Source organism: Aquitalea sp. USM4, from assembly GCF_004328945.1.
GTDB classification, from domain to species: domain Bacteria; phylum Pseudomonadota; class Gammaproteobacteria; order Burkholderiales; family Chromobacteriaceae; genus Aquitalea; species Aquitalea pelogenes.
In genome coordinates, this window is record NZ_CP029539.1 from 3,544,435 (window position 1) to 3,599,495 (window position 55,061).

Sequence of the window (55,061 nt, forward strand, 5' to 3'; positions counted from 1 at the left end):
GCGGTGGTGGAGTTGTCCGAGCGGCTGTTTTCCCTGCTGCCCGGCAGTTACAGCCATGTGATCTATACCAACTCCGGCTCCGAAGCCAATGAGGTGCTGATTCGTACCGTGCGCCGCTTCTGGGACGTGATGGGCCAGCCGGACAAGAAAATCTTCATTGGCCGCCACAATGGCTATCACGGCTCCACCGTGGGCAGCGCCTCGCTGGGTGGCATGGCCTTCATGCACGAAATGGGCAATCTGCCGATTCCGGGGGTTGAACACATTGACGAGCCAGACTGGTATCGCCACGGCGGCAACCTCAACCCGGCGGAATTCGGCCTGCAGTGTGCCCGCGCGCTGGAGCAGAAAATCCTGCAACTGGGCGCGGACAAGGTGGCGGCTTTTGTGGCCGAGCCGTTCCAGGGTGCCGGTGGCATGATTTTTCCGCCGGAAAGCTACTGGCCGGAAATCCAGCGTATTTGCCGTCAGTACGATGTGCTGCTGTGTGCCGACGAGGTGATTGGCGGCTTTGGCCGTACCGGCGAATGGTTTGCCCATCAGCATTTCGACTTCCAGCCCGACACGCTGAGCATCGCCAAGGGGCTGACCTCCGGCTACATCCCCATGGGCGGGCTGGTGCTGTCGCGGCGCATGGCGCAGGCTCTGATCGACAAGGGCGGAGTGTTTGCCCATGGCCTGACCTATTCCGGTCACCCGGTGGCCGCCGCCGTGGCGCTGGCCAATCTGGATGTGTTGCAGGGCGAAGGCATGGTGGATGCCGTCAAGCAGGATACCGGCCCCTATCTGCAACGCTGCCTGCGTGAAGTGTTTGCCGATCACCCGCTGGTGGGCGACATCCAGGGCACGGGCATGGTGGCGGCCTTGCAGCTGTGTGAAGACAAGGCCAGCCGCAAGCTGTTTGCCAATGAAGATGATATCGGATGGCGTTGCCGTAGCCATGGCTTTGACGAGGGGCTGATCATCCGCTCCACCCATGGCCGCATGATCATGGCACCGGCACTGGCCATCACCCGCAGCCAGATTGACGAGCTGCTGAGCAAAACCCTGCGGGCAGTCGACCGCACCGCCCGCGAGCTGGGCATGTTGTAAGCCCCGCCACCGGCATCCTTACAGAGCCGTTCAGCGGCCAGACCTTGCCGGGACCACTCCTTCAGCACAGCGCCATAGTTCCCGCCACCGGTCAGCCTGGCCGGTGGACGGGTGTTGCCAGTCCGCACTACAGGAGTTTCACCATCATGCGCTTCACACCCACCCTGCGCCGTCTTGCCTCCGCCACGCTCTGCTGTCTTGGCCTCACCGCCCAGGCGGCCGAGCTGCATGTCTACAACTGGTCGGACTATATCGGCGAGCAAACCATCGCCGGCTTCGAAAAACAGACCGGCATCAAGGTGAAATACGATGTCTACGACAGCGATGACACCCTGCAGGCCAAAATGCTCACCGGCCGCGCCGGTTACGACGTGGTGGTGCCCACCTCCAATTACATGGCGCGTCAGGCTGCCGCCGGCATCTATCAGCCGCTGAACAAGGCGTTGCTGCCCAATCTGGCCAATCTCGACCCGCAGCTGATGAAAATGGTGGCCAGTGCCGACCCTGGCAATAAATACGGCGTGCCCTATGCCTGGTTTACCGACGGGCTGGGGCTGAACCTGAACAAGGTGAAGGCGGCGCTGGGCAACGATGCGCCACTGGATAGCTGGGACCTGCTGTTCGACCCGGCCCGGCTGGGCAAGCTGAAGAGTTGCGGGGTATCGATGCTGGATCAGGCCAGCGATGTGTTTGCCATCACCCTGCATTACCTGCACAAGGACCCGAACAGCAAGAACCCGGCCGATTATCAGGCGGCGTTTGAAACCCTGAAGAAAATCCGCCCCTATATCACCCAGTTCAATTCTTCCGGCTATATCAATGACCTGGCCAATGGCGATGTCTGTCTGGCGGTAGGCTGGTCGGGCGATATCGGCATTGCCCGGCGCCGGGCGGCAGATGCCGGCAAGCATTACCAGATTGCCTACGTCATTCCCAAGAGCGGCGCGCCGTTTTCGGTGGACATGATGACCATTCCGAAAGATGCGCCCAACCCGGCAGCGGCGCACCAGTGGATCAACCATATCCTGCAGCCGGATGTGGCGGCCGGCATCACCAACAAGGTGTTCTACCCCACGCCCAATATCCCGGCGCGCAAACTGGTGCAGCCAGCCATTGCCAGTGATGCCGGCATCTACCCGCCGCCCGCGGTAATGCAGACGCTGTTCCTGTTGCAACCTTTGCCGACAGATATCCTGCGCTTGCAGAACCGCTTGTGGACGCAACTGAAAACAGGGCGTTGAAACCGTGGCACATCCGGTAATCCGGGATGTTGCTGCTGGTGTGGCCAGAATCCGTGTCAGTGGCGAAGCAGGGCGGATAATCAATCGTTACCGTTGAATATCCGGGCGGCACGGGGTAGTCTCTGCAGCCGTCCCGTTACTGCCATGCAGATGGCTGCAGGCAAGGGATGAACAGGAGACAGCAATGCGAGTACAGGCAAATCCGGCCGATATCGGTCGTTGTGGCTGTGGCCGGCGCGACTATTGTGATGGTAGCCATGGCCTGACCGAAGAGCAGTGGCAGGCCCGGCTGGCCGAAGAGCAAAAGCAGGCAGACGAGCAAGCCGCTGCTGCGGACTTTGGCGACGATTGAAGCCAGTCTGACAGGCCTTGCTCAGTCAAGCACAAACAGCCCGCACATCCGGCAGGATGGCGGGCTGTTTGCTTTGGTGAAAGCTTATTTCTTTTTGTCGCCAGTATTGGCCGGGGGTTGCAGGTAGCTGGCCATGCCTTGCAAGGAGTTTTGCATGCTGGAGAGATGTTCCAGAGCCAGGCCTTGCAAGTCTTCCTGTGCCTTGGACAGGATGCCGCAAAATTCGCCAGAGCACTCCATGGCGCGGTTGGCATTGGCTTTGGCCAGGTCGCTGATCTGGCTGATGGCTTCTTGTGGCGTGCTGGCCTGGCTCAGCGCGTGCAGTGACTTGGCGTAAGTATCCAGATGCTCGCGGCTGGTGCTGATCTGGAAATTGACCAGTTGTTCGACGTTGTTCATCGAGACTTGCAGGAATTTCAGCGTGATATCCACGCCGGCAGTCTGATTTGGCTGGGTAGACTTGTCGTTGGATGACATGGTGCTTCTCCTTGGGGACTGGACGGTAGCGGGGAAGGGCAGTTGTTGCGCGTGCAACAGCTGCTTGGAGTCATCTTCCCGCTAATCGTTCAGCATTTTCCCTGTCCAAGAGGAGTGGCCGACCGGGGGGCGGCACGAGCACGGTCAATGCTGTTTCACCCCAGGGCGCGGGCAATGAAGTTGCGTGGCACGCGTGGCTTGGGGACCCGGCCACTAAACCAGTTGCGTACGTCCTGATCCAGCCCGATGCCGTGCATGAAGTTGTACAAGGCCTTGTTGAGCGCCTTGCCCATGGCGTCGTGATCGGTGCCGGTAGGGTCGATGAAGCCGACATCGTTCTTGGCGAAGCTGACCGGCGGCAAGGGTTGCAGGGTGACGCCGTATTCTTCCGGGTTCTGGCCTACCGGCGAATGCACGGTGCAGGCAAAGCGGTGGAAGAAGCCGGACTGGATGCAGCCGGTATCAAACAGCTGGCGTACGTATTCCAGTGCATCCACCGTGTCCTGCACCGTCTGGGTGGGGAAACCGTACATCAGGTAGGCATGCACCAGCACGCCTGCTTCGGTAAAGCTTTGTGTCACCCGCGCCACCTGTTCCACCGACACGCCTTTTTTCATCAGCTTGAGCAGGCGGTCCGAGGCCACCTCCAGCCCGCCGGAAATGGCGATGCAGCCGCTTTCCGCCAGCAACTGGCACAGCTCCGGCGTGAAGGATTTCTCGAAGCGGATATTGCCCCACCAGGAAATGGACACATTGCGGCGTAGCAGTTCTTCGGCCAGCGCGCGCAGCATCTTGGGTGGTGCGGCCTCGTCGACAAAATGGAAGCCGGTCTGGCCGGTTTCGGCAATGATGGCCTCGATACGGTCCACCAGCGTGCTGGCGGAGGCGGTTTCGTAACGCGAGATGTAGTCCAGTGTCACGTCGCAGAAGCTGCATTTTTTCCAGTAGCAGCCATGTGCCACGGTCAGCTTGTTCCAGCGCCCGTCGCTCCACAGCCGGTGCATGGGGTTCAGCATATCCAGCAAGGACAGGTAGCGGTCGATAGGCAGGCCATCCCAGGTGGGGGTGCCGACTTCCTCGAAGGGGATGTCGGCTTCCATCATGTTGATGTAGCGGACCTCGCCGTCTTCGCGCACGAAGGTGCGTACCAGTCGGGATGTCGAGCGTTTGCCTTGCAGGTGTTCCAGCAGGGCCAGCAGAGGTTTTTCGCCATCGTCCAGCGTGATGAAGTCGAAATAATCGAATACCCGTGCTTCTTTGAGTTCGCGCAGCTCGGTATTGACGAAGCCGCCGCCCAGCACTGTGCGGATGGCCGGCCAGCGCGCCTTGATGGTCTGGGCGATGCGGAAGGCTGCATACACCGAGCCGGGGAAGGGCACCGACAGCAGTACGATGTCCGGCTGATGCCGGGCAATGGCTTCTTCCACCAGCTGTTGCAGGGTGTCGTCCACCAGCGTGGGTTTGCCGGCCAGCGCCCGCGCCAGCGGGTCGAAGGTGGGCTGGCTCATGGCCAGCGATTCGGCATAGCGCACGAATTCAAAACGCTCATCCACCGCTTCGCGCAGTACGTCGGCAATGTCATTCAGGTAGAGCGTGGCCAAATGGCGGGCGCGGTCCTGCTGACCCAGTGCGCCAAAAGCCCAGGCCAGCGGGTCGCCACCATAGGGGTCGTCCGGGTCCACATACACTTCCAGCGCGGCAAAACGCTCGCCTTCGGGCAGAAAATTGCGGCCACAGATGCGGTGCGCCACGGTGGAGTCACGCCCCTGCAAAAAGGCAATAACCGGGCCGATGGTGGCCAGGTAGCGCTCGAACTGGCCGACAAAGCTGTGCAGCTGTGCACTGCGTTTTTTCGGTGGAATGGCGTCAAGCTGCTGGCGCACGGCTTGCAGGCCACTTGCCGAAAACAGTCGCAATACCAGCTGCAAGGCCAGGTCTTCCTGAAAGGCGGTGACCTGGCGCGAGCGCAGAAAACCGGTGATATAGGCGGTGGACGGATAGGGCGTGTTCAGCTGCGTCATCGGCGGGATGAGCGACAACACGCGTGGCGACGCATTGGCTGTGGACGTCTGCATGGGGGTGGTATTCAACTGCATGGCTTTCATTGATTGCTGCGGCCCGCCGCAGATGGGGCTTGGCGGCGACGGGCGGTATTCAGGATGTGCGCGGCGTGGCGGGCAGGCTGGCCAGTAATTGCTGGATCGCCAGCAGGCTGTCGGGCCGTACCAGTCGGGCAACTTCCTGTCCGTCTTGCAACAGCACCAGCGTGGGCCACAGCTTGACCCGGAAGCTGCGGCCGAGGCGACGGCCTTTGCCGTCTTCTATCTTCAGGTGCGGCAAGTCCTGATACTGTTGCATGGCGCTGGCCAGTAATGGTTGCGCCGCCTGACAGTACTGGCACCAGGGCGCACCGAATTCCAGCAGCAGCGGACCGGGCTGCGTCGCCAGCTGTTCGGCGCCGGGTTCTTGATCCTGTGGGCTGAAGCTGCTGCAAAAGGCCATGGCGGGCTCCTGTCGGCAAAGGCAGCAGAGGATAACACTGTTGGGCAAAAACGGCCCGGCTTCCTTGTGCAGAAAGACGGGCCGGTTGCTGTCATGCGACAGGCTCAGCGGCTGGCGAGCTGGCTGCCCAGTCGTGATAAAAACGCATCGCAGGCGGCCAGTTGCTCCAATGCCAGCCATTCGTCCGGCTGGTGCGCCTGGGCGATGTCGCCGGGGCCACACACCACGGTAGGAATACCGCAACGTTCGGCAAACAGCCCGCCTTCGGTGCCAAAGGCAATCTTGCGTGGCGGGGTGTGGTCGTTCAGCAGATCCTGCACAAAGCGCACGACGTGGGCATCCGGCGGAGTGAGCAAACCCGGATAGCTGGTTTTTTCCGTGAAGCCAAAACCGCAGTCGGGGTCCACCGCCTGCATTTCCGGCTGTAGCACCTGCAGGGCATGATTGCGGATGGCGTCCAGCAGGCTTTGCGGCGGGTCTTCCGGCAAATGGCGGATTTCAAAGTCGAACTGGCAGTGCGCGGGGATGATGTTCAGCGCGGTGCCGCCTTGCATGGTGCCGACGTGCAGGGTGCTGTAAGGCACTTCGTACAGCGGATCGAACGGGCCGTGCTGGCGTCGCTGCCGGGCCAGGCTGCGGATGAAGCTGACCAGTTCGGCAGCGTATTCCACTGCGTTCACCCCGGCCGTCGGGTTGCTGGAATGGCCTTCGTGCCCCCGCGCTGTCACCCGCCAGGCAGTCTTGCCCTTGTGGGCGGCCACCAGCTTCATTTGTGTCGGTTCGCCAATGATGCCCATGGCGGGTAGGACTGGCAGCCCGCCCAGCACTTCCAGCAGGCGGCGCACGCCGATGCAGCCGATTTCCTCATCGTAAGTGAAGGCCAGGTGCACCGGCGTGTGCAGCTGGCTTTGCGCCAGTTGCGGCACCTGGGCCAGCACGCTGGCAAGAAAGCCTTTCATGTCAGCCGTGCCGCGGCCATACGCCCGCTCGTCGCGGATATCCAGCTGGAACGGGTCGCTGTGCCATGTCTGGCCATCTACCGGTACCACGTCGGTGTGGCCGGCCAGCATCACGCCGGGGCGGTCGGTGGGGCCGATGGTGGCGTACAGATTGGCCTTGCTGCCGTCTTCGTTTTCCACGATGTGGCTGCTGATGCCATAGCCAGCCAGGTAGTTTTTGACAAAGCGGATCAGCTGCAGATTGCTCAGCCGGCTGGTGGTGTCAAAACCGGTCAGCGTGTTGAGCAGGGTAAGGGATTCCATCAAACGTCTTTCCATGAAACCGCAGCATGCGGTGTGGCGGCCAGGCAAGGGCCGTGCGTCAGTTTACACCCCGGCCATGCCGATTGCGGCGGCCGGGCATTGTTTTTGCGTTACGCCTTGGGCAAGGCAGCTTGCGTGGTGTGTCGGTTGACAAGCCGAATCTAGCTTGCGACATTGAATACCGAAAATATTATTATTTTTTCTGCTGGATAGATAAATATTATGCAATATACCCTGCGGCAGCTGGCTTATCTGGTGGCGGTGGCCGACCACGGCAGTGTCACTGCGGCAGCCAATGCCCTGTACACCTCGCAGCCGGGGATCTCCAGCGCCATCGCCCAGCTGGAAGAGCAGTTCGGCCTGCAGTTTTTCATTCGCCACCATGCCAAGGGCGTGTCGCTGACGCCCGCCGGGCAAAGCTTTGTCGCGGCAGCGCGCAACCTGCTGGCGCATGCGGACGACCTCAGTCTGCATGCCAGCGCATTGAGCCAGTCCCTGCAGGGAGAGTTGCAGCTGGGCTGCTTCACCACCATTGCGCCCCTGTTTCTGCCGCGCCTGCTGGCTGCCATGCGCGAGTCCTACCCCGATATCACGGTACAGCTGCACGAAGGCGATACCGGCCAGTTGCAGCAGGCACTGCTCAGCGGGCAGACCGAGCTGGCCTTGCTGTACGACCTGGATCTGGCACCCAGCCTGTACCGGCAGACGCTGCAAACCGTCTTGCCTTACGCCGTGCTGCCGGCCAATCACCCGCTGGCCACGCAAACGGCGGTGTCACTGCATGATCTGGCCGATTTGCCCATGGTGTTGCTGGATTTGCCACACAGTCGCGAGTATTTCCTGTCGGTATTCCGTCTGCACAATCTGGAGGCACGGGTGCGCCACAAGACCGTGAGTTTTGAACTGGTGCGTGGCCTGGTGGCGGCAGGTAACGGCTATGCGCTGCTGAATCTGCGCCCGCAAACCCGGCAGTCCTATGCTGGCGATGCCCTGGTGTACCTGCCGATTGTGGAGGATGTGCCTGCGCTGAATATCGTGCTGGCGTGGCCGCAAGAGCTGCGCCTGACACGCCGCGCCGAGGCCTTTGTCTCGCTGTGCGAGCAGAGCATCAGCCGTTTGGGTTGAGCGCGGTTTTGGTGCATCGCAAAAACCGATGCAGTTGACAAGGTAAAGCTATTTTACCAATGCCCCGGGCTGTCCCTACAGTGTGCTTGCAGCCGCCCACCTGGCTGCGTCTCCTGTAAGGATTTGCCATGCCCACATTCAAGCATTGTCGTGTTGCAGCCGTACTGGGCTGCGTATTGCTGAGCGCTGCCACCCAGGCTACCGAACTGACCGTGGTGTCGTTTGGTGGTGCCAACAAGGAAGCCCAGCAAAAAGCCTACTACCAGCCCTTTGCCGCCAGCAGCGGCATCAAGGTGGTGAGTGGCGATTACAACGGTGAAATGGCACGGGTGCGTGCCATGGTAGACAGCAAGCGGGTGAGCTGGGACGTGCTGGATGTCGAATCGCCAGACCTGCTGCGCGGCTGTGACGAAGGCATGTTCGAAAAGCTGGACTACCGCCGCATCATCAAGCCTGCAGAACTGCTGCCCGGTGCCGCCCAGGCCTGTGGCATGGCAGCCTACGCCTGGAGTACGGTGCTGGCCTATAACAGCGACAAACTGAAGACTGCCCCGCGTTCTTGGGCGGATTTCTGGGACGTGAAGAAATACCCCGGCAAGCGCGCCTTGCGCAAAGGGGCCAAGTACACGCTGGAAATTGCCCTGATGGCAGACGGTGTGGCACCGCATGATGTGTACAAGGTGCTCAATACCCCGGCGGGATTGAATCGTGCCTTTGCCAAGCTCGACCAGCTCAAGCCCTATATCCAGTGGTGGGAAGCCGGTGCCCAGCCCGCGCAGTATCTGGCCGCTGGCGATGTGGTGATGAGTTCGGCCTATAACGGGCGCATCAGCGCGGCGCAGAAGGAAGGTGGCAAACAGCTGCAAATGGTGTGGAACGGCAATATCTACGATTACGACTACTGGACCATTCCCAAGGGCAGCGCCAATCTGGATGCCGCCTACAAGTTCCTGGCCTTTGTCAGCCAGCCGGGGGCGCAGGCCGAATACGTGAAGGGCATCAGCTACGGGGTGAGTCACCGCAAGGCGGCCGCGCTGATCGACAAGGGCCTGCTGGGCAATCTGCCTACCGCGCCGCAAAACCTGAAGCAGGGCGTGGCGATAGACAGCAGCTTCTGGGTGGATCACGGCGAAAACCTGGAGCAGCGTTTCAACGCCTGGGCGGCGCGCTAAACGTGGTGGCCATGGCCGGGCAGCTGCATGGCCCGGCGCATGGCGAAAATCAGGGCAAGGGGCTTGCCAAATGGCATGACTCGTTTACAATGCCACCCGTCATCAGGGAGTAGCCGCCCTCCGAATGCGAGAGGGACGTGTGTCAACAGACTTGCCGGTTCCGGCATGGCACACGTGGTCCGAGACTTGGCGAGACTTTTGACCGTAATGCTCTGCATGGCCGGGACGCATTGCGGTCACTCGTTTTCGCGTCCCGGCCATGGAGAACACTTGATGCAGTCTTTTCTGGTATCCACCGGTGTAGTAGCCCTGGCCGAAATCGGCGACAAGACCCAACTGCTTTCCCTGATTCTGGCGGCGCGTTACCGCAAGCCTGTTCCCATCATTCTTGGCATTTTGCTGGCCACGCTGGTCAATCATGCCGGTGCCGGTGGTGTGGGGGCCTGGCTGTCCACCGCGCTCAGTCCCAATATCCTCAACTGGACTGTCGTTGCTTCCTTTGCCCTGATGGCTGGCTGGATTTTGATTCCGGACAAGCTGGATGAAGGCGAAATCGTCATGCCCAAGCGCCAGATGGGCGTGTTTGCCACCACCGTGTTTGCCTTTTTCCTGGCGGAAATGGGCGACAAGACCCAGGTGGTGACCATTGCGCTGGCGGCGCGTTTTCATGACTTCCTGCCGGTGGTGGCTGGCACCACATTGGGCATGATGCTGGCCAACGTGCCGGTCATCTACCTGGGTAGCCGCTTTGCCGACCGCCTGCCCACCAAGGCCGTGCATATTGTTGCATCGCTGATTTTTGTGGTGCTGGGGGGGCTGGCCTTGATGAATGCCATCAACGGCAACCAGTTGCTGGGTTGATTCTCCTGTCTTTACCAATAAAAAACGCCACCCGCCCTGGCCGAGGTGGCGTTTTTCTTGGCGGGTGCCAAGCTGCTTCAGGCCAGTAAGCCGGCCAGATTACTGGTGGATTGCTGCATTTGCGCCAGCGTGGCATTCAGCGTGGTGTATTGCTGCAGATAGGAAGCACGCAATGCGTCCAGATTGGTCTGTATTTCGGTCTGGTGGCTGGTTTCGTCGGTAACGCTCTGGTTCAGGTCGTTCTGTTTGGTCACCACGATGCCGGTCGGCCCCAGCAGATTATTGATGGTGCTGTTGAAGCGGTCGGCAAAGCCGGTGCTGCTGCTGTTGCCGAACAGATTGGCCACTGCGCTTGGGTTGCTGGTCAGCGCCTTGTTGAAGGCGGTCTGGTCCAGTGCCAGCGTGCCGTCCTTTTGCAGGCTGATGCCCACTTGTGACAGATAGGCGAATGATGTGGTTGCATCCACACCTGCCACCTGTGTCTGCAGAACCGATGATAGTTGGTCCTGGATGGATAGCAGCGAGTCATCGCCCTTCATGTCACCGCTGAATGCACTGTTCACCGTGCTTTGCACCTTGTTGTAGGCATCGACGAAGCCTTGCAGGGTGGTGGCAATGCCGGACGTATCCTGACTCATGCCGATGGTGACTTGTCCGGCTTTTTCCAGATTCACCGAGGCGCCATTGATGACGCCGGTCAGGGTATTGCTGCTGGATGACACATTGACGCCATTGACCGTGAGCAGGGCATCGCTGGCGGCAAACGACTCGGTGGCCGCCGTGCTGCTTTGTTGCAGGCCGGCCAGGGTGTTGCCGCTGGTATTGCCGCTGTCAGTACCGCCGGATGTCACGCTGAAGGCATTGGCCGAGCCGGAATTGGCCGAAGCAATCACCAGCGAATAATTGCCGTTGTACTGCACGATGGAAGCATTGACCCCGGCATTGGCTGAATTGATGGCGTCCGAGATGTTCTGCAGGCTTTCACCGCCGCTGCCACCATTGTTCAGTTTTACCGTGGTGCTGGTGCCGGCCACGCTGAAAGTGAGCGAGGAGGGCACGCCGCTGATGGCGGTGGTAGCGCTGGTAATGGGCTGGCCGCTGCTGTTTTCATCGAATACCAGCTGGCGGGACTGTGCCAGCTTGCTCACATTCAACTGGTAACTGCCGGCAATGCCGCCGGTGCTGGTGGTGACCGAGGCAATGGTGCTGTCGGAGCTTGTCGCCTTGAAACTTTGCAGGAAGGCACCGGACGACAGGCTGCTGACCGAGGTTTGCAGCGCGGACAGGGCAGAGCTGATCTGGCCCATGTCGCTCAGCTCGGTCTTGTAGGTGGAAACCTTGTTCTGGCTGTCGGTCAGTGGCTGCTGTTCCACGCTCATCAGCTGGCTGACGATGGACTGTACGTCGAGCGGACCGGCGGTGGTGGTGATGGATGCTGAACTCATGATGTTCTCCTTGCTGTCCGCCATCGGGCAGACAGGCCATGGCTGGCTCTGTCTGCATTATCGGGCGGAAGCAGGGAGGTCTTGATGGCAAACCCCGGTTAAAAGATGTTGCCAACTGTTAAGTCCGTCACACATTGTCAAACAACTGGCTGACGCGTGAGCGTGGCCGGGATCAACTGCTGCCCGAGCCGGAAGATGAACCGGCGGCGCTGACCCCGGCCATCAGACCGGACAGATTGCTGGTGGATTGCTGCATCTTGGCCAGCGTGGCATTGAGCGTGGTGTACTGGTGCAGGTAGTTGGCCTGCTTGTCGCTCAGCTTGGTTTGCAGCTGTGTCTGGTGCGTGGTTTCGTCGGTGACATTCTGGTTCAGGTCATGCTGCTTGGTCATGATGATTCCGGCAGGTCCCAGCAGATTATTGATGGTGGTGCTGAAGCGGTCGGCAAAGCCGCTGTTGCTGCTGTTGCCGAACAGATTGGCCACGGCGGCAGGCTTGCTGCTCAGCGCCTTGTTGAAGGCGGTCTGGTCCAGCGACAAGGTGCCGTCCTTCTGGATGGCAATGCCCACCTGGGACAGGTAGGCATAGGAGCTGACCGGGTCGGCCCCGCTGACCGGCGTTTGCAGCACGCCGGAGAGCTGGTTGCGAATGGACGTCAGTGCTGCGTCGCCCTTCATGCTGCCGCTGGCGGCGCTGTCCAGCGTGCTTTGCACCTTGTTGTACGCATCGACAAAGCCTTGCAGCTTGCTGGCAATGCTACTGTTGTCCTGCGTCATGCTGATGCTGGCTTCACCGGTTTTTTGCAGGCTGAGGGTGGCACCGCCAATGACATCGCTGACGGTATTGCTGCTGGACGATACGTAAACGCCGTTGACGGTGAGCGAGGCGTCGATGGCGTCGTTGGATTCGCTGATGGCGGTATCGCTTTGCTGCAGCCCGGCCAGCGTGTTGCTGCTGTTTTCGCTCAGGCTGCTGTCGCTGCCGCCGGCAGTAATGCTGAATGCCTTGTCCGAGCCCGGTTCCGCGGCGGCAATCACCAGCGAGTAATTGCTCTTGTATTGCACGATGGAGGCATTGACCCCGGCATTGGCGGCATTGATCTTGTCGGCGATGTCCTGCAGGGTGACGCTGGCTGGCGTGGTGCTTGTGGTGGTGCCGTCACTGTTGGTGACCGTGCTGACCGGCTCACGCAATTGCACGGTGGTGGTGCTGCCGGCTACTTCAAGGCTGAGGCTGTCGGGCACATTGTCCAGTGCGGTGCTGGTGCTGCTGAGGGCTTGCCCGTCCGCGCCGGTGTCAAATACCAGCTGGCGCGGCTTGGCCAGCTCCTCCACATTCAACTGGTAATTACCGGGAACGCCCGTGCCATTGGTGTCTACCGTGGCGACGGTCGGGTCCGAGCTGCTGGCCTTCAGCGTATGCAGGAAGCTGGTGGACGACAGGCCGCTGACGGCAGTTTGCAAACCCGACAGGGCCGAGCTGACCTGGCCGATGTCGCTGAGCTTGCTGTTGAAGGTTTTCAGCTTGCCCTGGCTGGTGGTGAGTGGCTGCTTTTCCACCGTCATCAATTGACTGACGATGTTCTGTACGTCGAGCGGACCGGCCGTGGTGGTGATGGATGCGTTGCTCATCTTGTCTTGCTCTGCCTTGAGGATGGAGGATGACGGAATCATGCTCGTAGCGCGTATTATCCCCGAGGGCGGCAGCCGCCCGCGCGGCAAGACAGGTCAAAGAATGTTTGCTTTTGCAAACAAGGTTAAAAACAGTAAATGTCGGGGAATGAAAAAGGGCTGCCTGTCGGCAGCCCCTGAATGGTGCGAGTGCAAACTGTTCAGATACCCAGCTTGTCGCGCAGCGAGTAGTACCAGGCACCCATGGCGGTAAACGGAACCCGGAACAGGGTGCCGCCGGGGAAGGGGTAGTGCGGCAGGGTGGCAAAGGCATCAAACCGTTCGGCCTGGCCGCGTAGTGCCTCGGCCAGAATCTTGCCGGCCAGATGGGTATAGGTGACGCCGTGACCGCTGCAGCCTTGCGAGTAGTAAATATTGTCGCCAATGCGCCCAACCTGCGGCAGGCGCGACAGCGTCAGCAGGAAGTTGCCGGTCCAGGCGTAATCGATTTTCACATTGGCCAGCTGCGGGAATACTTTCAGCATCTTCGGCCGGATGATGGCTTCGATATTGGCCGGATCGCGTGCGCCGTAGACCACGCCGCCGCCAAAAATCAGCCGCTTGTCTTCGCTCAGGCGGTAGTAGTCCAGCAGGTAGTTGCAGTCTTCCACGCAATAGTCCTGCGGCAGCAGGCTGGCAGCCAGTTCATCGCCCAGGGGTTCGGTGGTGATGACCTGGGTGCCGCAAGGCATGGATTTGGCGGCCAGTTCCGGCAGCAGATTGCCCAGGTAGGCATTGCCGGCCACGATCAGGAACCTGGCCTTGACCCGGCCTTGCGGGGTGGTTACCACCGGCTGCTGACCGCGTTCGATGCTGAGGGCCGGCGATTGTTCGTAGATGACGCCGCCCAGCTTTTCTACTGCTGCCGCTTCACCCAGTGCCAGGTTCAGCGGGTGGATGTGGCCGCCACTCATGTCCAGCATGCCGCCGATGTATTGGTCGGTTGCCACGATGCCACGCATGTCGTCCTTGCCCAGCAGTTGCAGCTGCTTGTGGCCGTAACGTTCCCACAATGCCTTTTGTGATCGCAAATGTCCCATCTGCTTTTCACTCAGCGCAGCAAACACGCCACCATCTTTCAGCGCGCAGTCGATATCGTATTTGGTGATGCGTTCGCGAATGATGCGACCGCCTTCAAAGGCCATGTCGCCCAGCAGCCTGGCCTGCTTGCTGCCGACGCTGCGTTCGATCACATCAATGTCGCGGCTGTAGCTGTTGACGATCTGGCCACCATTGCGGCCGGATGCGCCAAAGCCAACCTTGGCGGCCTCCAGCACGGTAACCTTGAAGCCGTTTTCCAGCAGGGAAATGGCAGTGGAAAGACCGGTATAGCCTGCACCGATGATGCAGATGTCGGTTTCGATATCGCCTTGCAGTGCCGGACGGGACGGGGCCGGTTTGGCAGAGGCGGCATAGTAGGATTCTGGGTAGCTGGTTTGTGGCATTTCGTTAAACTTTTTCGTTTAATATTTTGCACATGCCAGACGATTCTAGCCCAGACCTTCCGTACTTGCCAAATGATTTGATCAAATTATGTGTTGAACTGTTGCCGACGGTGCTGACTGCACTGTGACTGGACGTGATGCCGGGGGGATGACGGAGGAGGGGTACTTGCCGGGAATGTCAGGGTGCTTGCGTTGGCAGGCACCCCGTGTGGCTTACTTGCTGGTGTCTTCGCGGCGGCCGATGTCTTTCTTGGATTCCGTGCTGGCAGCAGCGCTGGCCTTCTTGTGCTTCTGCTGTTTCTTCTTCTTGGCTTCCTGCTTCTTGATCTTGGCCTGATCGGCTTCCCAGGCTTTTACCTCGCTGGCGGTCGGTTGTTCCTGGTGCAGCTTGTTGGCCAGTGCCGGGGTGGCAATCAGGGTGGCGATGATGGCAAGGGCGGAGAATTTCATGTGATGATCCTCGACTGGTCAGCTCTGGGTGTTGATGTTCAGGATTGAACGTGTGCCAGTCTAAGAATTATCCAGTGGGCCATTAACCGGCCCATTCCTGATTGAGTTGATTATTTATCCTGTTGAGGCATAAGAATTTTCACGACCTGTCCAGCGCTTAAGGCCATGAAGAACAAGGCTGGCTGCGCGCATTGTCACGGGATTGTCGTCAAGCGTGGCCAGGGCTGATGGTATGCTTGCCCGCGGTCCTGAGCCTTGCTGCGGGCCGGTGTGATGACCCTTGTCCGGAGAGAGAAGTTAGCAATGAGCCTGTCGATTGCCAGTGCAAGTGATGGCGCTGATTGGCTTGGTCTGGGGTATGTGTTTGGGTGGCGCAGCCAGTTGGCCGCGCCATGAAATACGCTTGGAATCAGCGAGATGCCACGTGCCTAGTTGTTGTGGCCGTGCCCGCCGACGGAAATGTTGACCTTGCCGCCAGGTGCGGATGCTGTATTTTTCTTGTCACTGGACTTTTGGGTAGTTTTGCGTTTTTGCTGCTCAGCCTTCCATGCTTGTACTTCGCTGGCGGTCGGTTGTTGCTGATGCAACTTGTTGGCCAATGCCGGGCCGGTCATGACGATGCTAACAAGAGCTATTGCAATGCGTTTCATGGTCTCTCCTGATCGAATGAATGGTTGACAGCGATGTCCGCAATAGGTCAGGGCCAGTTTAGGAATTACCCGCTGCCGGATTAAGAGAGAAATTCCTAATGATGATGTGGTTATTTCTTTTCAAGTGTCAGGAAATTTCTACGAATTGGTTTTGTCCCGCCGTGCACTGTCATCTGCCTGTCGCGAAACATGTCGGGATGGGGTGTTATCCTTGCCGCTAAACAATATGCTTCTTGCCGGCATGCCATTGCTGGTGTAACGAGAGAGTGATGTCAGTAATGAGCCTGTCGATTGCCAGTGCAAGTTATGGCGCTGATCAGGTTGGTCTGATCAGTGGATTCCGTTTTTTGCCGGATCAGGCCGGTGAGCCTATCGGTTCGGAGCAGGCGCTGGCCTTCTTGCAGGACACATCGCCAGCCGCCGAGGGCTTTGTCTGGCTGCATTTCAATCTGGCGCACGTGGCTTGCGAGCGCTGGATCCGTGCCAATCTGGCCTTGCCGGAGGACTTTGCCGAAATGCTGCATGCCGGGGCAGGCTCCACCCGTATCGAGGCGGTGGATGGCATGCTGCTGGCCGTCATCAATGATGTGGCACTGGGTTTTGGCGTGGTGACTTCCGATGTTGCTACCCTGTGGGTGGCGGCGGGCAGCCGCTTGCTGGTGACTGCACGGGTGAGGCCCTTGCGCTCGGTGGACCGCTTGCGTGCGGCAGTGAAGGCGGGCGAGGTGTTTCCGTCGGCCCGGTCATTGTTGTTTCATCTGATGCAGGATCAAGCCGATGTGATGGCGGCCATTGTGCGGGAGTACACCCACAAGGTGGACCATGTGGAAGATCGCCTGCTGGCCGAGCATCTGCAGGATCACCGTGCCGAATTGTCCAGCATGCGCCGTACCCTGGTGCGCATGCAGCGCTTGCTGGCCCCGGAACCGGGGGCGCTGTTTCGCCTGCTGAACCGGCCACCGGCCTGGCTGGCCGAGCCGGATGTGCAGGCCCTGCGCGAATCCACCGAAGAATTTTCGCTGGTGCTCAACGACCTGGCCACCCTGGTGGAACGCATCAAACTGTTGCAAGAAGAACTGGCAGCCAAGCTGAACGAGCAAACCAACCGCACCTTGTTCACCCTGACGCTGGTGACGGTGCTGGCCCTGCCCATCAATATCGTGGCCGGTTTTTTCGGCATGAACGTGGGTGGGGTGCCACTTGCCAATCACCCGCATGGCTTTTGGGTGCTGGTGGTGCTGGTGGCCAGCTTTACCCTGCTGGCCGGGTGGTGGGCCTTCCGGCGACAGGCTCCGCGCTGAGTCAATGCCACCGCCTGGCGCATTGACCCTGTTGTCAACAGGTGAACTTGTTACCGTGCTGGCGTACAATAGCGGGCTTTTGTGCCATTTGCCGGTGGCGAGTGGTGTTGATTCAGTCTGATTTTTTAGCAAGGTACAGCATGAGCGGTTTGCCCAATTGTCCCCAGTGTGGTTCCCAGTTCACCTATGAAGACGGCGCCATGCTGGTGTGCCCGGAGTGCGCACACGAATGGTCGGCCCAGGCCGAAGCGGCTGGCGAAGAACAGGGCCGTGAAGTGCGCGATGCCAATGGCAATCTGCTGCAGGATGGCGATACCGTCACCGTCATCAAGGACCTGAAAGTGAAGGGTTCCTCACTGGTGGTGAAGGTAGGTACCAAGGTCAAGAACATCCGTCTGGTGGATGGTGATCACGATATCGACTGCAAGATCGACGGCATTGGCGCCATGGGTTTGAAATCCGAGTTCGTCAAAAAAGCCTGAGTCCTTTGTTTGGCTGATCCGCAAAGCACCCTGTAACGGGTGCTTTTTTCATTTCATGGCCAGCACATGGCAGCTGCCGCAGCGTGCTGTGCTTTGATACCATGCGCTTTTACCCGAGTTTCCCCTGATGCCTGTTGCCGAGCAGCCCTATCATTCCCCCTCCACCCGTCAACTGATTGCCTTTGCCATTCCGGTGATGCTGGCCGCGCTGGCTACCCCGCTGATGGGGCTGGTGGATAGCGCGGTGCTGGGGCGCATTGGCAGCCCGCTGGCGCTGGCAGCGGTGGCGGTGGGTGGCAGCATTTTCACCGTGCTGTACTGGTGCTTCAGTTTCCTGCGTTTTACCACTACCGGTCTGGTGGCGCAGGCTACCGGCCAGCAAAGCCCGGAAGCAGTGGTGCTTGCCGGCTTGAGGCCGATGCTGGCGGCGTTGCTGGGTGGCATGGGCCTGTTGCTGCTGCAGCAGCCCTTGCTGTGGCTGGCATTGCATTTTCTGGCCCCTCCGCCGGATGTGGCGCTGCTTACCCGCGACTACTATGCGGCCCGTATCTGGTCGGCACCGTTTACCTTGCTGTCCTATGCGCAGTTTGCCTGGCTGCTGGGCCTGGGGCTGTCGCGTCAGGTGATGGTGTTGCAAGTGCTGATGAATGTGCTCAATGCGGTACTGGCTGTGCTGCTGGTCAGCGTGCTGGGCTGGGGCGTGGCCGGTGCCGGCTGGGCGACGGCCATCGCCGAGGCCGTGGGCAGCATGCTGGCCGCCCGCATCATGCTGCGCCATGTGGCATGGCCGCGCTGGCGCAAGGCATTGGCGCAAGCCGGTGGCGCTGCGGCATGGAAGCAATTGTTTGCTGCCAATCTGGATATCATGCTGCGCACCTTGCTGCTGACGCTGGCCTTTGCCCTGATGACACGCAGTGCCGGTCAGCTGGGCAGCCTGACCCTGGCTGCCAACCAGTTGCTGCTGCAGGCCTTCATGGTGTGTGTCAGCTTGCTTGATGGCTTTGCCGTGGCAGCCGAAGTGCATGGCGCGCATGCCATCGGTGCGCAAAGCCGGAGCGGATTGCGCCTGGTGGTGCGGCGCTGTGCCTGGCTGTCGCTGGGCTGGAGCAGCCTGCTGGCACTGGGCATGGCTTTGCTGGGTAGGGTTTATCTGCCCTGGATGACGCCGGACCGGCAATTGCAGCAACTGGCGGCACCGTACTGGCCGTGGCTGGTGTTGCTGCCACCTGTGTGCATCTGGGCTTTTTTCTGGGACGGGGTGTTCATGGGTGCCATGCGTACCGCAGTGCTGCGCAATGGCATGCTGCTGAGTTTTGCTGCCTATGTGCCCACCCTGTGGCTGTTGCAGCCACGACTGGGTAATCACGGAATCTGGGCGGCGCTACTGGTGCTGATGGCCATGCGTGGTGTGCTGCTGACCCTGGCCTGGCCGCGCTTGCGAGATAGTGTGCCACAGCGGCAGGCTGATCCGGCCTCCGCCTGATTTTGCAAAACCCTGCCCGGCATGTGCCGGACAGGGAGCCTGGCTTCAGGCCGTGGTATTGATGCGATTGCCGATGGTTGCGCTGATGGCGCGCGGTGCAGCCGCTTCGACAGCAGACGTGCTGCCATCATTGTCACCATCCTTGTCACGGGCTGCGCTGGGCTGCGGCGCGGCAGTACTACGGGAGACAGGGTAGGTGGCGCTGCTGAGCGCCGGATTGAACGACAGTGACATGTGAAATCTCCAGAGTGGGGACCATTCCCCATTCTCATGTTGGCAAGAGAGGCTTAAGCAAATCTTAAGTTTCAGCGACAGCCCAGCATGGCTTGCAACCGGTTTACCGTTTCAGCGCGCAGCCCATGCGGTTGCAGGCTGGCGATCAGTTCGCACAACTGGTTGAACACGGCGCGACCGGGTGCACTCAGCCGGTGCAGGTCGGCCAGGCCAAGCTCACCGCACTGGTAGGCCGAACCCAGCAGCAGGGCAAGTTCCGCCAGCATGGCGCGGTCCGGGGCGTGCTCAAGGGAATTGATCAGCGGAATGATTTCTGCTTCTGTCATATTGAAACAATCGTTTGAATGCCATGAACAACAGTGTAATCCCGAGGCAAAGTACTGGCATGTGACAAGCGCATACTGGATGATCATGATCAAACGGGAAGCATTTCGCGCCGGCATCCGCTGGTGGTGGGTCAGAAAAGAGGGCAGGCATGCAGTTGGGTGAACAGGAGCAGGCGGCACTGAAAGCCTCCATTATCCAGGTAGGCCAGCGGGTGGCGCGCGAGCTGGGCGAGCGCCCGGAACTGGCACAAGCGCTGCACGTGGTGGGCTTTTTGCATGCGGCCGTCGACAAGACCGTCGCCCAGGCCGCCTTGCGTGGGGAGAAACCCGCATGTCAGCCGGGCTGTGCCAGTTGCTGTCATGTGCGGGTGGAAGTAAGCCCGGTGGAAGCCTTGCGCCTGGCCGCCTGCCTGCAAGACTGGCCTGCGGCGCGACGTCAGGACTTGCTGCAAGGCCTGCAGCAGCGCTTGGCCCGGCTGGAAAATGCCGGGGAACCTTCCCCGCGCTTGCCTTGCGTATTCCTGCAAGACAGCATGTGCAGCATCTATCCATGGCGCCCGGCCAATTGTCGCAAGGCGCATTCCTTTTCGGCAGAGGCTTGTCAGCAGGGCGCTGAGCACATTCCGCAGGATCTGGCCATCACGCTGGCTGCCGAAGCCCTGCAGGCTGGTACGGCACAGGGCTATCGTCAGGCAGGTCTTTCAATGGCACCGCTGGAATTGACCCGTGCCATGCTGTGGGCGCTGGAGCAGCCAGCGGCCGGTGTCGCCTGGCTGGCAGGCGAAAAGATTACCGCACCCTAGCGCATGCGCAGGATATTCTTGATCAGTCTTGGCTGCAGCGGATTGAGCGACTTGCTTTCCTGATGATGGCCTGCTTGCAAGGCAAGCAGCAGCAGGACAAGCAGACTGACGGATTTTGCCGATGTCATGGCGGGTGAGTCGTTGAAATGATGAACCGGGCGTCAGTGTACGCCTGCAATCCTTTACCGGCCAGTCCGGTTCGCACATCAAACTCAGGGAGAAACGTGATGGCTGGCTGGTTGCCATGGGCCTTGTTGTCCGCCGTATTTGCCGCGCTGACAGCCATTCTGGCCAAGGCCGGCTTGCGCCATGTCGATGCGGATTTGGCCACGCTGATCCGTACCGGCATCATTGCACTGGTGCTGTCAGCCTTTGTCTGGCTGACCGGCAAGTGGCGCAATCCATTGCAGCTGCCGGGCCAGACCTGGCTGTTTCTGGGCCTGTCAGGGCTGGCAACGGGGGCGTCCTGGGTATGTTATTTCCGCGCCTTGCAGTTGGGCGAAGCCAGCAAGGTGGCACCGGTGGACAAGCTCAGTCTGGTACTGGTGGCCGTGTTTGCCGTGCTGTTTCTGGGTGAACGCCCCGGCCTGCGGGAATGGCTGGGTATTGGCCTGGTGGCGCTGGGCGTATTGGTGCTGGCCATCCGTCGCTGAGGATGCCCATGCCGCTCAGGCGGGTTGCAGTTCCTGTGCCTGCTGTTCCAGCAGCCATTCGTAAAATGCCTGATCGAGCAACCAGGCATCCTCGCCCTGACGCAGAATCCACATCGGGCCGCCACAGGGGCCGATGCAGCGGCCGACAATATCGTACGTGCCGGTCGGAATGCGTCTGACGGATTCGAAGTCGGGCAGTGACAGGCCGGGCAGGCTGTTGCTGGTGTTGATGACAAGTACTGGCATGGCGGACAAAGAAATCCCACGCCTGGCGTGGGAAAAGAGTCGTCTACAAAGGAGGAACGGCCACCTTACCCGTACTTGATGGCAGTTGTCATCGGGGCTTCTACTTATCACACGGCCAGTAAACGTGCGGAGTGATTGTTCTTGCAGGCCCTGACTGGCTAGTTCAGCGGCAAACCCAGCTGCTGTTGCACGTCTGGCCGACGTCGGTTGGTACGCTTGCCTGGCAGGCGCTGGCGCGAACCATGGCGCGCGACGATGGCCGCTTTTTCGGCCTTTACTTCCGGCTGCTTGCGCCAGGCATGCAGGCGCTGCTTGGCCAGCCGCGTTGCGCTTTCCAGTTCGCATGGCGGTGCTGGCAGCGCCTGCTCACCGATCAGACCGTATTGCTGGCGCAGGCTGTCCGGCATTTTCCACGGCTCGAACAGCCAGCCATCCGGCACCAGTTGCATCTGCGGCAGCCAGCGGCGCACAAAGCGGCCTTGCGGGTCGTGATCCATCGCCTGCTTTACCGGGTTGTACACCCGGGTGGTGTTGATGCCGGTGGTGCCGGACTGCATTTGCAGCTGGCTCCAGTGGATGCCGGGTTCGTAATCCAGAAACGCCCGCGCCAGCCACAGCCCCACCGGCCGCCAGTGCAGCCACAGCGGGTAGGCCGCTACCGAAACCAGCATGGCGCGCATGCGGAAGTTCAGCCAGCCGGTGTGATTGAGCATGGCCACGCAGGCATCCACCAGCGGCCAGCCGGTGCGGCCCTGCATCAGCGCCTGCAAGCGGGCCTCGTCATGTTCCGTCTCGCGCAGGCCGTCGTAGCCACGGTGCATGTTACGCCATTCGATTTCCGGTTCGGATTCCAGCTTCTGCATGAAATGACAATGCCAGTGCAGGCGGCTGATGAAAGCATGCAAGCCCTTGCGCTGGCGTGTGCTGTCCTCTGGCAGGCGTTGCAGCTGGCGGTGGGTGGCTTGCACGATTTCGCGCAGGCTGAGGCAACCCATGGCCAGATAAGGGGAGAGGCGCGAGCAGGCAGTGGGAGCGGACAGCGGCGAGGAAATACCGCCGCGATATTGCGCGCTGCGCTGTTGCAGGAAGTCCTGTAATACCGCAATGGCACGGCGACGGCCGCCACGCTGGCGCTGTGGCGGGTCAAACGGAAAAATGCCCAGGCTGTCGGCACCGGGTGCGGTCATGATGGGTAGCGGGCAGGGCGCGGCCTGCAACGCGGGCACCGGCAGGCAGGGCTGGCTGACAAACTGCGTCCAGCGTGCGGCCCAGCCATCGCGCGAGCGCAAACGGCGGATAACGCCGGTCTGGGCGAATTCCTGCCATTGCACTCGCTGTTGCAGGCACCAGCGGCCTACGGCCAGATCGCGCTGATAGCTAAAGCCATTGCCGGTTTCCTCGTGTGCGTACAGGGCGTCAAACGGCATGGCGGCATGCAGGCGCGCCAGCACCTCGACTGCCTCGCCCACCTGGATCAGCAGCGGCAAACCACGGGCTGCCAGCGAGGCCGCCAGATCCTGCACGCATTCCAGCGCAAAGTGGTAGTGCTGGCTGGAGGCATCCGGCTGCTGCCACAGCCCGGGCTCGATGATGTACAGGCACAGCACCGGCCCGGCCAGGCTGGCAGCCGTCAGGGCAGCGTGATCGTGCAGGCGCAAGTCACGCTTGAACCAGACCACCCCGACGCTCACGGCTGCCAGGCACCCAGTACGCTGGCAGCCAGATGACGGCCGCTGAGCCAGGCACCTTCCACCTTGCCGCCGTGCAACCAGTCGCCACACAGACCGATGCCGCTGGCGGCATCCCACACGCTGCCGTGCTGGCTGGCGTGGCAATCGGCATAGCGCCAGCGATGGCTGCTCAGTACCGTGCAGGCAGGGGCGCCCAGCGCGCGGAATGCGTCCAGCAGCTGCTCGCCCACCTCGCTGGCAGGCTGCTCCAGATGAGCAGCACTCCAGTCGGCATTGGCTTGCAGCACCCAGCACGGCGCACCGCTGCGGCCGGGTTTGCTGTCGTTGCGGGCAATCCAGCGTAGCGGGCCTGCATTGACAAAGGCCGCAGCAAAGCCGGGCGCGAAGTCAGCCTCGGGCTGAACCATCACCGTCCAGCAAGGCAGCATGGGCTGCGCTGCTGCCACGGCGGCCAATGCGGGCTGGCTATCGGCCAGCAGGGTTGCTGCCTGTGGCGCAGGTATTGCCACCAGCACCTGGCTGAACAGTTCGGGCAGCAGGCCGTGTTCGACGGTTTCCAGCTGCCAGCCCGCTACGCTGTGATGCAGGCGGCAAACGGTGTGCTGGCTGCGTACGCTCAGCCCATCGGCCAGTGCCTTGCATGGGGCCGACATGCCGGGCTGGCCGACATAACGTGTCGGGGCCTCGTGCTGATCTTGCAGCGTGCTGCTGCCTGGCTGACCCAGCACTGCCGGGGTGATCTGCCATTCGGCCACCACCCCGGCGTCTAGCCAGTGCGCCACTTGCTGGCGGAAGGCCGGGTCGCGGGCGGTAAAGTATTGTGCGCCGTGGTCGGCCTGCCAGTTGTCACCGCGCCGGGTGCACAGGCGGCCACCCAGGCCGCGGCTTTTGTCAAAAACGGTGGTGCTGAGGCCAGCTTCATGCAACTGGCGTGCGCAGGAGAGGCCGGCGAGGCCTGCTCCGATGATGGCAATCGATGGGGGTGTCATGGTGAGCGTCTGCATGATGGTGTGGGATTGCGTGGGCGGTTCAAAGCCAGCCCTGCCGCCAGCAACTGCTGTCGGTGAGGGTTTGCCAGGCAATGATGCGGCTGCGCCGGGTGTAGACCGCTTCCAGCTCCACTTCGGTAATCGGCTGGCTGGGGTCGTCCGGTAGCAGCACACGGGTCACCAGGAAATGCTTTTCCTTGTGCTGCGGCTGCACGGCCGTCCATTTGCTCAGCAGCAGCTTGCGCGGGTTGAGGCGGACTGGCATGGCTTAGTTGTCGCTACGGGTTTGCGGCACGTAAATCAGCTGCTCGGTGGCAAAGCCCAGCGCTTTGGCTTGCTGCAGCAGTGGGTCCAGTACGGCCTGTGGCAGTTGTTTGTCACGCGCCAGAATCCACAAGTAAGAGCGGTCGTTACCGGCAATCATGGCCCAGCGGTAGTCCGGGTCCAGCGCCACCACGTGGTAGCCACCATAGAAGGGGCCGAAGAACGACACCTTTAGCGAAGCGACATGGCTGTCGCCATTGAACAGTGCGCGGCCTTCTGCCTGTTTCCAGCTGCCTTGCGCTGTGGCATAGCCGCGGTTGATGACCTGCACGCTGCCGTCCGCCTGCGGGGTGTAGCGGGCGCTGACATCGCTCATGCCGCGCTCGAAGCTGTGGTCGAGCCGGGCAATTTCATACCATTTGCCGCTGTAGCGTTGCAGGTCGAAACTGCTCACCGGCGTGATGCCGGGCGGCGGCAGGGTGGAGCAGGCGGCCAGCAGCAGGCTGCCTGCCAGCAACAGCAGAGTGCGTAAATGTGTGCGTCGCATGGTGGATTCCTTGTGTGGGTTCATAACTGGTTCAGGCCTTGCAGGATGACCTCCGCACTGTGGCGGATAGCCTCTTGTTCTGTGGCTGGCATCTTGTCCAGCTGGCGGTAAACCAGCGCCAGCCGCGGGTTGTTGCCCAGCCGGGGGCGCTGGCGCTGGAAGAAGTCCCAGTACAGCGCATTGAAGGGGCAGGCATCGGCACCGTGCCGTGCATCGCGGCGGTAACGGCAGTCGCCACAGTAATTGCCCATGCGGTGCAGGTAGGCATTGCCGGATACATAAGGTTTGCTGGCCAGGAGGCCGCCATCGGCAAACTGGCTCATGCCCACGGTATTGGGTAGTTCCACCCATTCGAAGGCGTCGATATACACCCCCAGATACCATTCATGCAGCGCCTGCGGCGATAGCCCGGCCAGCAGCGAAAAATTGCCGATCACCATCAGCCGCTGGATGTGGTGGGCATAGGCCAGTTGCAAGGACTGGCCGATGGCGTGGGCCAGGCAGCGCATGCCGGTTTTGCCATGCCAGAACCATTCCGGCAGCGGGCGCTGGTGGTCGAAGGCATTGCTGTCGGCATAGCCGGGCATGCGCGCCCAGTACACGCCGCGCACGTATTCGCGCCAGCCCAGAATCTGGCGGATGAAACCTTCCACTGCCGGCAGCGGGGCGAGGCCGTCCTGCCAGGCTTGCTCCGCCGCGGCCACCACTTCCCGTGGTGACAGCATCTTGGTATTGAGGGCAAAGGACAGCAGTGAGTGAAACAGATAGGGTGTTTCGCTGTGCATGGCGTCCTGGTAATCACCAAACTGCGGCAGGCCGTGGCGGATGAAGTGATGCAACTGCTGCAAGGCCTCGGTGCGGTTCAGCGGCCAGCGCAGGGCGTCGGCTGCGGGATTGCCGAACGATTGCACCCCGGCGGCTTGCAGCGTGTGCCACAAGGCCTGATGGTCGTGGCCGGGGCGGGTGTCCTGCGGCGGTGGCGGGCTGCCACGCCAGGGTTTGCGGTTGTCGTGGTCGTAGTTCCACTCGCCGCCCACCGGCTTGCCGTCCGGCTGTAGCAGCACGCGGTGGCGCTTGCGCATCTGGCGGTAAAACACTTCCATGCGCCATTGCGCCTTGCCGGCAAACAGCTGGCCTGCTTCATGGCGCGTGGTGTAAAAGTGCTCGCTGTCCACCATCCTGCACGGGATGCTTTGCCGGCTGGCCCACTGCTGCAATTGCTGGTCCAGCCGCCATTCGTCCGGTGCCTGCCAGACAAATTCCGTGGCCTGATAGTGCTGGCACAATGCGTCCAGATTGTCCTCCAGCGTGCCGCGATTGCTGGGGTCGTCGATGGCAACATAGCGCACGCGGTGGCCAGCGGCTTTCAGCTGGCGGGCAAAGTCACGCATCCCGGCCAGTACTGCCAGCAGCTTTTGCGCGTGGTGCAGCACATAGCCGGTTTCCTGCCGCAGCTCCAGCAGCAGGTAGACCACATCGGCCTCGTGGCTGGCAAACCAGCTGTGCTGCGGATTGAGCTGGTCGCCCAGTATCAGCCGCAGGGTGGTCATGGCAGGCTCCACAGCTGGCGGTAGTGGCCGTCGGCATCGTATTCCGCCGCCTGCTTGTCCGGGTTGAAACGGCGGCCGCCGCGCGGGTCGGTTCCCAGTCCGGCCAGATACAGCCAGTTGCCCTGGTTCTGGCTGCAATCGTAGTCAAGCAGGCAGGCTTCAAACCAGGCTGCACCGGCACGCCAGTCGCATTGCAGTTCGTGAATCAGGTAGCTGGCCACAATCTGGCGCATGCGATTGCCCAGATAGCCGGTGGCGGCCAGTTCGCGCATGCCGGCGTCTATCAGTGCATGGCCGGTTTGCCCGGCCATCCAGCGCTGGAAAGCCGCCTGGTTATGCGGCGGACTGGCGCGTTGTGGCAGGCCGCCGGGGTGATACAGGCGGCGGCCATGCTGGCGTTGCAGCAGCTTGAAGTAATCGCGCCACAGCAGTTCAAACCATAGCCAGTAGCTGCTGTCGCTATGGCCGTGCTCGGCTTCAAAGGCATGCAGCTGTTGCAGCACCAGTCTTGGAGACAGACTGCCGCAGGCCAGCCAGGGCGAGAACTTGCTGGAGTAGTCGATGCCATGCAGGCCGTTGCGGGTGGCCTTGTAGCTGTGCGGCAGGCCACGCTGCAGGTACTGCGCCAGATGTGCCAGCGCGGCTGTCTCGCTGCCGGCAAAAGCGGCGTCTGGAAACGGAAAACTTGAGCGCGGGTCGGCGGCCGGGTAGTCCATGGCCGCCAGCGGCTGGATCAACTGGCGGGCTGCCGGTGGCAAGGGTGGTAACGCCGGTTCCGGCAAGGGCACGGCGGGCTGGATGGCGGCGGCTTCCACTTGCTGACGGAAGCGGGTGAACTGGTCTGGCAGCTGTGCATCTGCCCAGGGCAGGCTGTCCGGCGCCAGCAGGGTGGATTGCCAGAAACTGTGCACGGCAAGGCCGCAGGCGCGCAGGGCGGTCAGTTCGTCCTGTTCTTCCGGGGTGGCGATGTCCTCGCAGTAAATGGCAGTGGCACCTATCTGGCTTGCCAGTGCGGGCAGCACGCTGGCCAGGCTGCCACTGGCATGCAGCAGGCCGCTACCCTGTTGTTGCAATGCGGTGGCCAGCCCCTGCAGCGCACTGTGGCGGAAGGCGCGACGCCGGGCGCTCACCCGCTCGAAGCCCCAGCGCGTGGTTTGCGGCAGCGGGCTGACATGTACCGGCAACAGGTAATCCGCCTGCTGGCAGGCCGCAGTCAGCGCCGGGTTGTCATGCAGGCGCAGGTCGTCTCGGAAACAATAGATCAGCGTGGTCATGGTTTCAGTGCTGCTGGCGGCAGCGTTCGGAACAATATTTCACCTCATCCCAGCAGCGCGCCCATTTGCGCCGCCAGCTCATCGGCTTGCCACAGGCCGCGCAGGGCTTGCTGGGCAGGCTGCTTTTGTTGCCGCGAAATGGCGCTTTCATACCGGCCAGCCCTGGTCATGCACCGACAGCAGGCGACGCAGCAGACGCAGCGGCGCACCAATCAGCGGCAGCTTGTGCAGCAGCTCTTCGGCCGAGTCCCAGTAATCGCGGTGCAGGCATACCTTGCCGTCAGCAGCAAAACGCAGGTGGCTGCCACCGTGCAGCTGGTAGTGCTTGCCCGTGCGGCGGAAGCTGAAATCCCAGGTGATGAAGGCCTGCTGACCATCCAGCAATTGCTCGCGCACGCTGAATACCGGCTCTTCCAGCACGGCAAACATGTGGCGGAAGATGTCGGCAATGCCATCACGCCCGTGTACCTGGTTGAAGGGGTCACGAAAGCGGGCGTCGACGGTGTAAAAGTCGTCGATGTGCAGCAGGCTGGCCGGGCTGAGCGTGGCATACCAGTCGGCCAGTGCCGCCAGCCTTGTCCTCAGTTGCGCGCCAGATGGCGCAGCAGTGGCAGTCTCAGCCGGTAAGGCAGTAGTGCGAGCAGCTTGATCCATAGCGTAAACCTGCGTGGAAAGTGAATTTCGAACCGGCCCTGTTCCAGGCCGCGCACAATTTCCCGGGCAGCATCCGCCGGTTGCAATAGCGCCGGCATGGCGAAGTCGTTCTTGGCGGTGAGCCGGGTGGCGACAAAGCCGGGGTTGATCAGGTACACCTGCATGTCGTGCTGGTGCAGTTCGGCATGCAGCAGCTCGGCCAGATTGATCAGCGCTGCCTTGCTGGGCCCATACACACAGGCACCGGGCAGACCGACATAACCGGCCACGCTGGCGACCAATGCGATACCGCCCTGACGGCGGGCCATCATGGCCGGCAGCATGGTTTCCAGCCCGTAATACACCCCGGCCAGATTGGTTTGCAGGGTGTCGCTGACCTGTTGCTGGCGGATGTCCCAGCAGCGCTCCGGCCGGTAGGCTGCCGCGCAGAACACGACCAGGTCCGGCAGGGCATCCTGCTGTTGCAAGCTGTCCCAGGCCTGTTGCCAGGCGGCGGGCTGGCTGACATCCAGCGGCAGCACGATGGCACGAGGCTGCCGTGCGGCCACCGCGTGCAGGCTGTCGACACCACGGGCCGACAGGATCACCCGTGCGCCCAGTGCCAGCAGCTGGCTGGCCAGTGCGGCACCAATGCCGCTGGAGGCACCGACAATCCATACCGTTTGTTGCGGCCAGTTGCGCAGCGGACGGTTAAGGGCGGGCAGCAACATGGCCTTACTCCTTGCGGAAAAACAGGCTGACTTCACCCAGCGCAATGCCGAACTTGCTCATGCGCGCGCTATTGAGCAGGGTGTGTTCGTCCTGCAGGAACATCCAGTCGTCAAATTGCACGTCCCAGCTGCGGCCATCCACCGGCAGGCGCAGGGTGTAACGCCAGTGCAGGGCATTGCCCGCCACTTCGCCATCGGCCACGCCCACCACATCCGCTGCCGTACCCTGCCATTTGCCATTACCCAGCGGCACCAGTCGCCACTGGCGCTGCTGGCGGCTGCCGTCGCTGTAGACAAAGCGTTCGTCCAGCAGCAGGGCATCACCCTGGCGCTGGCCGGTGATGTCCACGGTGAATTGCTTGACCAGCGCACCGTTGCGGTCACGGAACATGCCCCAGGCGCGGGTATGGCCCTCAAAAAATCGCGGCAAGTCCAGCTGGGGTTTGTTGTCGCGGTATTGCTCCACCTGCGGTGTGCTGCAGGCGCTGGTGAGCAACAGGGCGAACAGGGGCAACAGGCGGCGCAGGGTTTTCATGGCCGGGCTTCCTGCAGCAGGAACTGCGACACGCCGATGCTGGCTTCGTCAAAACCGGCCTCGCAATAGCACAGGTACAAGCGCCACAGGCGGATGAAGGCTTCGTCAAAGCCTTGCTGGCGCACACTATCCAGTGTGTGTTCAAACGCCAGACGCCAGCGGCGCAGGGTTTCGGCGTAGTCCGGGCCAAAGTCCAGCCGGTTGCGCGTCATCAGCCCGGCTTGTTCGGCCGTATCCTGAAAGACCTGCCTGCTGGGCAGCATGCCACCGGGGAAAATGAACTCCTGGATGAAGTCACTGCTGCGGCGATAGCGTTCGAAACGGCTTTCGGCAATGGTGATGCTCTGCACCAGCGCCTTGCCGCCCGGTTTCAGCAGTTGCCGCAGCTTGGCAAAGAAGCCCGGCCAGTAGGCTTCGCCCACCGCTTCGAACATTTCGATGGAGACAATGGCATCGTACTGGCCTTGCAGGTCGCGATAGTCTTGCCACTCCAGTTGCACCAGTTGCTTGCCAGCCAGCCGTTCGCGGGCAAAGTCCAGCTGGGCATGGGAAATGGTGATGCCATGCACCGCAATGCCCTGGCTGCTGGCGTGTTCGGCAAAACCGCCCCAGCCGCAGCCGATTTCCAGCACCCGCATGCCCGGTTGCAGGCCCAGCACATCGCAGATGCGCTGGTATTTGGCTGATTGGGCGGTAGCAAGCGGCAGGTCGTAATGGCCGTCAAACCAGGCGCTGGAGTAAGTCCAGCTGGGGTCCAGCCACAATTCGTAAAAGGCATTGCCCAGGTCGTAATGCGCGTGGATATTGCGCTGGCTGCCCTGGCGGCTGTTGCGGCGCAGGCAGTGTTTCAGCCAGTACCAGCCACGGGCCGGCCAGCTGCCGGCCAGCGCGCTGCCCAGCACCTGTTCGTTGCGCAAGGCCAGCCGCAGCAGGGCGGTAATGTCCGGTGTGAACAAGAGACCATCGCGATAGGCTTCGGCAAAACCGATATCGCCGGAAAACAGCAATTTGCGGCAGGCGGTCCAGCTGTAAATGTGCAGTTCTGCCTCCGGGAATTCGCCCGGGCGGCCAAACAACAGGCTTTGTCCATCCGGTGTGTGCAGCAGCAGGCTGCCATATTGCAGCTGGTTCAAGCGCTGCAGCAGTAAGCGTGCCAGCCAGGGCAGATTGTTGCAGGGCAGGGCAAGGGTACGGGTGAGGCTCATGGGCGCAACTCCTGTCCGTGACTCAGTGTGTGTTCCGGGGCGGCGGGCTTGCTGAAAAACGGTACTTTTTTCAGCCACAGCTGCAAGGCCTGCCAGTGAATGCGGGTGATGATGCCCAGGGTCAGCATGGGCTGGCGCAGCAGCGCCCGGCGGGCATTGCCGCTGGTGAGCGGCTGCAGCACACCGGAGATGCTGGTATTGAGCAGCAGGCCGTCGGCATCGTGGTAATCAATGCGCATCAGCATGCGGTCAGTCTTCTCTGCCAGACGGAAGCGGTAATGCCCGGCCACCTGGCAAAACGGCGATACATGCAGCTGCTTGCGACAGGTGAGGGTGGCACCGTTGGCGATGGGGCTGCCGTCCGGGTTGGCCAGCAGGTAGGCATGGTGTTCGCCAAAAGTGTTGTTGACGTCGGCCAGTACGGCAAGCAAGTGGCCTTGGCTGTCGTGGCAATACCAGAAGCTGACCGGATTGAAGGCATAGCCGAACAGCCGCGGAAAGGTTTGCAGCCACACTTCACCGTCGGCAGGCAAGCCGGCGTCACGCAATTGCTGGCGTATCCAGGGCAATAGCGGGCTGCCGTCACGCGGGCCGTAATCCCGGCTGCGTATCATCAGCGGCCGCCAGCGATCCACGGCAAACCAGCGGTGGCCAATCTGTTCCAGCGCCGACAGCTTCAACCGGATGGCAAATACCGGATAAATGAATCGATGGCGGGCAGGCCGCAGCCGCTGGTGCATCACCCTGCCGGATACCAGATAGGCATTACTGCTGGCGGGGCTCATAGGCGGGCCCATTCCGGCAAGGTGACAAAATTCTGTGCCACATTCAGCGCGGACTTCAGTCCGTCCTCGTGAAAACCGTAACCGGTCCAGGCACCGGCAAACCAGCTGTTGCGTTTGCCCTGCAGCATGGGCAGGCGGGCCTGGGCGGCAATGGCGGCATTGTCGAACAGCGGGTGTTCATACACGAAGCGGGCGTATTCCAGATTGCGATCCGGGTCGCGCAGCGGGTTGAGGGTGACGATGACCGGCTGGCTGACCGGCAGCGGTTGCAAGGCATTGAGCAGGTAGCTGACACACACCGCACGCTGGCTGGGCTGGCCGGTTTCGGCCAGGAAATTCCAGGCGGCCCAGGTCTTGCGGCGCTTGGGCAGCAAGCTGGCATCGCCATGCAGTACCGCCGTATTGGGCTGGTAGCGTACGGCAGATAGGATGTCGTGTTCTTCCTGGCTGGCATCGGCCAGCATGGCCAGGGTTTGCGGGGCGTGGGTGGCAAAAATCACGCTGTCAAAGCGCTCTTCGCCATGCGGGCTGTTGATCAGTACGCCTTGCTCAGTGCGCCGCACACTGCTGACCGGACTGCACAGGCGCACATGCTGGATGGTCTGGCACAGCTTTCCCACATACTGGCGTGCCCCGCCCGGCACGGTAAACCAGCGTGGCCGCTGGCTGATTTGCAGCAGGCCGTGGTTCAGGCAGAAGCGCAGGAAAGTGGCAGCGGGGAAATCCAGAATCTCCTTGCTGGGGCTGGACCAGATTGCCGCAGCCATCGGCACCAGGTAGTGGTCTCGAAAACGGCTGCCATACCCTTCCACTTCCAGCAGCTCACCCAGGGTAAGGGGAGCGGCCAGTACTTGCTGCAGCAGGCGGGGAGCGGCGCTGTTGAAGCGCAGGATGTCATACAGCATGCGGTAGAACGGCAGGGACAAAAGTTTGCTGCGCTGGGCAAACACGGTGCCAAGCGAGCTGCCCGCCCATTCGTCCCGGCCCCGGTCCAGCGATACGCTGAAGGACATGTCGGTGCTGCAGGAGGGCACACCAAGCTGCCGGAACAAGGCAATCAGATTGGGGTAGGTGCGTTCGTTGAACACAAGAAAGCCGGTATCCACGGCAAAAGACTGGCCTTCCAGTTGCAGGTCAACCGTATTGGTATGGCCACCTGCGTAGTCAGCAGCTTCAAACAGGGTGACTTCGTGTTTTTCTGCCAGTAGCCATGCGCTGGCGAGACCGGCGATGCCGCCGCCAATCACTGCCACGCGCTGGCGTTTGTCTGGATGTGCTTTCACCTGAACTCCCAAGCCGGAATTTCTGAATCAACGCCTGCGGGTGACGAAACTGCTTGGCACCTGCGAGGCATCGTGCTTATATTCAGCATATAACCGCTTTGGAAAAAAAGCTACTGATTAGTAAAAGGTCGTACTCATGAGTATTTTAGCCAAGCTCAGCTTCAAGGATCAGGCATTCAAGCTGCGCGAACAGACGGTGCTGGACGCCACCACCCGCTTGCTGGCCAGCAAGGGTTTCGACCTGATGACCATGGACGATGTGGCCGGGGAGGCGGGTATTTCCAAGCCCAGCCTGTACAAGCATTTCAAGTCCAAGGAAGACCTGGCCACCGAGGTGATGATCCGCCTGCTGGACGGTGCGCTGGACTATCTGGCGGCACTGGATGCCGCTCTGAGCAGCAAGGACAGGCTGGGTAGTCTGCTGGAATGGGCATTGCGGGTGCGCCTGCAGGGTGGCCTGCCTTTCCTGCCTTCGGCCAGCCCGCAGGTCAAGGAGATGCTGACCCGCAGCATCCGTTACGTGACACGGGTGTACAAGCTGCACAAGCAGATGGAAGCATTGGTGGAACAGGCCAAGAAGGCCGGTGATATCCGGGCGGATTTGCCCACCGACGTCATCCTGTATGCCTACTATTCGCGCACTTGCGACCCGGCGGTGGATTACATGAAGGACTATGGCCGCTACAGCGACGACCAGATTGTCGACTACATGCGCGCCATCATTTTCGCGGGTATCGGTGCTGCAGAAGCAGGCTGAGGCCGCAACAAGCGGCAAATGAAAACAGCCCGCCGTGATGGCGGGCTGTCTGTGTGAAGAAAACAATCAGCGGCGGCCGGAAACGGACAGCCTGCTTTCCAGCCGGTGCTGGAACAGCTCCAGCACGATGGACAGCAGCCAGTACAGAATGGCTGCCGTCAGCAGCATTTCCATGTAGCGGTAAGCCGAACGGCCATAGCTTTGCGCCAGGAACATCAGCTCCCACAGGCCCATCACCGATACCAGCGAGGAATCCTTCAACATGGAAATGAACATGCTGAAAGTGGGCGGCACCGCCACTTTCATTGCCTGCGGCAAAATGATGAAGCGCATGATGGCATGCGGTTTCAGCCCCAGTGCCTTGCCGGCATCCCACTGGCCACGGTGGATGGACAGGATGGCCGAACGGAACACTTCGCTCAGGTAGGCGCCATAACACAACGCCAGCGCTGCCACGCCGGATGGAATGGCGGTGGGCACAATGCCAAGCTGGGGCAGGCCGAGATAAATCAGCAGGATCTGCACCAGTAGCGGCGTGCCCTTGAAGAAGGAATTGTAAAAAGTGGCCAGGCCGTACAGCAGCGGGTTGCTGGACAAACGCCCCAGTGCCGACAGCATGCCAATCACCACAGCAAGGATGGTGGACAGCAGGCACAGCAGCAAGGTCAGCGGTATGCCCTGGATGAAGCCTTCCGGGCTCAGTTCCAGACCGGCCAGCAAGGGCAGCTTGCTCAGGGCAAAACGGTAGTCCAGTTCAAAGGCATCGACAAACCAGACAAAGCCCAGCAGCAGGCACAGCATGACCAGGCCGACTTGCAGCCTGAATCGGTTTTCCTGTTTCATGTTACGGACAGACAAAAGCAGAAAGCCCCGCACGGCTGCATGCCGCCACGGGGCTGATTCTTAGTTGGTGATATCGCTGCCAATCCACTTCTTGGAAATGGCGCTGAGGGTGCCGTCTTTCTTCAGCTCGGTAATGACTTGCTTGACGCGGGCATTCCACTGCGCATCACCCTTGTCTACGGCCACCCAGTTGGGTTCCTGGTACAGCGGGCTGCCGACAATGCGGAACTTGCCGGTCTTGCTGATGCGTTCGTTTGCTGTCACCAGGTTGGAAATCACCGCATCCACCCGCTTGCCAGCGCCCAGCGCCAGGTCCTGGAACGCCAGTTCTTCATTGTCGTACGGGGCAATCACCACCTTGTTGAAGGGGTAGGCAGGCTGTACGGCGTTGGGGGCTTCAATGGTCAGCTTCTTCTGCAGATAGCTTTCATAGGACGAGCCTTGCTGCACGGCAATCTTCTTGCCTTCCAGGCTCTTGATGCTGCTGGTTTTCTTGTCCGCCACATTGGCAATCAGCACCGCCGGGGAGTTGTAGTAAAACACCGGGAAGTCCAGTACCTGGGCACGTTCCTTGTTGGGCGTCATCGAGCAGATGCAGATATCCCAGCGGCTGCCCCATTTGCCGGCGGCAATCACTTCCCACGAAGGCGTGTCCAGCTTCAGCTTGACGCCCAGCTTTTTCGCCACGGCCTTGGCCACGTCCACATCAAAGCCATCCAGCTGGTTTTTGCTGTTGAGGAAGGAGAAGGGCGGGTAGCTTTCCAGCAGCACGCCGCGCAGCACGCCGCTTTTCTGTACATGGTCCAGTGTGGCACCGGCATGGCTCTGGCTGGCAGCCAGCAGGGCGATGAGGGCGACGGTCTTGGTGATCTTGGATTGTCGTTGGAACATTTTTATGGTCTGAATGCTGTTTGGGTGTTAATCTATATATCAAACTATTATAATAATTACCAGCTTGATTGAATATAAATATATAACATTTCCCCCTATGTCATGGGTAAACATCACCCTGATGCAGTGATTGCATGGATAAGCATATGAGCCAAACTCTTGTTCTTGATGGCGGCATGGGCCGCGAACTCAAACGTATCGGTGCGCCGTTCCAGCAGCCGGAATGGTCTGCGCTGGCCTTGCTGGAAGGCCCGCATTTTGTCGAACAGGCCCATGATGCCTTCGTGAATGCCGGTGCCCGGGTGATTACCACCAACAGCTATGCCGTGGTTCCTTTTCATATCGGCCAGCAGCGTTTTGACGCGCAGGGGCGGCAACTGGCTGCCCTGGCTGGCGAACTGGCACGCCGCAGCGCGGACAAGGCAGCACACAAGGTGACCGTGGCCGGCTCCTTGCCACCTGCACTGGGTTCCTACCGTCCCGACCTGTTCAATGAAGCCGACTCGCTGGCCATTCACCGTGTGCTGATTGAGGGCCTGGCACCGTATGTGGATGTCTGGCTGGCCGAAACGCAAAGCTCGCTGGCCGAGGTGCGCGCAGTGCGCCTGGCGCTGGGCGAACAGGACAAGCCGCTGTGGCTGTCGTTCACCCTGCAGGACGAAGATGTCGACAACGTGGCGCGCCTGCGCTCCGGTGAAACCGTCAGCGAGGCGGTGGCCGAGGCCATCCGTCTGGGCGCAGCGGCGGTGCTGTTCAACTGCAGCCAGCCGGAAGTGATGGAAGCCGCGCTGGAAGCCGCCAATGCCGTGCTGCAACAGCAAGGCAAGGCACTGCAACTGGGCGTGTATGCCAATGCCTTCCCGCCCACGCCGAAAGACGCCAAGGCCAATGCCACGCTGGATGAAATCCGTGCCGACCTGACCCCGCAAAACTATCTGGGCTGGGCCGAACGCTGGGTAGAAAAGGGTGCCGGCATTGTTGGCGGTTGCTGCGGCATCACGCCGGAACATATCGCTGCGCTGGCTGCGCGGCTGGGCTGATTCATTGTCCTGCCAGCAAGTGCTGTAACACCTGCTCGGCCACGTCCTGCCATTTCCTGCTGGAAATCACGGCGTGGCCGGCGTCCTCTATCATCACTGCACTGGTGTCATAGGAGCGGGCAGTAGCGGCCACCACTTCGGGTGGAATCAGCCGGTCGCGGCTGCCGCCTATCACCTGTACCCGGGCGCTGATATTGTCCGGATTCACATACGCCGGTTTGCCTTCCGCCGCCTGAATGGCAATGGCCTTGCCCAACGGGTCGCCCATGAATTCCACCACGTTGTCCAGCGTGCCTGGCAGCAAACCCCATGGCGGCACCGAGCAGATCAGGCTGGCGCTTTGCCATTGCTCATTGCCTTCCAGCACGCGCTGGGTGAGGAAACCACCCATGGAATGGCCCACAATCAGGCTGGGCTGGACGGGCAGACGTGCCAATACCTGCTGCACATCCTGTTCGTAGTCACGCAGGGTCTGGTTGTCACGCGGTTTGCTGCCGCCGTGGCCACGTAGTGACAGGGCCGAGCTGCTCAGGCCATGCGCCGCAAACCAGGGCTGCATGTTTTCCCGCCATTGCCAGCCATCACCGGCCACGCCATGGATGAACAGGATATGGCCACGCGGTGCTGGTGCATCGGCATGAAACACTTCTATGCCATCTTCCATTTCACGACGACAGGCGTTGGCCGGGTCATCTTCGGCCAGGGTGATCAGGCAGGCGGTTTCTTCGCCATCCTGGGCAAATCGTGTGCTCAGGCCGCGGCACAAGGACGCCATGCGGCCATTGCGGCGCAGATACTGAATGCGCAGCCGGTTTACCTTGCGGCCCAGCGCATGGTGCAGTGCCTGGTCGAACAATTGGCGGCCAATGCCCTTGCCCTGGCAGAAGCTGTCCACACTGATACCCAGTTCGCCATGGGGAAAGGCATCCGTTTGCAGCACCGCAATGTGCACCACCCCTATCAGCAAGCCACGGTAATGGGCACCAATGACGATATCGCGATTGAAATTGATGCTGTCCACGTAGCTGACCAGACTGGCCGGGCCAAGGGTGAGGCCGAAGCGGGTGAAGAGATCGTCCGGGCTCAGTCCGGACAGATGTTCCAGAATGGCCGGTCGTGCACTGGCCTGGAGGCGGTCTAGGGTAAGATGCATGATGTTCACTTTATGTTGCAGTGCAACATGACTCAGTTTAGGCCATTCCCGGGTGAATGCAAGACATTCTGTGCAGGCAGGGTGGTAACTGGTGAAATCAGCAGCATGACGCATAAATATCAACTATCACTAAAGCAAACCGCGAGTCCGCAGGCTGCAGAGCAGGCCTGCACGCCGCATAAACATTACAATCATGATTTGTCGGTACGGGAGCTCCGTGTTCAACCTCTCTTCATTGTTACGGAACGGCTTGGCATTGCGCTGGCACATCCTGTTGTGCGTGGCACTGCTGTGTTGTAGTCCGCTATTGCAGGCACGCGAGTGCCTCTCCTTCATTTACGCCAGTGGCGGACGTGCGTTCTGGGCCAATCTGCAGGAAAACATTGCGCAGGAGGGGGCCAGGCTTGGCTATTTCATTTATGACCGTGGTTCGGTGGATAGCGAGCACCTGATTGATGATGCCCAGATTGAGCTATTGAATGTGGCCATCGCCCGCAAATGCCGGGCCATCATCCTGGCACCCAGTGCCACCATCGAAAATTACAATGAAATTTTGCGTTTCCTGCCGGTGCCGGTGGTGCTGATAGACCGCAACCCTGGCCTTAGCAGCCAGTTTGGCGCAGTAGCCTCAGACCAGACCGCCATTGGCAGCCAGGCCTGGGAGCAACTGAAAAAGAGCCATCCGGACATCCGTCGGGTACTGGTATTTCCCAATCAGGGCAAAGTACCGTCCACCGAGCAGCGCATGGCAGGCTTTGCCATTGCAGCAGAAAAAGACCATGTCCGGGTGGTGTACGGCCCGGAGCTGGACCAGTCCATTGGCCGCGGGCGTCAGGTGGTGCGTACCTGGCTGTATACCCAGCAGCCGCAGTTCGATGCCATTTTCACCCCGAACGAATCCACCACCAGCGCGGTGCTGCTGGCCTTGCGGCAATTGCAGCAGGCCGGACGCCATCCCTTTGTCGGGGTGGACCGCAGCCCCCTCATTCTGGAGGCCATCCGTTCTGGTGAATTACTGGCCAGCATGGTGCAGGACACCGAGAAAATGGCAAAAATTGCCGTGCAGATGGCGAATGACGCCATCCGCCACCCATCGCGGAGCGGACGCAATGTCCTGCTACCGCCCTTTGTGCTGAACCGCGAGGTGCTGCGCAATGCACGCTAGAGCTGAGCCAGACCACGGCATGGATGCAGCCAGCGTCCGTCTTTGTCATTACTACTTCGAGCAGGACAGCATGTCGATCAAGCTGTCGCTGGCAGTGGCGCTTGCCATTTATGCCGCACACTGGACGCATGCGCCGGGCTGGCCAGGTACGGCATGGTTGCTGGCGGTGTTCTGCTTCCAGGGTTTGCGGCTGTGGTATTTGCAGTTCATGCGCACCAAGCTGGCCGATCCGGCTGGTTTGCAAGCATGGTTCCCCAGCCTCTATCTGTCGGTCCTGCTGGCGGCGCTGTTGTGGAGCAGCATGCTGTTTGCCTTTCCACACCGGCAGTTTGATTTTGGCTACATGTTCAAGATCATTGCGCTGGCGGCCATCAACAGTGTCACCATCCTGTCCCACGGCCTGATTTTCCGTCTGTATGCGCTGTTCAGCAGTGTGCTGACGCTGGTGGTGCTGATCCAGCTGCATGGCTTTGATCAGGTGATGGCCACGTCAGACCGTCATGCATTCAGCGGCATTGCTTTGCTGTATCTTTCATTCCTGCTGATAACAGCCTGGAAATATGCAGAGCGTAACCGCGCCTTCTTTACCCAGCAGCAGACCATGAACACGCTGGTCAGCTCGCTCAAGCGCATGCATGACGAAGAGGTGGAACTGCGCTCCAGCCTGGAGTTGAAAACCGCCGGGCTGGAGGAAGCACGCAATGCCTTGCTGGTGTTGGCCACCACCGACAGCCTCACCAGGACGCTGAACCGGCGTGCCATTCTGGAGCAGCTGCAACAGCAGGTGGACAAGGTGAGTCACGCCGAGGGCAGTTTTTGCGTACTGGCCTTCGACGTGGATAACTTCAAGAAAATCAATGATGTATTCGGCCACAATGTGGGTGACGTGGTGTTGCAGGTGCTGGCCGAAGAGGTCAAGGCCAGCTTGCGCCCGGAGGACGTGTTCGGCCGGATTGGTGGCGAGGAGTTTCTGGTGATCCTGCCCGGCCTGAATCTGCCAGAAGCGGTGGCCTGTGGCGAGCGTCTGCGCCTGCAATTGCAACACAGTACCCGCATGCAGCAAGAGGCCGGCATTGCCATTACCCTGTCGCTGGGCTGTTGCCTGGCATTCCCGGGCGAAAGCGCGGTCGATATCCTGGGCAAGGCCGATACCTTGATGTATCAGGCCAAGCGTGAGGGTAAAAACCGGCTGTGCTACTAGCCTGCGCTGGCAAGGGCATTCAGGCCGGGTCCTGTTCCCAGTGACTGATCGGCATGGGTTTGCCAAACAGATAGCCCTGGTAGGCATAACAGCCATGACTTTCCAGGAAGTCGCGCTGCACATGGGTTTCCACACCCTCGGCAATTACCTGCAGGCCCAGTGCGCGCGACATGGCCAGTATTGCCTTGACGATGGCGCTGGTGGCCGGGTTCTGCCCCAGCTGGCGGGTGAATGACTGGTCGATTTTCAGCTGGTCCAGCGGCAGGCGGCTCAGATAGGACAGCGAGGAGTAGCCGGTGCCAAAGTCATCCAGCGCAAAGCGGATGCCCAGCGCTCCAAGTTGCTGCATGCGCTCCACCACCATGTCCAGGTTTTCCAGCACGATGCTTTCCGTAAGCTCCAGCTTGAGCCGGGCCGGGTTGGCACCGCTCAAATGCAGGCAGCGTTGTACCGATTCGACAAAGTCCGGCTGGTGAAACTGGCGCGCACTGACATTCACCGCCAGCTCCAGTCCGGCGAATTGCGGCTGATCTTCCCATTGCTTCAGTTGCTGGCAGGCGGTATGAAGCACCCATTCTCCCAGTTCCAGAATCAGCCCCATTTCCTCCGCCAGCGGAATGAACTGGGCCGGTGACACCATGCCACGCTCTGGCGATTGCCAGCGCAGCAAGGCTTCCGCGCCGGTTATCTGGCCATACTGGTTAACCTGCGGCTGGTAGTACAGCAGAAATTCCTTGCGGGCAAAGCCCAGACGCAGCGCGTTTTCCAGCTGGGCGCGTGCCTCGATGTGGGCCTGCATGGTGGGGCTGAAAAAACGTACCCGGTTGCGTCCGGCATCCTTGGACTGGTACAGCGCCACATCGGCCTGTTTCAGCAGGTTTTCCAGCGAGGTGTGCTGGCCGCGGAACAGGGTCAGGCCAATGCTGGCGGTGTACAGGTGTTCGCCTTCCTGCTGCGAGTCCAGGCAGTAGGGGCGTGCCAGTGCGTCACGGATTTTTTCGGCAATCTGTTCGGCCCGGCTGGCAGCCAGGGTTTCGTTGCTGCCCAGCTCTTCGATGATGAGCACAAACTCGTCCCCGCCCAGCCGTGCCACGGTGTCCACCCCGCGCAGGCTGTCGCGCAGGCGGTGGCCTACTTGCAGTAGCAGCTTGTCACCCATTTCATGGCCCAGGGTGTCGTTGAGTTTCTTGAACTGGTCCAGGTCCAGCATCAACAGCCCGCCATATTGCTGGCTGCGTTCGCTGTTTTTCATTGCCTGCTCCAGCCGGTCGAACAGCAGGCGACGGTTGGGCAACATGGTAAGCGGATCGAAATGGGCCAGCCGGCGAATTTCTTCCTCCGCGGCCTTGCGCTCGGTAATGTCATGCAGGGTAACGCGCTGGCCCAGGTAATCTCCCGTCTCGTTGAACAGCGGCCGTGCAGTCTGGTTGACCCAGCGTATATCACCCTGCTTGCGGATGATGCGCACATCCAGTTCCCGTTCCGTTGCCGTGTCGGTGGCTTGTGGCAAGGTGGCCTGATGCTGCCGCCATTGCGCCAGGTCTTCCGGGTGAATGATGGTCTCCAGCAGGGCCGGGTCCTGTTCGAATGCCGCGGGCGGATAACCGCTGATTTTCTCCGCCGACGGGGTCATGTAATGAAAACGGCCATCCGGCTTGATCCAGTACACCCAGTCGCTTGACCAGTCCATCATGCTGTGGAATTTCAGCTCGCTTTGGCGAATGGCTTCCAGGGCGGCCTTTTTATCGGTGATGTCGTCCTTGATGGCCACATAGTGGGTGATGCTGCCATCCGGCTGGCGCATGGGGGCAATCACCACTGCTTCCACATATTCACTGCCGTCCTTGCGCCGGTTGATGAATTCCCCTTGCCATACCTGGCCGCTTTGCAAGGTGCTCCACAGCTGGGCATACACCGCCTTGCCGGTTTTCCCGGCGTGCAGCAGGCGCGGGTTTTGCCCGATGACTTCATCGCGGCTGTAGCCGGTATTGCGCAGGAAGGCCTCGTTGACGTATTCGATGCGGGCGTCGATATCGGTAATGACAATGCTGGCCGGGCTTTGCTGGATGGCCAGGGAGAATTTGTTCAGCTGCTGTTCACGGGCCAGCAAGGCATGGGTGCGCTTTTCGATTTCCGCTTCCAGGTGGTGCTGGTGTTGCTGCAAATCCTGCTGGCTGCGCTCCAGGGCCTGAATCACCCGGCGCATGTGCCCGGCAAAAGGCAAGAAGATGAACAGGCCTTCCAGCAGCAGCAGGCCAAGCGCACTGAGCCAGGCGATGGTTTCTGCTGTTTGCAGGGTATCCACCGCGGCTTCGCCTTCCTGCTGGTAGCGTTTGACGGCGGCGTCCAGCGCTTGCAGCAAGTCGCCGCCTGCCAGTTGCAATAGCTGTTGCAAGGCTGGAGAGTCCGCGCGCACGCTGCCTGGGGGCTGTTGCAGCAATGCTCTGGCCAGGGACAGGTAACGGGTTTCCAGAAAATGAATGGCCTTGGGCGAGGCAAAATACAAGTCATGGATTTGCCCGGACATGGTGGCAGGCAGGTGCAGTTCTGCCTTGCCCTTGATCAGCGCCTGGTGGCTGCTGTCCATCAGGCTGATGGCTTGTTGCAAGGATTTGCGGGCGCTGCCCTGGCTGCCCGCAGGCAGGGTGGCCAGCTGCTGGCTGTACAGCGCAATACGCTGGCTGAGCATGCGCTGGCGGCCACTGACGTTCACCAGTGCCGCGGTGCTTTGCTGGGAGGAGATCACCATTTGCTGTGCCACATAGGTGGTGGTGGCCAGCACCGCCATCAGCGCCAGTGCAAACAGATAGCGCAGTTTGAAGGCGCGCAGCATGCGATGTTCAGTTGTCATGAGGGCTACTTGTGTGACAGGCACTATTTAGCATCTTGCATGACAATGGGCTTGAGCGCAAAACCGATTTGCCCCGGACCGTACAAAAGAAAATGGCCTGTTTTCACAGGCCATCAAGCTACAGCCAGACCAAAGCCTAGTGCTGTTGATGCTTGTGTTGATGCAGATGCTGACGCCGTGGTGCAAACAGCACCAGCGTGGCCAGGCAGGCCGAGAGTGCGGCAAACAGCAGCCACCAGGCAGGCGAGCTCTTGCTGTGCGTCATTTCCACCAGCGCGGTAGATACTGCCGGGGTCAGGCCACCAAAAATGGCGGTGGCCAGACTGAAGGCCAGCGAGAAACCTACGGTACGTACATACACCGGCATGACCTCGGTCAGTGCTGCCACCATGGCGCCGTTATACATGCCAAAGAAGAAAGAGAACCACAGCAACACCGTCAGTAGCCGGGTAAAGCTGGCTGCTTCAGCCAGCCAGGCCATTGCCGGGTAGGCGGTCAGCAAGGCCAGCAGTGAAATGCCCAGCAGCAAGGGCTTGCGGCCAATGCGGTCGGACAGCGCCCCGCCGACGGGCAGCCAGCAGAAGTTGGACAGGCCCACGCACAAGGTGACAACCAGGCTGTCCTGCGCGCTCAGGTGCAGCACGCTTTTGCCAAAAGTGGGGGTGTAAACGGTGATGAAGTAAAACAGCGTGGTAGTGAGCGACACCAGAAACATGCCCGCCACGATGGTGCGCCAGTGCAGGCCGATGGTGCCGAAGATTTCACGCAGGCTGGGGCGGTGCTTGCGCGCCAGGAAGGCATCGGTTTCCTGCAAGGAACCGCGCAGCAGGAAAATCAGCGGAATGATCAGGCAGCCGATGAAGAACGGCACGCGCCAGCCCCAGGCGGCAATCTGCTCCGGGCTCAGCCACAGCTGGATGCCATAGCCGATGGCTGCCGCCACCACGATGGCCACCTGCTGGCTGGCCGACTGCCAGCTGGTGTAAAAGCCCTTGTGACCCGGCGTGGCAATTTCGGCCAGATACACCGACACCCCACCCAGTTCCACCCCGGCGGAAAAGCCCTGCAGCAAGCGGCCCAGCAGCACCAGCAGGGGCGCGGCCAGCCCTATCTGGCTGTAATCCGGCACAAAGGCAATCAGCACCGTACCACAGGCCATGATGCCCAGCGTCACGATCAGCCCCTGACGGCGGCCGATGCGGTCCACATAACTGCCCAGCACGATGGCACCCAGCGGGCGCATCAGGAAACCGGCACCGAAGACGGCAAAGGTCAGCATCAGCGAGGCAAACTCGCTGCTGGTGGGGAAAAATGCCTTGCTGATATAGCTGGCATAAAAACCGAACAGAAAGAAATCGAACTGTTCGAGAAAATTGCCACTGGTCACGCGCAGTACCGCACCCAGTCGGGACTGGGCAGGGTGCTGGCTGGCTGGCGCTTGTTGCATGAGTACTCTCCTTTGTTGCGTTGTATTTATTGCTTTTCTGGATGTTTTACTGACGGACGGTCAGCGGCGTTGACGCTTTTCGATTGCCCATTTCAGCAAGGCCGCGCTGCGGAAAATGCCGTGGGCGAACTTGCCATAGGGCAGGGTGAGGAACAGTGCCATCACCACGCCCAGATGCACGGCCAGCAGGCTGCCCAGCACATGGCTGTGGCGGGCAAACGGCAACAGCAGGCCGCTGGCGCTGGTGAGCAGCAGCAGGGCAATGAAGCCGCGGTCCATCGGGCGTTGTTGTATGTCGCCATGCTGCGGGTCGCGCTGCAGGTTCAGCCACAGCAGGCCGGCAGGGCCAATCAGCAGGCCGATACCACCCGCAATGCCCAGCAGCACCGGCAGGCTGTTCAGTGCATAGGGGGCTGGCAGACCCTGCAGATAGTGGTAGCCGGTGGCCACCAGCGTGGCGGCAAAGCAGGACAGGAAGCCGTAGAAAGTGAAGTGGTGAAAACGCCGCCGCCACAGGGTGTAGGCATCGTCGGCGTTATTGCAGCCCTGACCGTGACCGCCATCCAGATACTTCAGCGTGGCCACTGCATGACCGGCATCCAGCACCGCCGGTACATCCGGCGCTTGCGGGCTGATGTCACGCCAGAAGCGGCGCACACCCATGCCCAGCGCCAGCACGGCAAAGCCGAATACCGGGCCGAACAGCCCGGCTAGCAGATGGTGCGGGAAGTAGTCGTAGAAATTGCCGCTGTTCACTGTCGGGGCCAGTGCCTGCAACAGCAGCAGGAACAGCGCGAGGCCGGCAGCCAGTGCCAGCGCAACGGTCAGCCCGGCGTGGTGATACAGCCGCCCCAGCGCGCCCGGCCAGGCAAAGCGGGTATAGCTTTGCTGGCGCACCTGAGCCATGGCTTTGGGAATGTTGACGGCAAATTCATGCGGCGGTGCGTACTGGCAGGCATGCAGACAGGCGCCGCAGTTGTGGCAGAGATTGGCCAGGTAATGGATGTCGGCCTGGCCGAATTCCAGCCGCTGGGTCATGGCGGGAAACACCGCACAAAAGCCCTCGCAATAACGGCAGGCATTGCAGATTTGCAAATCGCGCGCCACTTCGGCCTCGGCCTTGTCCAGCAGGGAGCCCGGCTGGCCGGCAGCCAGTTGTTGCGCCTCGTCGATCAGGCGGGTGAGTTGTTGCATGTCAGATTCCTTGTGAAACAGCCTGAGCCGCCTGCGCGGCACGGCTGCCGGCAATACGACCAAAAGCCGTGCCGATGGCCATGCCGATACCGGCCACATAACCCTTGCCCAGCACATTGCCGGCCATCATTTCACCGGCCACAAACAGGTTGGGGCTGGGCTGGCCGGCAAAGTGCACGGCGGCGTCGGCATTGGTTTTCAGGCCCAGATAGGTAAAGGTGATGCCGGGGCGCAGCGCGTAGCCGTAGTAGGGCGGGGTATCGAGCGGCAAGGCCCAGTGGCTTTTGGGCGGGGTGAGGCCGTCGGTGTGGCAGTTGTCCAGTACGGTGTGGTCGAACTGCCCGGCCTGACAGGCCGCGTTGTAGCGCTGGATGGTGTCGACAAAGCGCGCCTCGTCCAGCCCCAGTTGCCGCGCCAGCTCCGGCAGGGTATCGGCCTTGTTGCCGGGGAATACCGGCGGCATGAAGCGGCCGATGGCCTTGGAATCGATGATGGAATAGCCGATCTGCTCCGGCTGTTGTGCCACCAGCCGCCCCCAGATGGCATAGCGCTTGGGCCAGAAATCCTCGCCCTCGTCGTAAAAGCGCTCGGCGTTGCGGTTGAGCATGATGCCCAGCGACACGCAGTCCACCCGGGTACAGATGCCGCCATCGTAAAGCGGTGCGCGGGCGTCAATGGCTACGCAGTGCGATTGCGACGGGTCGCCCACCATGTCGGCCCCGGCCTGCTGCATGAACTTGAGCAGTACGCCCTGATTGAAACGGGTACCACGGATGAGGAAGTTGTCCGCCGGCCAGTCGCCCTGATCGTTCTGGCCCCAGGCGCTGCGCAACCATTCGCGGTTGGATTCGAAACCGCCAGCAGCCAGTACACAGCTGCGCGCGGTGATGCGCTCGCCACCTGACAGATGGGCAGCAACAAAGCGGCCATCCTGCAATTCCAGCCGCTCAACCGCGCTGTCGTAGCGAACCACCACGCCCAGCTGTTCGGCGCTGCGGTAATAGGCATTCACCAGCGCCTTGCCGCCGCCCATGAAAAAGGCATTGGTGCGCGCCGTATGCAATGCGCCGGACAGCGAGGGCTGAAAGTGCACGCCGTGACGGCGCATCCAGTCGCGACAGCTGCCGCTGGCGCGAATCACCAGCCTGGCCAGCGCTTCGTCGGTCTGGCCGCCGGTGACGCGCAGCAGGTCCTGCCAGTACTCTTCTTCCGGATATGCATCCACCAGCACGTCTTGCGGGGCATCGTGCATGCAGCGCAGGTTGCGGGTGTGCTGCGAATTGCCGCCGCGCCAGGCGCGCGGGGCGGACTCCAGCAGCAGCACCGAGGCCCCGGCTTCGCGGGCCATCAGTGCGGCGCAGAGTGCGGCGTTGCCGCCGCCGATGATCAGAACATCAAACATGGGTACAGCCTCCCTGAGACAAGCGGAGACTGTAAAAAGCCCTCAGCCCGGCCGCCAGACCGGATCGGGCAACAGGTGTTTAGCGATTGTAAACAGTAGCTCCCGGCCACTCGCCGCTGCTGGCCAGTTCGCTGGCCACCTGTTGCAGCACCACGCGAGTGGCCAGTCCGGCCGGTGACAGCTCGTCATCGGACAGGCTTACCAGCAGGTTGGGGCGGCTGACGCTGTCATCGATGATGTCAATCAGACGGAACTCTTCCGGTGGCAGGCGGGCAATGGCAGCACCGGGCTGGATGGTGGCGCCGTAACCGGCCCTTACTGCATCCATCAACAGCGACAGGCCGTCGATTTCCGCGCTGATGTTCAGCGCGTGCGCACCCTGGGTGCTGGCGTTGTTGAGCAGGGCGCGCAATCCATGCGGGCCACTGGGCATGATCAGCGGAATGTCGCCCAGCTCGGCCAGGCTGATGTGGTCCTGCGTGGGTGCTGCAGGCAGGTCGCGGCGGCAGATCAGGAACAGCTTTTCCTCCAGCAGCGGCAGCACGCTCCAGCGCCGGGTGCGCTCTTCCTGGAACAGCACGGCCAGATCCAGCTGGCGTGCGCCCAGCATGGTGGCCAGATTGCCGGACAGGTTTTCCACCAGATGCAGGCGGATGTCCGGGTAACGCTCGCGCATGGCCGCCATGAAGGGCAGGCCCAGCACGCCGGTGGTGCTGGGGGCCATGCCCACGCTGACATGGCCGGACAGTCGCGCCAGCTGGGCGGCGCGCATGGCGTCGTCGGCATGGCGGATGGCCAGTTGCGCCTGCCGCCAGAACGCGAGGCCGGCATCGGTGGGCACCACGCCGCTGGAGGTGCGCTGCAACAGCCGGGTGGCCAGTTCACCCTCCAGTCGGCTGATCTGCTGGCTCAGTGCCGAGGTACCCACCCCCAGTTCCAGCGCGGCGCGCCCCATACTGCCCTGCGCCACCACGCTGACAAAATAGCGTAATTGCCTTAACTCCATTGCTTGTCCTCTTGACTGCAGTTCCGCTTGCTCGTGCAAGGCGCAGTCTACTGCCGAATCGGCCGCAGAAATAAAAAAAGCCTCCCGACGGAGGCTGAACATGTGCTGACTGGTAAGAAAAAGCACACGGAGAGAGGCTAAGGCTCAGGCGGTGGCAGCCTTGCCGACAAAGCGGCTGCGGATGTCCTTGCGGTACAGCATCAGGGTGGCGGCCAGGCCGCAGGCTGCGGCCATCATCATCCAGTAGCCGGGCGCAGCCTTGTCGCCGCTGGCGTCAATCAGCGCGGTGGATACCAGCGGGGTGAAGCCGCCAAAAATTGCCGTGGCCAGGCTGTAGGCCAGCGAAAAGCCCACGGTACGCACGTGACTGGGCATCAGCTCGGTCAGTGCCACCACGGTGGCACCGTTATAGCTGGCATACAGGAAGGACAACCACAGCTCCACCACCAGCATGTGGCCAAAGCTGGGAGAGGCCACCATCCAGGCCAGCGCCGGGTAGGCGGTGAGCATGGCCAGCAGGCTGAAACCCAGCATCAGCGGCCAGCGGCCAATGCGGTCGGACAGCGCGCCCATGATGGGCAGCCAGATGAAGTTGGACAGGCCGACAAAGAAGGTCACCAGCAGGCTGTCGTTTTCACTGAGCTTGAGTACGCTCTTGCCAAAAGTCGGGGTGTAGACGGTGATCAGGTAAAAGCTCACCGTGGTCATCACCACCAGCAGCATGCCGCCGGTGATCAGCTGCCAGTTTTGCGCAATGGAGCGCAGGATTTCGGCAAAGCTGGGGTGATGCTTGTGTGCCAGGAAGGCATCGGTTTCCTGCAGTGAACGACGGATGGCAAAAATGAAGGGGATGATCATGCAACCGATGAAGAATGGAATGCGCCATGCCCATTGGTCGATCTGGTGACTATTGAAGGCCTGGTGCAGCAGGTAGCCCAGTACGGCGGCAAACATGATGGCCACTTGCTAGCTGGCCGACTGCCAGCTGACAAAGAAACCCTTGCGGCCCGGTGTGGCCATTTCCGCCAGATAAACCGACACCCCGCCCAGTTCCACCCCGGCAGAGAAGCCTTGCAGCAGGCGGCCCAGCAGTACCAGTACGGGTGCGGCCAGGCCGATACTGGCATAGCCTGGCACAAAGGCGATCAGGGCCGTGCCGCAGGCCATGATGGCCAGGGTGACAATCAGCCCCTTGCGGCGACCGATGCGGTCGATATAGCTGCCCAGCACGATGGCACCGATGGGACGCGCCAGAAAACCGGCACCAAAAGTGGCAAAGGCCAGAATCAGCGAAGCATACAGGTTACCGCTGGGGAAAAAGGTTTTGGCAATATAGGTGGCGTAAAAGCCGTACAGGAAAAAGTCGAACATTTCCAGGAAGTTACCGCTGGTAACACGTAACACCATGGAAAGGCTGGACTGGCGTGGGCTGGCAGTGGTCATGTCGTCGTCCTTGTCATTGAGCGGAGGTGCTGACCGGTGTCATCCCGGTCTGGCGAATGCTTGCCGCAACCTGCGGCGAAGCAAGAAAGCGCAGCAACTGGCGTGCCGCTGCAGGGTGTCCGCTGTCACGGCTGATGCCAGCGGAAAAGGTGGTGACTTGCTGTGCCTGTTCCGGCAGCAGGCCGACAATGTCGATGCCGGCAACCGGGATCAGCTCGCTCAGTTGCTGGAAGCCCAGTTCGGCTTCACCGCGTGCCACCACCTTGCCCACCGGTTCGGCCGGAATCATGCGGCTGCGGTCCTTGATCTGCTCGGCCACACCCAGGCGGGAAAACAGCACGGTAGACAAAAACACGCCGCTGGCGCTGTCCGAGTAAGCAATGGAATGGCTGTTGAGCAGGGTCTGTTTCAATGCGGCCAGGGTGCTGATATCCGGCTGTGGGCAGCCGTGTTTTACCGCCAGCGCAATGCGCGATGCAGCCAGCGGGGTATTGCTGTCCGCTACCACCCGGCCTTGGGCTTGCAGCTGGTCCAGTGCGCTGCCCACCATCACCAGCACGTCGATTTTTTCACCGCGCGCCAGGCGCTGCGGAATGGCCTGCGGGGTGTCGCCCATGGACGGGCCCCATTCCAGTTTCAGCTGATGGCCGGTTTCCTGTTCGAATCTGGGTGCCAGCAGCTTCAATGCCGCGGCAAAACCGCCGGAACTGACCACGGTCAGTTGGTCTGCCATTGCCTGGGTGCAGGCAAACGCCAGCAGCAGCGCGGCCAGGCCGCAGCCTGGCTTCCATGTCCTTGCCATGTTGATCTCCTCTTGTTGTGTATGTGTTGTGCTGAAATAATGCACAAGATGCAATAAATGTTTAATTGCTTTTATTTCATGGATTAATCGATGGCGCGCATCAATCTGGAACTCAATGAATTGCAGGCATTTCTGGCGGTGGCGGAGAAGTCCAGTTTCAAGGCCGCAGCCGAGGCCTTGTACCTGTCGCAACCGGCCTTGAGCCGACGCATCGAAAAACTGGAGCAGTCCTTGCAGGTACGCCTGCTGGAGCGCACCACGCGCAGCGTGCGGCTGACCGAGGAGGGCGCGCATTTCCTGTTGCATGCGCAGAATGTGGTGGACGAACTGGAACAGGCCATGAGCGGCCTGAGCGAGCGGGCCGAGCGCCGCAGCGGAGTGGTGTCGATTGCCAGCATTCCGTCTGTGGCGCAGCACCTGTTACCCGCCGCGCTGGCCGGGCTGGCCGCCAGCTACCCCGCGCTGTGCCTGCGGGTGTTTGATGAAGGCGCACAAGAGGTGCTGGAGCAGGTATTGGCAGGGCGTGCCGACTTCGGCATCAATTTTATTGGTGCCGAAGACCCTAATATCGACTTTGAGCCATTGCTGACCGAGCGCTATCTGGCCGTGGTGCGGCACGACCACCCGCTGGCAGCGCAGCGCCGCCTGCGCTGGGAAGACCTGGTGGGCGAGCGCCTGATTGGCGTGTCACAGCGCAGCGGCAACCGCCTGTTGCTGGACCATCATCTGGCCAGCCTGCCGCAGCGGCCGCGCATCCACTATGAAGCCAGTCATCTGCAAGGGGCGTATGGCATGGCCGAGGCCGGTCTGGGTGTGCTGGTGGTGCCGGAATTGTCGCTGACTCCGGCCTACCGCCATCAGCTGACGGGTATTGCACTGACCGACCCGCAGATATCGCGCACGCTGGGTTTGATCACGCGCAGCGGCTACCAGCCTGGTGCTGCGGCAGAGCACTTGCGCAGCTTGTTGCGCGCACAGTTTGCCCAGTACCGCGACCGGCAGGTGGGGGATTGAATCAGGCGGGCAGGTGGGGCGGCACGTGCTGCATGCAGTGCTCGAACAAGGGCCGCGCCAGCAGGTAGCCCTGCATCAGGCTGATGCCCAGGTCTTGCAGGCAGCGGTATTCGTCTTCGGTTTCCACCCCTTCGGCAATCAGGCGGATGTCCAGTTCGCGGCAGATGTCGGCCACGCTGCGGATGATCACCTGACTGGGTCGCCGCTGCTGGACATTGCGCACCAGTGCCATGTCCAGCTTGATGATGTCGGGCTGGAAATCAGCCAGCAGGTTCAAGCCCGCATAACCGGCACCAAAGTCATCAATCGCGGTGAGAAAACCGATGCGCTGGTATTCACGGAAGACCTCGGCCAGCCACTTGCCGTCTGCAATCTGTTCGCCTTCCACTGTTTCAAACACGATGTTTTCGACGGGAAAACCAAACTCGCGCGCCGCCTGCAAGGTGGTGCTGATGCACACTTCCGGGCGGTAGATGGCATTGGGCAGGAAGTTGATCGACAAGCGGCTTTGCATGCCCAGCCGGGCTGCGGTGCGGATGGCCTTCACCCGGCAGGCCTGGTCAAAGCGGTAGCGGTTGGCATCGGTCACTTGTTGCAGCACGGTGAGCGCCCCTTCGCCAGCCGGGCCGCGAATCAGCGCCTCATGGGCGAAAATCTGGCGGCTGGCGATGTCGATGATGGGCTGAAACGCATAGCTGAAGGCAAAGTCCAGTTCCTGACCATCCTTGCAGATACGACATGTCGGTGCGGTTTCCAGATGCAGTGCGTGTTTTCCCGCTGCGTTGCGCTCCATGGTGTGGCTTGCCTCGTGTGCTGTTGTGTTGTTCTTGCTCCATGCTAGCCGAATGGTCAGTTGTCTGCAGTACTCAATGTGAATCGGGCTTGCCCAAGGCAGCCGGGGTGCTGGCTCGCAGCAGCCGGTCACGCACATGCAGCCAGGCTGCGTCATGTGGCGGCATTTCTATCACGATATGCGCCGCACCGCTGGCCTCCGCCTGATGCAGGACGCTGTAAATCTGGCTGGCGTAGTCTGTCGGGTTGCCTGGCAGGGCGTAGTGCTGCCAGGGCTGGCTGGGGGGCGGTGCGGCATTGTCCAGGCTGATCAGCGCAAAGCGGCCTTGCCACAGGGCCGGGTCCAGCTGCTGGCGCTCGCCGGCTTCAAAGCGGAAGCAGGGCAGGCGCGGTGCATAGTGCGAGGCCAGTGCACCGGGTACACGTGGCGCAGTGGCACTGTGCTGGCCGGACAGCGGCAGGATGTCCGCCAGTTGCGCGGCGCTGATGCTGCCCGGACGCAATATGCGCGGGGCCGGGCCGGACAGGTCGACAATGGTGGATTCCACGCCCACCCGGCAGGCTCCGCCATCCAGTACCGCGGCAATGCGTCCTTCCAGCTGGCGCGCCACATGCGCAGCCGAGGTGGGGCTGATATGGCCGAACGGGTTGGCCGACGGTGCCACCACCGCGTGGCCCAGCTTGTCCAGCACCGCCTGGAACAGCGGGTGCGCGGGCCAGCGCACTGCCACCGTATCCTGACCACCGGTAATCAGGCGCGACACGCTGGGCGCGGCAGGCAGCACCATGGTAAGCGGGCCGGGCCAGAAGGCGGCCGCCAGCTGCAGTGCCTGCGGCGGGATGGGGTCGGCCCAGCGCGACAGCTGGCTGATGTCTGGAATGTGCACGATCAGCGGATGGTCCGCCGGGCGGCCCTTGGCGGTAAACACCCTGGCCACCGCGGCCGGGTCTTCGGCATTGGCAGCCAGGCCATATACGGTTTCGGTGGGCAGGGCCACCAGCTGGCCGTCTTGCAGCAAGTTGGCAGCGCGGCTGATGTCGTCGCGATGCGGGGTCAGGATTTCCATATCGTGTTTCCAGTGTCTGTGGCGGCATCCTGCGGCAGCGTGAATGGCTGCCAGTTGCCGTGTTGCCAATATTCCATGCCCTTGTCGGCAAAGCGGTACAGGTGCAGCCAGCCATTGGCCACCAGCGTGGCCACTTCCGGCTGCTGCTCCAGTGCCATTGCAATCAGCTCTGCCGGTGCGTCGATGCAGGCGGCAAGGCGCAGCGGTGCGTGCCGCCATTGCTGGCCATCGTGTACCGACTGCCAGGACAGGCCGATGCGCAAGTCACCGCTATTACCTTCGAATACGCCGATGCGCCCGCCCACCACGTTGTGCAGCAGCTTGTTGCCGCTGCCGTAGCGTTTGGGGTCCACCACCGCTGCGAAGTACTGCATGTTGATCCAGTGCGCCACCACCAGCGGGCCGCCAAAGATGCCGGCCAGCTGTCTGGCTGCCGGGTCTTGCCGCCAGTCGTATTCCTGCAGGAAGGCGCGGCCTTGCAGGTCAAGCGTGCGGGTGCGGCTGCGCGGTGCCGCGATGAAAAAGGCGTTATTGGCCAGCCCCCATTCCGGGCGGGTTTCCGCCCAGTGATGGCCTTTTTGCCGCAACAGGGCCAGCAGGGCGTTGCTGTCGATGTCGGGGCGAATACCATCCTGCCCTTTGCGCCGTTCCCGTGCGCGCTGACCCGCCTGTTCCAGCAAGCCTTGCAGGCTGGCGGCACGTTGTTGCAGTGCCGGGGACAGCTGGTCTAGCGGCAGTACTTCCAGCTCATCGCTATGGGTCAGGTGCAGCAGCGGCAGAAACACCGTGTCTTCCGGTATTACCATGCCTTGCGCCGCCAGCCCGGCGCGTACCTCCGGCCGCTGCAGCCAGTCACTCAGCAGCAGCACGTGCAAATGGCCGCCGTGGCCGCCGCAGGCACCACATTGCAGGGCCGAGGCTTGCGGGTTGTTGCTGCTGTGGCTGGCATGGCCAATCAGCAACACGGTGCGCGGAAACGACTGGCCCAGCCCCATGGCAGGCAGCAGGGTTTGCAGGATGGTGATGATGGCGTCGCTGCCCAGCTGACGACCGGCCGATACCATGGCCTGTTCCTTGTCGTTGAGCCAGGGGTCCAGCTCGGCCAGCGTGGCGCGGCGTTTGCCGGGGAAGGCCTTGCGCAGCAACTTGCCCACCTTGCCCAGTCCGGCGCTTTCCACCAGGGTGAAACTGGACAAGGGGGCGCGTTCAAACTGGCCCCATTCCTGCAGGCCCTTGTCCAGCGGCGGCATCACCGCTTCCCAGCTGGGAGCCAGCAGGCCGGGCAGGCGTGGCTGGCTGTGGTCCTCTCCGGCAAAGCGGATGGCCAGTGGCAGGCCGAAGAAACCGGCAAACCCGGCGGTACGGATGCCGGGTGCCGTTTGTTCCAGTGCCCGGCGCATCGGTTCGGAGCGCACGTCGATACAGAACACGGCGTGGATGTCGGTACTTGCACTATCCGGCTGGGCCGGAGCCTGGGCCAGTTGCGCAAGCAAGCCGGCATGGGTGGCCAGTTCTGCCGCACGTTGCCAGATCAGGCCACGTGCTGGTGCTGCTGCAACTGACTGGCCATGCCAGGCCTGTTGCCAGTGCTGCCAGTGGCTGTCGGCATCGCGCTTGCCATCATCCAGCAGCCATTCCCAGCCCAGCTGCATGGCCAGCAGCTGTTGCAGCAGGCTGCTGTGGCCGCCGGACAACTCGGCCTGCCAGCCCTGGTAACGGCACCAGGCGGCCCAGCCGCTATTGCGTTGCAGCAGCACATAAAACCAGTCGGCCAGCCAGTCGGGCCGGGCCTGCAAGCGTGCCACCGCCTGGTCAAGCAGGCTGTGGTGATCTTCCGGCAGTGTGGCGATGGCCTGTTGCATTGCCTGACGCAGAGCCGGGTCCGGGCTGGGCACAGGCTGGATGCGCATTTCCGCCAGCCAGTTCTGGTAAAGCTGGCCGTGACGGTCCGGCTGCCATTCGGCCTGGTCGTGGTCGAACCATGCGGCACAGCACTGGCTGATCTGCTGGGTAATCACCTGTTGCCAGCTTTGCAAACCGGCATGGCCTGCCGGGTCCTGGCGCCAGTTGCTCTGCAATAAACGGGCAGGCCGGCTGGCGGTCTCGCTGGCGGGCTGTGACAGCCAGTCGCTGGCAGCACAGTGCAGGCCTGCTTCATGCAGTGCCGCTTGCAGGTGGGGCAGGCGGATGCTGCCGTCGCGGAAAGCCTGTTGATAGTCAGATTCGTCCAGATGC

Annotated in this window: 54 protein-coding genes, 1 pseudogene and 1 riboswitch (2 of these 56 only partly in view); of the genes and pseudogenes, 16 read left to right on the forward strand and 39 right to left on the reverse strand. The window is 61.4% G+C overall.

The window, feature by feature from the left end:
- The 3 genes from DKK66_RS16325 to DKK66_RS20230 form a co-directional block, all read left to right on the forward strand.
- Positions 1-1,092: the 3' portion of an aspartate aminotransferase family protein gene (locus tag DKK66_RS16325; protein WP_131359764.1), read on the forward strand. 291 nt of this gene lie to the left of the window's left edge; only the last 1,092 of its 1,383 coding nucleotides appear in the window; its start codon lies off the left edge, out of view; it ends in the stop codon at positions 1,090-1,092.
- Positions 1,093-1,238: 146 nt separating this feature from the next.
- Entirely contained in the window at positions 1,239-2,333 is a 1,095-nt protein-coding gene (locus tag DKK66_RS16330) for a polyamine ABC transporter substrate-binding protein (RefSeq protein WP_131359766.1), read from the forward strand.
- 184 nt (positions 2,334-2,517) lie between these two features.
- Positions 2,518-2,685 carry a hypothetical protein gene (locus tag DKK66_RS20230; protein WP_156156973.1) on the forward strand — a complete coding sequence of 56 codons (168 nt, stop codon included), beginning with the start codon at positions 2,518-2,520 and terminating at the stop codon, positions 2,683-2,685.
- Positions 2,686-2,769: 84 nt separating this feature from the next.
- On the opposite strand, the gene DKK66_RS16335 is transcribed toward DKK66_RS20230, so the two are convergent.
- The 4 genes from DKK66_RS16335 to argE all read right to left on the reverse strand — a co-directional run bounded on the left by DKK66_RS16335 (position 2,770) and on the right by argE (position 6,926).
- Positions 2,770-3,162, reverse strand: coding sequence for a phasin family protein (locus tag DKK66_RS16335; protein WP_062787882.1), 393 nt, complete (start codon positions 3,160-3,162; stop codon positions 2,770-2,772).
- A gap of 155 nt (positions 3,163-3,317) precedes the next feature.
- The gene (locus tag DKK66_RS16340) at positions 3,318-5,258 is read right to left on the reverse strand and encodes a radical SAM protein (RefSeq protein ID WP_242673509.1); all 1,941 of its coding nucleotides are present in this window, start codon (positions 5,256-5,258) and stop codon (positions 3,318-3,320) included.
- Between the two features lie 58 nt (positions 5,259-5,316).
- Positions 5,317-5,664: a thioredoxin family protein gene (locus DKK66_RS16345; RefSeq protein ID WP_131359768.1), complete on the reverse strand. Its 348-nt coding sequence runs from the start codon at positions 5,662-5,664 to the stop codon at positions 5,317-5,319.
- Positions 5,665-5,768: 104 nt separating this feature from the next.
- Positions 5,769-6,926: an acetylornithine deacetylase gene (gene argE / locus DKK66_RS16350; protein ID WP_062787887.1), complete on the reverse strand. Its 1,158-nt coding sequence runs from the start codon at positions 6,924-6,926 to the stop codon at positions 5,769-5,771.
- 222 nt (positions 6,927-7,148) lie between these two features.
- Between argE and DKK66_RS16355 the strand changes: the two genes are divergently transcribed.
- The 3 genes from DKK66_RS16355 to DKK66_RS16365 all read left to right on the forward strand — a co-directional run bounded on the left by DKK66_RS16355 (position 7,149) and on the right by DKK66_RS16365 (position 10,084).
- Positions 7,149-8,051 (forward strand): LysR family transcriptional regulator, encoded by a 903-nt coding sequence (locus DKK66_RS16355; protein ID WP_045847372.1) that lies wholly within the window; start codon positions 7,149-7,151, stop codon positions 8,049-8,051.
- A 128-nt stretch (positions 8,052-8,179) separates the two neighbouring features.
- Positions 8,180-9,223, forward strand: a complete 1,044-nt coding sequence (locus DKK66_RS16360; protein ID WP_045847371.1) for an ABC transporter substrate-binding protein — start codon at positions 8,180-8,182, stop codon at positions 9,221-9,223.
- 92 nt (positions 9,224-9,315) lie between these two features.
- Positions 9,316-9,485, forward strand: a riboswitch (yybP-ykoY riboswitch).
- Between the two features lie 8 nt (positions 9,486-9,493).
- Positions 9,494-10,084, forward strand: a complete 591-nt coding sequence (locus tag DKK66_RS16365; RefSeq protein ID WP_045847370.1) for a TMEM165/GDT1 family protein — start codon at positions 9,494-9,496, stop codon at positions 10,082-10,084.
- A 77-nt stretch (positions 10,085-10,161) separates the two neighbouring features.
- Here DKK66_RS16365 and fliD (DKK66_RS16370) read toward each other — a convergent pair whose 3' ends face one another.
- From fliD (DKK66_RS16370) to DKK66_RS16390, 5 genes are all read right to left on the reverse strand, one after another.
- Positions 10,162-11,529, reverse strand: coding sequence for a flagellar filament capping protein FliD (fliD, locus tag DKK66_RS16370; protein ID WP_131359770.1), 1,368 nt, complete (start codon positions 11,527-11,529; stop codon positions 10,162-10,164).
- A 172-nt stretch (positions 11,530-11,701) separates the two neighbouring features.
- Positions 11,702-13,159, reverse strand: a complete 1,458-nt coding sequence (fliD, locus tag DKK66_RS16375) for a flagellar filament capping protein FliD (protein WP_131359772.1) — start codon at positions 13,157-13,159, stop codon at positions 11,702-11,704.
- 200 nt (positions 13,160-13,359) lie between these two features.
- Positions 13,360-14,643 carry an FAD-binding oxidoreductase gene (locus DKK66_RS16380; protein WP_131359774.1) on the reverse strand — a complete coding sequence of 428 codons (1,284 nt, stop codon included), beginning with the start codon at positions 14,641-14,643 and terminating at the stop codon, positions 13,360-13,362.
- A 213-nt stretch (positions 14,644-14,856) separates the two neighbouring features.
- A complete protein-coding gene (locus tag DKK66_RS16385) occupies positions 14,857-15,093 on the reverse strand; it encodes a hypothetical protein (RefSeq protein ID WP_131359775.1) in 237 nt (78 codons plus the stop codon).
- Between the two features lie 428 nt (positions 15,094-15,521).
- A complete protein-coding gene (locus DKK66_RS16390) occupies positions 15,522-15,743 on the reverse strand; it encodes a hypothetical protein (protein ID WP_131359777.1) in 222 nt (73 codons plus the stop codon).
- Between the two features lie 269 nt (positions 15,744-16,012).
- On the opposite strand from DKK66_RS16390, the gene DKK66_RS16395 reads away from it, so the two are divergent.
- The 3 genes from DKK66_RS16395 to DKK66_RS16405 all read left to right on the forward strand — a co-directional run bounded on the left by DKK66_RS16395 (position 16,013) and on the right by DKK66_RS16405 (position 19,009).
- Positions 16,013-17,044, forward strand: a complete 1,032-nt coding sequence (locus DKK66_RS16395; RefSeq protein ID WP_242673510.1) for a transporter — start codon at positions 16,013-16,015, stop codon at positions 17,042-17,044.
- A gap of 140 nt (positions 17,045-17,184) precedes the next feature.
- Positions 17,185-17,526 (forward strand): zinc ribbon domain-containing protein YjdM, encoded by a 342-nt coding sequence (locus tag DKK66_RS16400; RefSeq protein ID WP_045847365.1) that lies wholly within the window; start codon positions 17,185-17,187, stop codon positions 17,524-17,526.
- Between the two features lie 127 nt (positions 17,527-17,653).
- Positions 17,654-19,009 carry an MATE family efflux transporter gene (locus DKK66_RS16405; RefSeq protein WP_131359779.1) on the forward strand — a complete coding sequence of 452 codons (1,356 nt, stop codon included), beginning with the start codon at positions 17,654-17,656 and terminating at the stop codon, positions 19,007-19,009.
- 45 nt (positions 19,010-19,054) lie between these two features.
- On the opposite strand, the gene DKK66_RS16410 is transcribed toward DKK66_RS16405, so the two are convergent.
- Both DKK66_RS16410 and DKK66_RS16415 read right to left on the reverse strand, forming a co-directional pair.
- Positions 19,055-19,243 (reverse strand): hypothetical protein, encoded by a 189-nt coding sequence (locus DKK66_RS16410; RefSeq protein ID WP_131359781.1) that lies wholly within the window; start codon positions 19,241-19,243, stop codon positions 19,055-19,057.
- 71 nt (positions 19,244-19,314) lie between these two features.
- Positions 19,315-19,569, reverse strand: coding sequence for a hypothetical protein (locus tag DKK66_RS16415; protein ID WP_131359783.1), 255 nt, complete (start codon positions 19,567-19,569; stop codon positions 19,315-19,317).
- A gap of 149 nt (positions 19,570-19,718) precedes the next feature.
- Here DKK66_RS16415 and DKK66_RS16420 point away from each other — a divergent pair, with 149 nt between their 5' ends.
- Positions 19,719-20,372, forward strand: coding sequence for a YkgJ family cysteine cluster protein (locus tag DKK66_RS16420; RefSeq protein WP_131359785.1), 654 nt, complete (start codon positions 19,719-19,721; stop codon positions 20,370-20,372).
- Here DKK66_RS16420 and DKK66_RS20610 read toward each other — a convergent pair.
- Positions 20,369-20,500, reverse strand: coding sequence for a hypothetical protein (locus DKK66_RS20610; RefSeq protein WP_255434165.1), 132 nt, complete (start codon positions 20,498-20,500; stop codon positions 20,369-20,371). The two genes, DKK66_RS16420 and DKK66_RS20610, sit on opposite strands and share 4 nt — an antisense overlap.
- Before the next feature lie 99 nt (positions 20,501-20,599).
- On the opposite strand from DKK66_RS20610, the gene DKK66_RS16425 reads away from it, so the two are divergent.
- Entirely contained in the window at positions 20,600-21,025 is a 426-nt protein-coding gene (locus DKK66_RS16425) for an EamA family transporter (protein WP_131359787.1), read from the forward strand.
- A gap of 15 nt (positions 21,026-21,040) precedes the next feature.
- Here the strand turns inward: DKK66_RS16425 and DKK66_RS16430 are convergent, their stop codons facing one another.
- The 14 genes from DKK66_RS16430 to DKK66_RS16495 form a co-directional block, all read right to left on the reverse strand.
- Positions 21,041-21,271: a hypothetical protein gene (locus DKK66_RS16430; protein WP_131359790.1), complete on the reverse strand. Its 231-nt coding sequence runs from the start codon at positions 21,269-21,271 to the stop codon at positions 21,041-21,043.
- Positions 21,272-21,429: 158 nt separating this feature from the next.
- On the reverse strand, positions 21,430-22,962 hold the full coding sequence (locus tag DKK66_RS16435; RefSeq protein ID WP_131359792.1) for an FAD-binding domain-containing protein: 1,533 nt from the start codon (positions 22,960-22,962) through the stop codon (positions 21,430-21,432).
- Positions 22,959-23,951 (reverse strand): NAD(P)/FAD-dependent oxidoreductase, encoded by a 993-nt coding sequence (locus DKK66_RS16440; protein WP_131359794.1) that lies wholly within the window; start codon positions 23,949-23,951, stop codon positions 22,959-22,961. The genes DKK66_RS16435 and DKK66_RS16440 overlap by 4 nt, the downstream gene beginning before the upstream one ends.
- A 40-nt stretch (positions 23,952-23,991) precedes the next feature.
- Positions 23,992-24,216 (reverse strand): TIGR02450 family Trp-rich protein, encoded by a 225-nt coding sequence (locus DKK66_RS16445; protein WP_045847354.1) that lies wholly within the window; start codon positions 24,214-24,216, stop codon positions 23,992-23,994.
- Between the two features lie 3 nt (positions 24,217-24,219).
- Positions 24,220-24,762 (reverse strand): lipocalin family protein, encoded by a 543-nt coding sequence (locus DKK66_RS16450; protein WP_131359796.1) that lies wholly within the window; start codon positions 24,760-24,762, stop codon positions 24,220-24,222.
- 20 nt (positions 24,763-24,782) lie between these two features.
- Positions 24,783-26,312, reverse strand: coding sequence for a cryptochrome/photolyase family protein (locus DKK66_RS16455; protein ID WP_131359798.1), 1,530 nt, complete (start codon positions 26,310-26,312; stop codon positions 24,783-24,785).
- Positions 26,309-27,586: a DASH family cryptochrome gene (locus DKK66_RS16460; RefSeq protein ID WP_131359800.1), complete on the reverse strand. Its 1,278-nt coding sequence runs from the start codon at positions 27,584-27,586 to the stop codon at positions 26,309-26,311. Before DKK66_RS16460 ends, DKK66_RS16455 begins: the two co-directional genes overlap by 4 nt.
- 4 nt (positions 27,587-27,590) lie before the next feature.
- On the reverse strand, positions 27,591-27,737 hold the full coding sequence (locus DKK66_RS16465; protein WP_082086484.1) for a DUF2256 domain-containing protein: 147 nt from the start codon (positions 27,735-27,737) through the stop codon (positions 27,591-27,593).
- Positions 27,734-28,240 carry a nuclear transport factor 2 family protein gene (locus DKK66_RS16470; protein ID WP_131359802.1) on the reverse strand — a complete coding sequence of 169 codons (507 nt, stop codon included), beginning with the start codon at positions 28,238-28,240 and terminating at the stop codon, positions 27,734-27,736. Before DKK66_RS16470 ends, DKK66_RS16465 begins: the two co-directional genes overlap by 4 nt.
- A complete protein-coding gene (locus DKK66_RS16475) occupies positions 28,168-28,950 on the reverse strand; it encodes an SDR family NAD(P)-dependent oxidoreductase (RefSeq protein ID WP_062787921.1) in 783 nt (260 codons plus the stop codon). Before DKK66_RS16475 ends, DKK66_RS16470 begins: the two co-directional genes overlap by 73 nt.
- Positions 28,951-28,954: 4 nt before the next feature.
- Entirely contained in the window at positions 28,955-29,485 is a 531-nt protein-coding gene (locus tag DKK66_RS16480; protein WP_045847350.1) for a DUF3833 domain-containing protein, read from the reverse strand.
- Positions 29,482-30,690, reverse strand: coding sequence for a cyclopropane-fatty-acyl-phospholipid synthase family protein (locus tag DKK66_RS16485; RefSeq protein ID WP_131359804.1), 1,209 nt, complete (start codon positions 30,688-30,690; stop codon positions 29,482-29,484). The genes DKK66_RS16480 and DKK66_RS16485 overlap by 4 nt, the downstream gene beginning before the upstream one ends.
- Positions 30,687-31,475: a DUF1365 domain-containing protein gene (locus tag DKK66_RS16490; RefSeq protein ID WP_242673511.1), complete on the reverse strand. Its 789-nt coding sequence runs from the start codon at positions 31,473-31,475 to the stop codon at positions 30,687-30,689. Before DKK66_RS16490 ends, DKK66_RS16485 begins: the two co-directional genes overlap by 4 nt.
- Positions 31,472-32,758 (reverse strand): NAD(P)/FAD-dependent oxidoreductase, encoded by a 1,287-nt coding sequence (locus DKK66_RS16495; RefSeq protein WP_131359806.1) that lies wholly within the window; start codon positions 32,756-32,758, stop codon positions 31,472-31,474. The genes DKK66_RS16490 and DKK66_RS16495 overlap by 4 nt, the downstream gene beginning before the upstream one ends.
- Before the next feature lie 136 nt (positions 32,759-32,894).
- Here DKK66_RS16495 and DKK66_RS16500 point away from each other — a divergent pair, with 136 nt between their 5' ends.
- Positions 32,895-33,515, forward strand: coding sequence for a TetR/AcrR family transcriptional regulator (locus tag DKK66_RS16500; RefSeq protein ID WP_131359808.1), 621 nt, complete (start codon positions 32,895-32,897; stop codon positions 33,513-33,515).
- A gap of 66 nt (positions 33,516-33,581) precedes the next feature.
- Here DKK66_RS16500 and DKK66_RS16505 read toward each other — a convergent pair whose 3' ends face one another.
- Entirely contained in the window at positions 33,582-34,358 is a 777-nt protein-coding gene (locus DKK66_RS16505) for an amino acid ABC transporter permease (protein WP_045847345.1), read from the reverse strand.
- A gap of 60 nt (positions 34,359-34,418) precedes the next feature.
- Positions 34,419-35,249, reverse strand: a complete 831-nt coding sequence (locus DKK66_RS16510) for a transporter substrate-binding domain-containing protein (RefSeq protein WP_131359810.1) — start codon at positions 35,247-35,249, stop codon at positions 34,419-34,421.
- 146 nt (positions 35,250-35,395) lie between these two features.
- Here DKK66_RS16510 and DKK66_RS16515 point away from each other — a divergent pair, with 146 nt between their 5' ends.
- A complete protein-coding gene (locus tag DKK66_RS16515; RefSeq protein ID WP_131359812.1) occupies positions 35,396-36,289 on the forward strand; it encodes a homocysteine S-methyltransferase family protein in 894 nt (297 codons plus the stop codon).
- 1 nt (position 36,290) lies between these two features.
- Here DKK66_RS16515 and DKK66_RS16520 read toward each other — a convergent pair whose 3' ends face one another.
- Entirely contained in the window at positions 36,291-37,442 is a 1,152-nt protein-coding gene (locus DKK66_RS16520) for an alpha/beta fold hydrolase (protein WP_165494204.1), read from the reverse strand.
- 250 nt (positions 37,443-37,692) lie between these two features.
- Here DKK66_RS16520 and DKK66_RS16525 point away from each other — a divergent pair, with 250 nt between their 5' ends.
- Together DKK66_RS16525 and DKK66_RS16530 are read left to right on the forward strand one after the other, a co-directional pair.
- Positions 37,693-38,607 carry a substrate-binding domain-containing protein gene (locus tag DKK66_RS16525; RefSeq protein ID WP_165494205.1) on the forward strand — a complete coding sequence of 305 codons (915 nt, stop codon included), beginning with the start codon at positions 37,693-37,695 and terminating at the stop codon, positions 38,605-38,607.
- Positions 38,597-39,808, forward strand: coding sequence for a diguanylate cyclase (locus tag DKK66_RS16530; RefSeq protein WP_131359818.1), 1,212 nt, complete (start codon positions 38,597-38,599; stop codon positions 39,806-39,808). Before DKK66_RS16525 ends, DKK66_RS16530 begins: the two co-directional genes overlap by 11 nt.
- A gap of 19 nt (positions 39,809-39,827) precedes the next feature.
- On the opposite strand, the gene DKK66_RS16535 is transcribed toward DKK66_RS16530, so the two are convergent.
- The 7 genes and pseudogenes from DKK66_RS16535 to DKK66_RS16565 form a co-directional block, all read right to left on the reverse strand.
- Positions 39,828-42,659 (reverse strand): EAL domain-containing protein, encoded by a 2,832-nt coding sequence (locus DKK66_RS16535; protein WP_131359820.1) that lies wholly within the window; start codon positions 42,657-42,659, stop codon positions 39,828-39,830.
- A gap of 136 nt (positions 42,660-42,795) precedes the next feature.
- A complete protein-coding gene (locus DKK66_RS16540; RefSeq protein ID WP_131359823.1) occupies positions 42,796-44,106 on the reverse strand; it encodes an MFS transporter in 1,311 nt (436 codons plus the stop codon).
- 60 nt (positions 44,107-44,166) lie between these two features.
- Positions 44,167-45,300 carry a tricarballylate utilization 4Fe-4S protein TcuB gene (tcuB, locus tag DKK66_RS16545; protein WP_131359825.1) on the reverse strand — a complete coding sequence of 378 codons (1,134 nt, stop codon included), beginning with the start codon at positions 45,298-45,300 and terminating at the stop codon, positions 44,167-44,169.
- 1 nt (position 45,301) lies between these two features.
- Entirely contained in the window at positions 45,302-46,702 is a 1,401-nt protein-coding gene (gene tcuA, locus DKK66_RS16550) for an FAD-dependent tricarballylate dehydrogenase TcuA (protein WP_131359827.1), read from the reverse strand.
- A gap of 79 nt (positions 46,703-46,781) precedes the next feature.
- Positions 46,782-47,708 carry a LysR substrate-binding domain-containing protein gene (locus DKK66_RS16555; protein ID WP_131359829.1) on the reverse strand — a complete coding sequence of 309 codons (927 nt, stop codon included), beginning with the start codon at positions 47,706-47,708 and terminating at the stop codon, positions 46,782-46,784.
- 144 nt (positions 47,709-47,852) lie between these two features.
- Positions 47,853-49,151 (reverse strand): annotated as a pseudogene (locus DKK66_RS16560) (MFS transporter).
- A gap of 13 nt (positions 49,152-49,164) precedes the next feature.
- A complete protein-coding gene (locus DKK66_RS16565; protein WP_131359831.1) occupies positions 49,165-49,953 on the reverse strand; it encodes a substrate-binding domain-containing protein in 789 nt (262 codons plus the stop codon).
- 90 nt (positions 49,954-50,043) lie between these two features.
- Between DKK66_RS16565 and DKK66_RS16570 the strand changes: the two genes are divergently transcribed.
- Positions 50,044-50,967: a LysR family transcriptional regulator gene (locus DKK66_RS16570; protein ID WP_131359833.1), complete on the forward strand. Its 924-nt coding sequence runs from the start codon at positions 50,044-50,046 to the stop codon at positions 50,965-50,967.
- Between the two features lies 1 nt (position 50,968).
- On the opposite strand, the gene DKK66_RS16575 is transcribed toward DKK66_RS16570, so the two are convergent.
- The 3 genes from DKK66_RS16575 to DKK66_RS16585 all read right to left on the reverse strand — a co-directional run.
- Positions 50,969-51,760 (reverse strand): EAL domain-containing protein, encoded by a 792-nt coding sequence (locus DKK66_RS16575; protein ID WP_131359835.1) that lies wholly within the window; start codon positions 51,758-51,760, stop codon positions 50,969-50,971.
- A gap of 73 nt (positions 51,761-51,833) precedes the next feature.
- Complete coding sequence (locus DKK66_RS16580; RefSeq protein WP_131359837.1) at positions 51,834-52,826, reverse strand: L-threonylcarbamoyladenylate synthase; 993 nt, start codon at positions 52,824-52,826, stop codon at positions 51,834-51,836.
- A protein-coding gene (locus DKK66_RS16585; protein WP_131359839.1) for a YbcC family protein crosses the window boundary here: on the reverse strand, positions 52,814-55,061 show its 3' portion. Its footprint extends 170 nt past the window's final position; the window shows 2,248 of its 2,418 coding nt (coding positions 171-2,418); the start codon falls outside the window, past its right edge; it ends in the stop codon at positions 52,814-52,816. Before DKK66_RS16585 ends, DKK66_RS16580 begins: the two co-directional genes overlap by 13 nt.

Excerpts from the sequence above, each read along its gene's own strand:
- DKK66_RS16340 (WP_242673509.1), bottom strand. The coding sequence starts at position 5,258 with ATGCAGTTGAATACCACCCCCATGCAGACGTCCACAGCCAATGCGTCG.
- DKK66_RS16460 (WP_131359800.1), bottom strand. The coding sequence starts at position 27,586 with ATGACCACGCTGATCTATTGTTTCCGAGACGACCTGCGCCTGCATGAC.
- DKK66_RS16360 (WP_045847371.1), top strand. The coding sequence starts at position 8,180 with ATGCCCACATTCAAGCATTGTCGTGTTGCAGCCGTACTGGGCTGCGTA.
- DKK66_RS16475 (WP_062787921.1), bottom strand. The coding sequence starts at position 28,950 with ATGTTGCTGCCCGCCCTTAACCGTCCGCTGCGCAACTGGCCGCAACAA.
- DKK66_RS16480 (WP_045847350.1), bottom strand. The coding sequence starts at position 29,485 with ATGAAAACCCTGCGCCGCCTGTTGCCCCTGTTCGCCCTGTTGCTCACC.
- DKK66_RS16470 (WP_131359802.1), bottom strand. The coding sequence starts at position 28,240 with ATGGATCAAGCTGCTCGCACTACTGCCTTACCGGCTGAGACTGCCACT.
- DKK66_RS16535 (WP_131359820.1), bottom strand. The coding sequence starts at position 42,659 with ATGACAACTGAACATCGCATGCTGCGCGCCTTCAAACTGCGCTATCTG.
- fliD (WP_131359770.1), bottom strand. The coding sequence starts at position 11,529 with ATGAGTTCAGCATCCATCACCACCACCGCCGGTCCGCTCGACGTACAG.
- fliD (WP_131359772.1), bottom strand. The coding sequence starts at position 13,159 with ATGAGCAACGCATCCATCACCACCACGGCCGGTCCGCTCGACGTACAG.
- DKK66_RS16515 (WP_131359812.1), top strand. The coding sequence starts at position 35,396 with ATGAGCCAAACTCTTGTTCTTGATGGCGGCATGGGCCGCGAACTCAAA.
- DKK66_RS16505 (WP_045847345.1), bottom strand. The coding sequence starts at position 34,358 with ATGAAACAGGAAAACCGATTCAGGCTGCAAGTCGGCCTGGTCATGCTG.
- DKK66_RS16425 (WP_131359787.1), top strand. The coding sequence starts at position 20,600 with ATGGCTGGCTGGTTGCCATGGGCCTTGTTGTCCGCCGTATTTGCCGCG.
- DKK66_RS16500 (WP_131359808.1), top strand. The coding sequence starts at position 32,895 with ATGAGTATTTTAGCCAAGCTCAGCTTCAAGGATCAGGCATTCAAGCTG.
- DKK66_RS16380 (WP_131359774.1), bottom strand. The coding sequence starts at position 14,643 with ATGCCACAAACCAGCTACCCAGAATCCTACTATGCCGCCTCTGCCAAA.
- DKK66_RS16415 (WP_131359783.1), bottom strand. The coding sequence starts at position 19,569 with ATGACAGAAGCAGAAATCATTCCGCTGATCAATTCCCTTGAGCACGCC.
- tcuB (WP_131359825.1), bottom strand. The coding sequence starts at position 45,300 with ATGCAACAACTCACCCGCCTGATCGACGAGGCGCAACAACTGGCTGCC.
- DKK66_RS16395 (WP_242673510.1), top strand. The coding sequence starts at position 16,013 with ATGTCAGTAATGAGCCTGTCGATTGCCAGTGCAAGTTATGGCGCTGAT.
- DKK66_RS16440 (WP_131359794.1), bottom strand. The coding sequence starts at position 23,951 with ATGACACCCCCATCGATTGCCATCATCGGAGCAGGCCTCGCCGGCCTC.
- DKK66_RS16575 (WP_131359835.1), bottom strand. The coding sequence starts at position 51,760 with ATGGAGCGCAACGCAGCGGGAAAACACGCACTGCATCTGGAAACCGCA.
- DKK66_RS16405 (WP_131359779.1), top strand. The coding sequence starts at position 17,654 with ATGCCTGTTGCCGAGCAGCCCTATCATTCCCCCTCCACCCGTCAACTG.
- DKK66_RS16400 (WP_045847365.1), top strand. The coding sequence starts at position 17,185 with ATGAGCGGTTTGCCCAATTGTCCCCAGTGTGGTTCCCAGTTCACCTAT.
- DKK66_RS16555 (WP_131359829.1), bottom strand. The coding sequence starts at position 47,708 with ATGGAGTTAAGGCAATTACGCTATTTTGTCAGCGTGGTGGCGCAGGGC.
- DKK66_RS16410 (WP_131359781.1), bottom strand. The coding sequence starts at position 19,243 with ATGTCACTGTCGTTCAATCCGGCGCTCAGCAGCGCCACCTACCCTGTC.
- tcuA (WP_131359827.1), bottom strand. The coding sequence starts at position 46,702 with ATGTTTGATGTTCTGATCATCGGCGGCGGCAACGCCGCACTCTGCGCC.
- DKK66_RS16490 (WP_242673511.1), bottom strand. The coding sequence starts at position 31,475 with ATGAGCCCCGCCAGCAGTAATGCCTATCTGGTATCCGGCAGGGTGATG.
- DKK66_RS16580 (WP_131359837.1), bottom strand. The coding sequence starts at position 52,826 with ATGGAAATCCTGACCCCGCATCGCGACGACATCAGCCGCGCTGCCAAC.
- DKK66_RS16385 (WP_131359775.1), bottom strand. The coding sequence starts at position 15,093 with ATGAAATTCTCCGCCCTTGCCATCATCGCCACCCTGATTGCCACCCCG.
- argE (WP_062787887.1), bottom strand. The coding sequence starts at position 6,926 with ATGGAATCCCTTACCCTGCTCAACACGCTGACCGGTTTTGACACCACC.
- DKK66_RS16510 (WP_131359810.1), bottom strand. The coding sequence starts at position 35,249 with ATGTTCCAACGACAATCCAAGATCACCAAGACCGTCGCCCTCATCGCC.
- DKK66_RS16540 (WP_131359823.1), bottom strand. The coding sequence starts at position 44,106 with ATGCAACAAGCGCCAGCCAGCCAGCACCCTGCCCAGTCCCGACTGGGT.
- DKK66_RS16390 (WP_131359777.1), bottom strand. The coding sequence starts at position 15,743 with ATGAAACGCATTGCAATAGCTCTTGTTAGCATCGTCATGACCGGCCCG.
- DKK66_RS16450 (WP_131359796.1), bottom strand. The coding sequence starts at position 24,762 with ATGCGACGCACACATTTACGCACTCTGCTGTTGCTGGCAGGCAGCCTG.
- DKK66_RS16520 (WP_165494204.1), bottom strand. The coding sequence starts at position 37,442 with ATGCATCTTACCCTAGACCGCCTCCAGGCCAGTGCACGACCGGCCATT.
- DKK66_RS16455 (WP_131359798.1), bottom strand. The coding sequence starts at position 26,312 with ATGACCACCCTGCGGCTGATACTGGGCGACCAGCTCAATCCGCAGCAC.
- DKK66_RS16430 (WP_131359790.1), bottom strand. The coding sequence starts at position 21,271 with ATGCCAGTACTTGTCATCAACACCAGCAACAGCCTGCCCGGCCTGTCA.
- DKK66_RS16485 (WP_131359804.1), bottom strand. The coding sequence starts at position 30,690 with ATGAGCCTCACCCGTACCCTTGCCCTGCCCTGCAACAATCTGCCCTGG.
- DKK66_RS16565 (WP_131359831.1), bottom strand. The coding sequence starts at position 49,953 with ATGGCAAGGACATGGAAGCCAGGCTGCGGCCTGGCCGCGCTGCTGCTG.
- DKK66_RS20610 (WP_255434165.1), bottom strand. The coding sequence starts at position 20,500 with ATGACATCGGCAAAATCCGTCAGTCTGCTTGTCCTGCTGCTGCTTGCC.
- DKK66_RS16355 (WP_045847372.1), top strand. The coding sequence starts at position 7,149 with ATGCAATATACCCTGCGGCAGCTGGCTTATCTGGTGGCGGTGGCCGAC.
- DKK66_RS20230 (WP_156156973.1), top strand. The coding sequence starts at position 2,518 with ATGCGAGTACAGGCAAATCCGGCCGATATCGGTCGTTGTGGCTGTGGC.
- DKK66_RS16335 (WP_062787882.1), bottom strand. The coding sequence starts at position 3,162 with ATGTCATCCAACGACAAGTCTACCCAGCCAAATCAGACTGCCGGCGTG.
- DKK66_RS16570 (WP_131359833.1), top strand. The coding sequence starts at position 50,044 with ATGGCGCGCATCAATCTGGAACTCAATGAATTGCAGGCATTTCTGGCG.
- DKK66_RS16465 (WP_082086484.1), bottom strand. The coding sequence starts at position 27,737 with ATGAAAGCGCCATTTCGCGGCAACAAAAGCAGCCTGCCCAGCAAGCCC.
- DKK66_RS16445 (WP_045847354.1), bottom strand. The coding sequence starts at position 24,216 with ATGCCAGTCCGCCTCAACCCGCGCAAGCTGCTGCTGAGCAAATGGACG.
- DKK66_RS16530 (WP_131359818.1), top strand. The coding sequence starts at position 38,597 with ATGCACGCTAGAGCTGAGCCAGACCACGGCATGGATGCAGCCAGCGTC.
- DKK66_RS16420 (WP_131359785.1), top strand. The coding sequence starts at position 19,719 with ATGCAGTTGGGTGAACAGGAGCAGGCGGCACTGAAAGCCTCCATTATC.
- DKK66_RS16345 (WP_131359768.1), bottom strand. The coding sequence starts at position 5,664 with ATGGCCTTTTGCAGCAGCTTCAGCCCACAGGATCAAGAACCCGGCGCC.
- DKK66_RS16330 (WP_131359766.1), top strand. The coding sequence starts at position 1,239 with ATGCGCTTCACACCCACCCTGCGCCGTCTTGCCTCCGCCACGCTCTGC.